We start from the raw sequence: 57,671 nt of genomic DNA, 5'->3' as shown, positions 1-57,671 counted from the left end.
AGTAAAACGAGATTGAAGGATGTATATAGTAAATTTCACCCACGTGCTTAAAGAACAATTAAAGCTGCATTCAGAATTTTGCAGCTTTTTCTTGTATTACCACTATTGTTAAAAGTAAAATAAAAGACGTCAGACTTCTGACGAATAAATGATCGAAAATTTCGTTATTTTATGATAAGCTATGATCTAGAAGTAATTGAATTTAGCATCCTATAAATGAATACGATATGATAGTAATAGTTAAGAACCATGGCTATAAATTGGAGGAAATGAAATGGCTTCACATACATATAAAAGAATTTTTTTAATTGTTATGGACTCAGTTGGAATTGGGGAAGCCCCTGATGCTGCCAAATTTGGTGATGTTCATGCAGATACTTTAGGTCATATTGCCGAACGAATGAATGGACTGTATATGCCTAATATGGGGAAATTGGGATTAAGTAATATTCGAAGTATTAAAGGAATTGCCCCTGTACCTAAACCTTTAGCCCATTATACAAAAATGATAGAAGCATCCAATGGGAAGGATACAATGACTGGGCATTGGGAAATTATGGGGCTGAATATTGAGACTCCCTTTAAAGTTTTTCCTGAAGGATTTCCTGAAGAATTGCTTTCGGAATTAGAAGCGCGTACAGGCAGAAAAATCATTGGCAATAAACCTGCAAGTGGGACAGCTATTTTAGATGAGCTTGGAGAAGAACATATGAAAACAGGTGCTTTAATTGTCTACACATCTGCGGATTCAGTCCTACAAATTGCTGCACATGAAGAAATTGTCCCATTAGATGAACTTTATAATATTTGTAAAATAGCCAGGGAATTAACGCTAGATGAAAAATATATGGTTGGAAGAATTATTGCAAGACCATTCTTAGGTAATCCTGGAAGTTATAAAAGAACGGCTAATCGCCACGATTATGCATTAAAGCCTTTTGGCAGAACAGTTATGAATGAACTAAAGGATTCGGACTTTGATGTTATTGCAATTGGAAAAATTTCAGATATTTACGATGGAGAAGGAGTCACACAATCATTGCGCACTATTTCGAATATGGACGGAATGGATAAGCTTCTTCAAACATTAGAAATGGAATTTACCGGGATCAGCTTTCTAAATTTAGTCGATTTCGATGCACTTTATGGTCATAGGAGAGATCCGATAGGCTATGGAAAAGCATTGGAAGAATACGACGAACGACTTGGAGAGGTTTTACCAAAATTAAGAGACGATGATTTGCTGATTATTACTGCAGATCATGGGAATGATCCGATTCATCCTGGAACGGATCATACTCGAGAATATGTACCATTACTCGTGTATTCAAAGCAATGCGAAGATGGAAAAGAATTGGAGATTCGCGAAACCTTCGCTGATATCGGTGCAACCATTGCAGATAACTTTAAGGTAAGTATGCCAAAATACGGAAAAAGTTTTTTAAACGATTTGAAATAGGGGGAATAAATGAAATGAACTTTGAGAAAATTCAACAAGCTGCAAGCTTTTTAAAAGAAAAATATACATCTGAACCTGTAATTGGACTGATTTTAGGCTCAGGCTTAGGAATATTAGCGGATGAGATAGAAGAGGCTGTTAAGATCCCATATCATGAAATACCTGATTTTCCAGTATCAACTGTAGAAGGTCATGCAGGACAGCTTGTGTTTGGGAAATTAAGTGGAATGAATGTGGTAGCCATGCAAGGACGCTTTCACTTTTACGAAGGTTATACTCTCGAAAAAGTAACTTTTCCTGTTCGTGTTATGAAAGAATTAGGGGTTAATACATTGATTGTTACGAACGCAGCTGGAGGAGTTAACGAAAGCTTTAAGCCAGGCGACTTAATGATTATCTCTGACCATATCAACAATATGGGAACAAGTCCACTGATTGGCCCCAATGATTCAAGATTTGGTGTCCGGTTTCCCGACTTGTCAGAAGCCTATTCGAAAGAGCTTAGAATGTTAGCAAAGGAAGTAGCAAATACGCTCGCGATCAAGGTTCAGGAAGGGGTATATGTAGGAAATACAGGACCTGCCTACGAAACACCAGCTGAAATTCGTATGCTTCGTGTGGTTGGAGCCGACGCTGTAGGGATGTCTACTGTACCTGAGGTTATTGTAGCAAGACACTCAGGGATAGAAGTGCTAGGCATTTCATGTATTTCGAATATGGCTGCAGGTATATTAGATCAGCCGTTAAACCATGAAGAGGTTATTGAAACAACTGAAAAAATTAAAGCTAGTTTTCTTTCCTATGTAAAAGAATTAGTTTCTGAAATTGGAAATAGATAGTACTTAATTCGCGGATAGAGGTGAAGGGAATGAGAATGGTTGATCTAATTGAAAAGAAAAGAAATGGAAAAGAGCTAACAGAAGAAGAAATCCATTTTATCATTAAAGGTTATACTGAAGATTCTATTCCAGACTATCAGATAAGCGCCTTAACGATGGCGATTTATTTTCAAGGGATGACAGAAAAAGAAATAGCTTATTTGACAAATGCAATGGTAGAGTCCGGCGATCAAATTGATCTATCTGAAATTGATGGAATAAAAGTAGATAAGCATTCAACTGGAGGAGTTGGCGATACAACCACTTTAGTATTGGGCCCGCTTGTCGCCGCAGTCGGTGTATCTGTGGCCAAAATGTCAGGGAGAGGACTTGGCCATACAGGAGGAACGATTGATAAGCTTGAGTCCGTTGCCGGCTTCCATATAGAAATTGATAAAGATGAATTTATTGACCTTGTCAATAAAAATAAGATTGCGATCATTGGACAAAGCGGAAATTTAACACCAGCAGATAAAAAGCTCTACGCATTAAGAGATGTAACAGCTACTGTCAATAGCATCCCGCTTATTGCAAGTTCTATCATGAGTAAAAAAATTGCCGCAGGTGCTGATGCGATTGTGCTAGATGTCAAAACGGGCGCTGGGGCATTAATGAAAACTTTTGAGGAATCTAAAGAGCTTGCAAAAACGATGGTAACAATTGGGCATAATTTAGGAAGAAAGACGATGGCTGTTTTATCCGATATGGGCCAGCCGCTCGGTTATGCTATTGGAAATGCGTTAGAAGTAAAGGAAGCGATTGATACGCTTAAAGGGGAGGGACCAGAAGATTTAGTGGAGCTTTGTCTAACACTTGGAAGTCAAATGGTTGTTCTTGCAGAAAAAGCTTCTAGTCTTGAAGAAGCGAGAGAAAAGCTTGAAAAAGCCATTCAAAGTGGAGCTGCTTTACAAAAATTAAAGCTCTTTTTAAGTGCTCAAGGCGGAGATGGGTCTGTTGTTGATGACTCTGACAAGCTCCCGCAAGCGAAATACGTATTTGAGCTTGAGGCAAAGGAAGATGGCTACGTTTCGAAAATGGTGGCAGATCAAATAGGAACAGCTGCGATGATGCTTGGTGCTGGAAGAGCAACGAAGGACTCGCAAATTGATTTAGCTGTTGGGCTTATGCTAAGAAAGAAAATAGGCGATAAAGTAAAAACAGGCGAATCGCTTCTCTCCATATACAGCAACAATGAACGAATCGAAGATGTTAAGCAAATGCTGTACGAAAATATTGAAATTTCAGCTGAGAAGATTGATCCTCCAGCCCTAATTCATGAGATTATCATGATATAAATGAACATAAAGCATTAAGGCTATTTTAGTCTTAGTGCTTTTTTATTTTATCAAAAAAGAATTTGTATAAATTTGGTCTATATGGAAAAAATGTATTTTATAAAGAATGGAGGAGTATGGAATGAAAAGATCGTTATCTCTATTAATCACATTCGTATTCATCACCGCCTATGTTCCATCAGCTTTTGCAAAAGAAGAAAAATCAGAATTAGTACAGGACGTGAAATCAGCTGTTTTAATTGAGAGAGATACTGGAACTGTCTTATATGAAAAAAACAGTCATGAGGAGCTTCCTCCTGCGAGCATGACGAAAATTATGACTATGCTTTTAATTATGGAAGCATTGGATAAAGGAAAACTTAAGCTTGATGAAAAGGTTCGAACAAGTGAATATGCTGCTTCAATGGGAGGCTCGCAAATATTTTTAGAGCCGGGGGAAGAAATGACTACGGATCAGCTTCTAAAAGGGATCGCAATTGGTTCTGGAAATGATGCTTCCGTTGCATTGGCAGAAAGAATCGCAGGATCAGAGGATGCTTTTGTTGAAAAAATGAATGAAAAAGCTAAGGAACTCGGTTTGAAAAATACAAAGTTTCATAATACAACAGGATTGCCTTCTGCAGATCATTATAGTACAGCTTATGATATGGCGATTATGGCAAAAGAACTTTTAAAATATGAAGATATAACAAAATATACAGGGAAGTACGAAGATTACCTCCGTGAAAATACGGAAAAAAAGTTTTGGCTTGTTAATACAAATCGTCTTGTTCGCTTTTATCCAGGAGTAGATGGACTAAAAACGGGTTTTACGAATGAAGCAAAATATTGCTTAACGGCAACAGCTGAAAAAAATGGAATGCGTGTTATTGCAGTTGTATTTGGCGCCCCAACCTCTAAGGAAAGAAATGCACAAGTTACGAAAATGCTTGACTTTGCTTTTAGTCAATATGAAACTCATCCAATGTATAAAAGAAATGAGCTTTTAGGAAAGGCAAATGTCAGTAAGGGAAAGGAAAAACAAGTAGGAGCATTAACGAGTGAATCCATTTCATTACTAACAAAAAAAGGTGAAACAGTAGATGATGTCAAGCAAAAAATTAGTCTAGATAATAAGATAAAAGCACCAATTAAAAAAGGGGATCCAATTGGAACGATCAAGCTTATCAAAAATGGAAAGACTGTAGCGAAAAGTCCGATTATTGCGAAAGACGATGTGAAAGAGGCTAATTGGTGGGTGTTATATAAACGATCAATGGGAATATTTACAAAGGGTGAGCAAGGCTAAAAAAGATAGGACGTTGTCGAACCTTATGTTAAACGTATTTAATTTAGCGAATGATCACTAGTTTTGTCCTTAAGGAAGGAAATGAGAACAAACGTATAGAATTGACTCACTAAACGAAATAAGGAGGCAATAGCTAGTGAGTCTAAATATAGAATTGGAAGTAAAGCATGAAGTGCTTTGTATTCGATTATCAGGAGAATTAGATCATCATTCATCTGACGAGCTTCGAGAGAAGGCTATTTATGCGATTGAGAAAAATAATATTCGCCATATTGTCTTAAATCTAGAACAGCTTTCATTTATGGACAGCTCTGGACTTGGGGTAATTTTAGGACGATATAAACAGATAAAGCAATTACATGGAGAAATGGTTGTATGTGCAATTTCCCCAGCAATTCAAAGACTATTTGATCTCTCAGGACTTTTTAAAATTATTCGTCTTGAACCATCAGAAGAGTTTGCATTGCAAAGATTGGGGGTTGCATAATATGAAAAATCAAATGAAGCTTGAATTCAGTGCATTAAGTCAAAATGAATCGTTTGCACGGGTGACGGTAGCCGCTTTTATTGCACAGCTCGATCCAACAATGGATGTTTTAACAGAGATTAAAACAGTTGTTTCAGAAGCAGTGACAAATTCAATTATCCATGGATATGAAAGTGAGCCAAACGGAATGGTTTTTATAACGGTAGTGATCGAAGATGAGTATATTGAAATTTCGATTAAGGATCATGGAAAGGGTATAGCAAACGTAGATGAAGCTAGGCAGCCATTATTTACAACAAAGCCTGAATTAGAGCGTTCAGGGATGGGATTTACTATAATGGAAAATTTCATGGATGAAATTGATGTAAGATCAGAGCTGGGAAAAGGGACAGAGGTTCGTCTACGTAAAAACCTATCAAAAAGCAAATTGATTTTCAATTAAGGAGTCATGCAAATGGATGTGGAGGTTAAAGCGGATAAATCCTTTTTAAAAGACCATGAAGTCAAGGAGCTAATTGAGAAAAGTCAAGCTGGAGATCAAGAGTCAAGGGACTTAATTGTTCAAAAAAATATGCGTCTCGTATGGTCAGTTGTGCAGCGGTTTTTAAATCGTGGATACGAGCCAGATGATTTATTTCAAATCGGTTGTATTGGATTATTAAAATCTGTTGATAAATTTGATCTAAGCTATGATGTAAAATTTTCGACTTATGCTGTTCCGATGATTATTGGCGAAATTCAACGCTTTATACGTGATGACGGAACTGTAAAAGTCAGTCGTTCTCTCAAGGAAATGGGCAATAAAATTAGAAGAGCAAAGGATGAATTATCAAAAACTTTAGGGAAGATGCCCACGATTGGTGAGCTATCTGAACACTTAAGCATCCCAGCTGAAGATATTATCCTTGCTCAGGAGGCTAGTCGAGCACCGTCATCTATTCACGAAACCGTCTATGAAAACGATGGAGATCCTATTACATTGTTAGATCAAATCGATGATGGGAATGAAGGAAAATGGTTTGATAAAATTGCTCTAAAGGAAGCGATTAACGAATTAGATGAAAGGGAAAGAATCATCGTTTATCTTCGTTATTATAAAGATCAAACACAATCAGAAGTAGCAGAAAGGCTTGGGATTTCTCAGGTACAGGTATCAAGGCTTGAAAAAAAAATACTTCAACAAATGAAAGACCGCATGGATATGTGAAAACATCCATGTGGTTTTTTGTATTGAACTGTTTATATGTAGGCTGTTGTCTGGCTAAATTGTACAGAGTTTCTCCGATACGATGGTTATTTAAATTGTGGCTATTTCGGTAAAAGTAAACATAATTTGACAAGCTTATACAAATTGGAAGTATAATAAAATTAACGATTCAAAACGTACCCACCTTTTTATATTGAAATAGATGGGGTTTCTCAATTTTTTCCTTCATAACTTGCTAGTAAATTATAGATTGCTGACTTCTTGAAAATGATTCATGGAGGCATCTCAAATAATGAAAAAAGTGTTAATACCTGTTGTAGGTACGCTCGGAGCAAGCGTGATTGTTATATCTGGCATATCGAATTTTATAGAGACAGACCAACAACCTTCTGCATTAGTACATCAAGTTCCTTCCACTACAAAAAAAGTAAAAATGAAAAGTGATTCCCCAGTTCACACAGAACAAGAAAATACCCTTGGATTAGTAAGCATTAACTATAACTTGCATCATCTTTCAAGACTAGCGAGCAACCAAATTGCGATTTGGATTGAAGACGAACAAGGAAACTATGTAAAGTCATTGTTTGCTACAAGCTTTACAGCAAATGGAGGATACGAAAAGCGACCTGAAAGCTTGCCAGAGTGGAGGAAAGCCGCCAATTGGGAAAAAGCTCCCAAAGAGTTAGTAAATAAAGTCAGCCATCCTCAACAAGAAGCTGGTGACCATACCGTTTATTGGGATTGTACAGATGATTCAGGAAGCTCAGTTCCAAATGGAATCTATGTTTTTAAAATTGAAGGTAATATTGAATGGGAAAATCGAGTAATCTATTCAGGAAAAATTAATATTGGGGATGAAAAATCCAAATCTAGCGCTAGCGCTGCCTATATTCCTGCGAGTGCGAAAGAAAAGGGAACTTTAGTTGAACATGTATCTGCTGATTTTCTCCCTGGAGAAACGATGGTTGCTTCAAAAGAGGAAGTGACCACGCAATCAAGGGGGTCATGATAGTGAAACGGTTTTATAGTAAAGCGATGAATACGGATATCTTAACAGTTGGTCTTTCACCTGTTCAAGCAGCTGAGGTGTTCCAGTGGTTTGAGTTGATTGAAAAACAATTTTCACGTTTTTTACCGAGCAGTGAATTAAGCAGAGTGAATGGTAACGCAGGGAAAGAAACGCTAGTATCAGAGCGGTTCATCCAAATTTTTTATCAAGCACTTCTGTATTACGAACAAACGGAAGGGATTTTTACTCCCTTTTTAGGAGCTCATATGAATCGTTTAGGCTATGACAAGACGTTTGAGAACATTCATGATTCTATTATTCAAAGAGAACATCCAAAAACTTTCAGTCATCACGATGAAAAGATTTTTGTAAACATTAAAGAAAGAATGGTAAAAACAAATTCGAAAAATTTATTGGATTTCGGTGGAATTGCAAAAGGCTGGTCTGTTCAGCAGATTGCATTGAAGATGATAAATAAATTACCAGCAGGATTGATTGATGCTGGTGGAGATATCTTTGCTTGGAATAATGAAGATACGAAAAAACCTTGGATAATAGGGATCGCTCATCCTTATTCTGATACGCAATCAATCGCAAAGCTAACCTTGAAGAGTCAAGCTGGAGTTGCTACCAGTACGATCTCAAAGCGCTATTGGAAGCATCAGCAAATGCTGTTTCACCACATTATTGATCCTCGTACAGCTCTTCCTGCACAATCAGATTGCATTCAAGCAACCGTAATAGGAAATGAACTGCTGCCAGCTGAAGTGTATGCGAAGTGCCTTCTTATTCTAGGAAGTCAAAAAGGTCCAGCTTGGTTAAAAAATCGACAACCTGATTTAGCTTATATTTTAGTAGATAAAAAAGGACGGCAAATCGCTTCTTCTAATTTAAATCGTTACTGTCATGAAGTTTAATTAGATCCAATTGTTTTATTATCTCATGTAAAGGAAGGGGGATAAATGAGAAAGTCCAAGTGGTTGAAATGGATCATTGGTAGTGCGATCATTCTCATCATCGTTCTTATAGTTGAAGATGTGCGAGCAACTGAAAAAGTGCAATTAACCGGATTTTGGAGCAGCTTCCCAACATGGATTGTAGTTCGAGTACTTGGCCTTATTTCTTATGGTTTTATTTTCATTGGAATTAGTCTTGGGATTATTTATAGCATGCCTATTTGGAAGGGAAAAATAAAGGCAAATCTTTATAAGCTCCATTCTATTGTAACCATAAGTGGCCTATTTTGCGGAATGCTGCACCCAATATTGCTTGTCATTGATCAGTATTTAACCTTTTCTTGGCTAGAATTGCTTATTCCTTTTATTGCCCCAAGCAAACCGATCCTATACGGATTTGGAACGTTAACAGTCTATTGTATGCTCATCATCCTGTTATCGACAGATTTAAGAAGTAAGCTTTCAAAAAAAGTATGGCATACCATACATATGGGGGCCTATCCTGTATATATATTGGCTCTGGCTCATGGAATTCTTGGGGGAATAGATGCAAAAAATATTTGGATTTTTCTAATGTATGTAATTTCTTTTAGCTTCATCCTTATCTTGATGACCATTCAAATGATGTTGATAAATAAGAAGAAAAGACAAAATAAATTAAATCACCTAAGCGATACGAACTTAATAAAAAGACTAGAAAATAGATTTTGACAATCCATTTTACCCTTCTAAACATGCACAATAGCCAACCTTATTTGGCTATTTCTTCTTTTCTCTTCTCAAGTTTTCTCTAATTCTTTTCCATTTATTGGTCTTCATGAAAATATTGTCTATGACGAAACCTAATTTTGAGGATATGAATGTGTGGGAAGTGATAAAAATCGAAAATACAATTTATCTTAGAATGCGGCATCGTATTCAAGTTCGACCACATGATAAAGTTTTTCTTAACGATGTAGCCCAGATTATTGCGGAGGAGTCGATGGATAAAGAACTAAATAAGCTATTTATTTATCAAGTATCCGATCAAGATCAAAATATTATCATTATAGATGTGACAAGGGTTATAAAAGAAATATTAAAGCTAGATCGAACAATTAATATACAAACTCTTGGTCCGATGCAAACGATCGTTGAGGTCGTTTATAAAAAAAAAGGTGCTGCGTTACCTTTGTTTCTACTCATATGGTTCCTGTTATTTATTGGAGCAGCTTTAGCTATTATGAATTTTCATGAAGATGTAAGCATGCAAGCCGTTCAACAGCGTATATATACGATAATCACTGGAAAAGTAGAAAAAAAACCGCTTCTATTCCAAATCCCGTATTCACTTGGGCTAGGTTTAGGGATGATTATTTTCTTTAATCATGTATTTAAAAAGCGCCTGAATGAAGAGCCGAGCCCACTTGAAGTTGAAATGTTTAATTATCAACAGGACTTAGATCAATATGTCATTATGAATGAAAACAAAGAAAGCATGAAAAAACTTGATGACCATTAAAATCATGATTGTCATTTTTATCGGCTTTGCAGGTGGATTAGGAGTTGGTTCTGGCTTTGTTGCTTTTTTAACCGTTCTTGGGATTATTCCACGATTAACACAGTTATCCAAAACAATGAAGAAAATTCAAGAGTATGAATGGGCAGTTGTTTTTGGTGCCATAATGGGTACATTCGCAAGCTTGTGGGATCCCGCTTTTACTTTATCGCCTTTCTTATTAATTATTATCGGCTTAGCAGACGGTGTCTTTATTGGTATGCTTGCTGCTGCATTAACGGAGGTGTTAAATGTTTTCCCAATTCTAGCGAAGAGATTAAGAATAGATGATCGGATAGTCGTCTTATTAATGGCTATTGTACTTGGGAAAATATGCGGATCTTTATTTCAATGGATTTATTTTATAGACCATTAACATAAGAAAGGAAGTGAGGGAATGGATAAACGGAGGAAGGTTATATTAATTACTGACGGTGATAAATATGCGCGTAAGGCAGTTGAGCATGTGGCAAGAGATATTGGTGGAAGATGTATAACAATGTCTTGTGGTAATCCCTCCGTTTTATCGGGACCTGATATTGTCAAGCTTATTAAAAAGGCACACCATGATCCAGTTCTCGTAATGTTTGATGACAGTGGTTTCGTTGGTGAGGGGCAAGGTGAAACAGCCCTAAAATATGTCGCAAAACATCCAGATATTGAAGTATTAGGCGTGCTTGCAGTAGCCTCAAAAACAAAACAAGAAGAATGGACTAAAATCGATTTTTCCATTGATCAGTTTGGAGATATTACTGCCTTTGGGGTAGATAAGTATGGATTCCAAGAAATGGACATAGGGAGAATGAATGGGGATACCGTTTATTGCTTAGACGAGCTGGATATTCCAATTATTGTAGGAATAGGCGATATAGGAAAAATGGCTAAAAAAGATCATTATGAATCTGGTGCACCTATAACAAGAAAAGCAGTGGAACTTATTCTAGAAAGGAGCGGCTATTCATATGAACAGCATGAATAATCAAATAAGCATCCCTCCATCTTTAAATGAAATAGAAGAATATATGAAAAATAGAGTCGGCCTTGGTGAAAGCTTTGATTTGGATGCAAGAAAGCTAAAGATTTTAAAGAAGAATGTACATATTTATTATTTAAATGGATTAAATGATACACGATTTATTATGGAAATTATCGAGCAGCTTGTTGAAATTAATGATCATGAAAAGCTTTCTACTCATTTATTTTCCATTATTGAAAATCGATTGGTTCATCAATCGGTTACTCAAATAGAAACTTTAAATGAATTTGTTGATCAGGTTTTGTCGGGATTAATTGTTATTGCTGTTGAAGGAGAAACGAAAGCTTTTACGGTCGATGTCAGAAGCTATCCAGGCAGAACTCCGCAAGAACCGGATACTGAAAAAGTAGTACGTGGATCAAGGGATGGCTTTGTAGAAAATATTGTTGTCAATACAGCTTTAACAAGAAGAAGAATTAGAGATGAACGGCTTCGTTTTGAGATGTTTAAAGTAGGAGAAAGATCCAAAACAGCAGTCGCTATCGGTTATATTAAAGACATTGCCGATCCAGATTTAATTAGCGTGCTTAAAAAAGAGCTGGAAGCCATAAAAATTGACGGGCTGACCATGGCTGATAAAACAATAGAAGAATTCCTATTTAAGCAGGGATACAATCCATATCCGCTTGTTCGGTATACGGAGCGCGCAGATGTTGCAGCTACACATATACTTGAAGGGCATGTCATTATCTATGTAGACACTTCGCCGAGTGTTATTATTACGCCAACCACTATCTTTCATCATTTACAGCATGCAGAAGAATATCGTCAATCACCTGGAGTTGGGACATTTGTTCGCTGGGTAAGATTTATTGGTGTGATTGCCTCGCTTTTTTTACTACCTATGTGGCTTTTATTTGCATTGGAGCCTTCTTTGCTGCCGGAAAAAATCGCGTTTATTGGACCAAATGAAACAACGAATATCCCAATAGTGGTCCAGCTGTTTTTAGCTGATATTGGGATTGAATTTCTAAGAATTGCTGCCATTCATACACCTACACCGCTTTCTACTGCAATGGGATTAATTGCTGCAGTATTAATTGGACAAATTGCCATTGATGTAGGATTATTTGTGTCTGAAGTGATCTTATATGTTTCTGTTGCTGCAATTGGAAATTATTGTACACCGAGCTATGAGCTTAGTATTGCCAATAAGATCGCTAGACTTGTGTTATTGATCATTGTCGCAATGTTTCATACGCCAGGCTTTGTTATTGGATTTACACTCTATATTTTATGGCTAATAAATATACGTTCCTTGAATACTCCTTATTTATGGCCATTTTTACCATTTAATCCAAAAGCGTTTGCACAGATTATTTTAAGAAGATCGATAGCAGGATCCGTTACTCGTCCAAGCATTGTACATCCTAGAGATCGTTATCGCCAGCCGGTCAAATGACATACTAAATAGCATAGAGTTAATCAATTACGATTGCGATTTTATACAAGATATGATAAGTTATTGTTAATTTCATTCAATAGAAAAAGAAAAATGGATAGACAGTTGTCTTATTAGATGCTGTCTATTTATTTCATTATATTAGAAAATAGAATGTATAAGCATTTAACGGAATGAGGGGAAAGTATGTATTTTCATGGTACCACAAAAGTGAACGCTAAGGGTCACTTAGAAATAGGCGGCGTTGATACAGTTGAAATAACAAAAGAATTTGGAACTCCGGTGTATGTATATGATGTTTCTTTAATTCGAGAAAGAGCTCGAGGCTTTAAACAAACATTTGATCAACTTGACATAAAAGCACAGGTAGCCTATGCGAGTAAGGCTTTTTCGACATTAGCGATGGTTCAACTAGCAAATGAGGAAGGTCTTTCACTTGATGTGGTTTCTGGTGGGGAGCTTTATACTGCTATTGCAGCTGATTTTCCTGTAGAACGAATTCATTTTCATGGTAATAATAAAAGTAAAGAAGAGCTAGAAATGGCTTTAGATTATAATATCGGCTGTATTGTGGTTGATAATTTCTACGAATTAGAATTACTTCATTCAATTTGTGAAAAAAGAGAAACAAAGACAAATATACTTCTGAGGGTAACACCGGGTATTGAAGCCCATACACATGACTATATTTTAACAGGACAAGAAGATTCTAAATTTGGGTTTGATTTACAAAATGGGCAAGCTGAAGAAGCTTTATTAAAAGCGATCCAATCTCCATGGTTAAACCCTTTAGGCATTCATTGTCACATAGGATCTCAAATTTTTGGGACAACAGGTTTCATTTTAGCTGCCCAAAAAATATTTGAAAAATTAAACGAATGGATGCAAGCCCATGCATATGAACCGACCGTACTTAATTTAGGTGGTGGCTTTGGAATTCGCTATACGAGTGAAGATGAACCAATTCCTCCTGCAAAATATGTTGAAGAAATCATTCTTGAAGTTAAGCAACAAGTAAAAAAATACTCAATGAGAATGCCGGAAATTTGGATTGAACCAGGACGTTCTTTAGTTGGAGATGCTGGTACTACTTTATATAAGATTGGTTCTCGTAAAGAAGTTCCGAATGTTAGACAATATTTAGCGATTGATGGTGGGATGAGCGATAATATTAGACCTGCCTTATATCAAGCAAAATATGAAGCGGTTCTTGCGAATAAACCATTAGATAAAGCGGACGAGACCGTTTCAATTGCAGGGAAGTGCTGTGAATCAGGCGATATGCTTATTTGGGATTTGCCTTTGCCAAAGACAACGGATGAAGATGTTTTAGCTGTATTTTGTACAGGTGCTTATGGTTATTCAATGGCAAATAACTATAATCGCATTCCAAGACCGCCAGTTGTATTTGTTGAAAATGGTGTTGCAAAACTTGTTGTGAAGCGTGAAACATTTGAGGATCTTATTCGATTTGATGTACCTCTAAAAGAAAAAGTAAAAAATTAAGCTGTCTTATATGACAGCTAATTTTTTTGAAAAGTAAAGAAAATGCTAGTGCATTTCTATTAGTCTAGCTACTGGTGCCATCTGCTCGAGTCATAAATCAAATCACTCCAAAAAATCAGGATTTTTTGCGTAATTCGCCTTATGCTTTTCTTATTTTTGTGTTTTTAACTGAAAATAAGCCTATATCAAAACTAATAATTGAAGAATTGCTGTGAATTATGTATGATATAAAAGGTACGATGATGTAGGAGATAAATGGTTTGGATATACGAAAAAATGGGAAAAATAGGATGAAATACGGTTTATTTAATAATGAGGGATAATCATGATTATTCGATACAAAAAAACATTTGAGAAGATTGCTATGGGCTTATTGTCTTTTATGCCAGATGAAAGAGATTTAAAGAAGCTGCAGCAAACGATCAAACAATATGAAACAGAAGATAATTGGCAGTTGTTTTTATGGAAACAGGATGAAGATATTATAGGTCTTATTGGTGTGATTTTTCTTGATCAAGCAAAACTCCAAATTCAACATATTACAGTTAATCCGTCTTATAGACAACAAGGAATTGGAAAATCAATGGTGAAGGCTTTAAAAGAAATGTATCCAGATAAACAATTTACTGCGAATGATTATACAGTAGCTTTTATTGATAAATGCGATATAAATGGTGAATGAAAAGGCAAAGAATAAAAGATTCTTTGCCTTTTCACATTCTATAAACAGCTATTTCACCTCAATCGCCGTGCTTTTAAGGCATCAGCTCTTTCTTGTATCACAAGGCTGCGATCTCTCCTCAAATGACGGTGGACGATATCCATATTTGAAAGGTCACTTACCTGCTGCCATCTGATCTGAAGTCTGTCACATAAAGAACGACAACGATGAATCAGAAGCTGATCATAGATCGGTAAATTTATGCTTTGATATGGCTCGTTAGCTTCTATGTTTTTTAATCTTTGCTTGAGCTGCTCTAATAACACTTCAGAATCTATTCCGAGATCATTGATTTGGTGCTTTTGTTTTATAAAAATGCTTAATGCTTTTTGTAGTGTTTTTTTGGCACCAATCTTATTATTTCTTCGATAATGGTAGTTTGATACAGACAGCAGAATGAATGCCACCCATATGGACTCTTTATTGGCTCTATCTACTGTTTTCCAGTATTCTTCTAAAATTTCATGGCATTCAAAATAATCGCGGTCACCATGAAAATGAATCAAATAGTTAATATATTCTGTAGGATACATAATCAATCATTTCTCTCCTTTGAAGCAATACATTAAGTGTAGCATAACCTTGATGATTGTTCTAATGGGTTTGACGATTTATACGTATACGTGTCATAATTTTTCATTGGACAACTATAAAGAATGCTCTATACTTATGATAGCTAATTGAGAGATACCCATATGTTAAGTAAAAACACTGTTTGGTCACCCTCAATCGATTTGAAAATTTTGTTAGAAAGAAACTTTGGTGAGAGTCATGCAATATAACGTAAAAATTGATGCTTTTGAAGGTCCGCTGGATTTGCTTCTACATCTAATTAATCGACTTGAAATAGATATTTACGATATTCCTGTTTCAGAAATAACAGAGCAGTATCTTTTGTATATACATACGATGAAGGAGCTTGAACTGGATGTTGCGAGTGAATATTTAGTAATGGCAGCAACCTTGCTTGCGATTAAGAGCAAGATGCTTCTTCCAAAACATGAAGAAGAACAGCTAGAGGACGATGAGTTCCTTGAAATGGAAGATGATCCAAGGGATGAGCTAGTTGAAAAGTTGATCGAATATCGAAAATACAAAGAAGCAGCAGAAGACTTAAAAGAGCTAGAACATGAACGTGGTCTCATGTTTACAAAGCCACCTACCGACCTTTCAGATTATTCAAAGGAAATTCAGAAAGAGTCGCAAGAATTGGATGTTACGCTTTATGATATGCTCGCTGCTTTTCATAAGCTTTTAAGAAGAAAAAAAATTCAAAAACCATTGTCCACCAAAATAACTAGACAAGAAATCCCAATAGAAAAGAAAATGGATCAAATTCTTGAGATACTGAAAACTGGAAAAAGGCGCAGAAGCTTTTATGAACTTTTTCCCGTCTCAGATCGTGAGCATATTGTGATCACTTTCTTAGCTATTTTAGAGCTGATGAAAAGAAAACAAATTTTCCTCGAACAAAAGTCTAATTTTGCTGAAATTTTTGTATCTCATAAGAAAGGTGAAGAATAAGAGATGGATCATTGGAAAGGTATTGTCGAAAGTCTTCTATTTGCAGCTGGGGATGAAGGCCTTACGATTAAACAGCTCTCACAAGTGCTTGAAATAGATGAATTAACAGTTCAAACGTTTTTGTATGATTTTATGAAGGAATATGAAGACAATCATGAACGTGGAATAATCATTGTTGAGCTTGCAGGTACTTATCAGTTTGCAACGAAAAAAGAAAACTCTCCTTATTTAAAAAAATTTATTGAATCACCTCATACCTCTTCATTATCACAAGCAGCGTTGGAAACATTAGCGATTATCGCTTATAAGCAGCCGATCACCAGAGCTGAAATTGAAGAGATCAGAGGAGTAAAAACCGAGCGCCCTTTACAAACGCTTGCGGCTAAGGTGTTGATTAAAGAGGTTGGGAGAGCAGAAGGAACAGGGAGAGCCTATTTATATGGAACAACGAAAGAATTCTTAGATTACTTTGGTTTGAAGAGTTTAGAGGAACTGCCATCTTTACCTGATATGATTGAGGAAGATGGGATTCAGGAGGATGCGGATTTGTTTTTTGAAAAGTTTCAAGAGACAATTGATGCTTAATTTAAAATAAATGATTTTTACGGACTGTATCATGTGACGATGCAGTCTTTTTTAAATTTTTCCACATACGATTGAATAATGAGGATGCCTCGATTAACCAGGAAGATCGTGTAAATTAACATCAAGAGGGGTGGAAGAATTGAGAAGCTTTCAAGATTATTTAAAAGAAGTATCACAATGGAATTACGAACTGCGAGCTTTTCTAGAAGGAGCCAATATTCAAAAAGAGGAAGAGGTTTGGATGCAGCTGAATCACTTTTCAGCCATTATGGATCAAATTGAAAACAAAGAATTAGATGTACCTGATTTGTTGCGTATTCAAGAACAAGTAGAGGAGCTACATGAGAAAATGGAAGAGTATGTAACTAATAGGCAGCAGTTAGGGAACATTTTTATGAATGAATCATTTGTTCCGGCTGGTGGTCATTCACTTCCCCCTTTACCTTATGCGTATAATGCACTTGAACCTTATATAGATGAAGAAATTATGAGGCTGCACCATACAAAGCATCATCAAGCATATGTCGATGGATTAAATAAAGCAGAAAAGATGCTTGAGCAAGCGAGATTATCCAAGGATTTCTCTCTTGTGAAGCATTGGTCTCGTGAGCTGGCGTTTAATGGATCTGGACATTACTTGCATACTATTTTTTGGAGTAACATGAGTCCAAATGGTGGAGGAAAGCCAAGTGGATCATTATTAAAAGAAATAAATAAATATTTTGGTAGCTTTGAGGCATTTAAACAACAATTTACAGAAGCAGCAAAACAAGTCGAAGGTGTGGGGTGGGCAATACTCGTTTGGTCACCCAGATCTCGTCATTTAGAAATTTTACAAGCGGAAATGCATATGGACCTCACTCAATGGGATACAATCCCGTTATTAGTTTTAGATGTTTGGGAGCATGCCTATTATCTGCAATATAAAAATAATCGACAAGAATATATAAACAATTGGTGGGAGGTTGTCAATTGGAAGGATGTTGAAGAAAGATTTCAAAAAGCTAGTCAGCTAAAATGGAGGCCGTATTAGTAAAAACGAGGGTAGTCGCTTTCGTTTTTATTTTTTTTAGAGGGATGACAAACACATTGAATTAGATTATTATCAAATTAGATGATTATCTAATTAAATGTGTTTTGAGGTGTAGGGCAAATGATTTCTTTATTAAGAAAAGAAAAAATTTATTCAAAAATTTTTTTGGCAGGTTTAGTAAATGGAATAGGTGATCGATTTAGTCAGGTGGCGGTGTTAGCCTTGCTGCTAAATCTGACTGAATCAGGGATTGGCGTGGGGATTGCATTAGCTATTAGAGTGTTGCCGTTTTTATTATTTGGACCGATCAGTGCATGGCTTGTTAATCGATTTACTAAAAAATGGATTCTAGTAGCGGCAGATTTTATTCGCATTTTCGTTTCTCTTTCGCTTCTTTTTGTTCATTCCGAGGAAGAAATTTGGGTGATTTATGCAAGTACTTTTTTATTAGCAGCGGGTGAAGCCATTTATTCACCTATAAGAAAATCCGTCATACCAGAAGTAGTGGAGCAAAAAAATATTGTTCGAATCAATGGTTTAGAGCAAGTGATGGTAGGGATTATTCTAATCCTTGGAGCATTTATAGGGGGCTATTTTTCATACTTGTTCGGACCAAAAGCTTCCTTTGTCATTAACAGTGTATCTTTTTTTATAGCATGTATGATTCTATCAACGCTAACTTTTACTGAAAGAGGAAAAGAACAGCACCAAGAGGCAAAAAAAATAAATATCATAACATTGTTTTTTAGTTCTTTTCTATTACAAATCATTCTTCTTTTGGAGATCCTCGTTCCTTTATTTAGCGGAATAGATAATGTTCTGATAAGTGTCTATGCGGTTAAGGAGTATCTATTAGGTGATATAGGAGTCGGTTTGTTTTACAGTGCTCTTGGAATAGGGCTTATGCTTAGTTATACAGTCGCACGATTCATACAGTCCAGGTTCCTTTATATTGGCTTGCTTGTATTAATGCTAGAAGGAGCGTTCATTATGGTGCAAAGTCAATCACAGTCACCTTTATTTGCTTTCTGTCTTTTTTGTTTTGCCGCTTTTTGTGGAGGAATTGGCAGTACATGTTTTGATTCGATAATCATGAAGCGTGTACCCATTCACCAACAAGGCGTCTTGTTTAGTTTATTGGCTACAATTAGCAACACGACAATAGGATTGTCGATGTTGGCCACGGGGTTCATTCTGGATTTGGTTGCGCCCCGGATGCTTGGCTTATTTGCTGGCCTTGGTTTTTTTATTACAGGCGCAAGTCTACTAAGCATAGCTGTTATTCATAAAAAAGCTTTAACGGTTCATACACACTAGAAATGGCATATTAGTCATATCCTAACTTGTCCTGCATAAACTTGTACTATTAAAAAAAGAAGACGAGGTATGGCTAAATGAAATTCTATAAGTCTCTTATTATATTCCTTGTTACTGTTTTTATCCTTTTACTCCATCTGCCGCATAAGGTGAAAGCTTCCGTTTCTGTTGGTGCGAAGAGTGCCATATTAATGGATCAAAAAACAGGCCGTATCTTATTTGAAAAAGATGCTTATGAGAAAAGTAGAATTGCCAGTATCACGAAAATTATGACAGCGATTATAGCGATTGAATCCGGAAAAATGAATGATATGGTTAAGGTAAGTGAAAAAGCTGTACAGGCAGAGGGATCGTCCCTCTATTTAATTCCTGGTGAAAAGATAAAATTAAAGGATCTTGTTTATGGGTTGATGCTTCGTTCTGGGAATGATGCAGCGGTTGCAATTGCAGAGCATGTAGGAGGAAGCTTGGACGGGTTTGTTTTTCTTATGAATCAAAAGGCAGCTGAAATTGGGATGAAAAAGACGCATTTTGCAAATCCTCATGGACTGGATGATCATGAGAATCATTATTCAACCGCATATGATATGGCTTTACTCACAAAGTATGCCATGATAAACGATGTGTATCGCAGTATTGCGGGATCAAAGGTATACCGAGCCCCTCATCCAACAGAAGAGTGGGACAGAGTATGGAAAAATAAAAATCGTTTATTAACTGAGTTTTATGAATATTCAACCGGAGGGAAAACAGGCTACACCAAAAGAGCAAAACGTACACTCGTGAGTACAGCAGAAAAAGGAGATATGAAGTTGATTGTGGTGACTCTTAATGATCCAGATGATTGGAATGACCATATGGCTTTGTTTGATATGGGCTTTAACAACTATCGAATGATCCAAATCATCCCAAAAGGAAAAATCAAAGACATTAAAAATCGTTTTTATAAAAATAAATTATTTGTTCAAAATTCATTTGACTACCCAGTTACTTCTGAAGAGACAGTCCATTTTAAACTTAAATATCAATTGCAAAAACCAAAAAAACGTTGGAGACGACATGATGAAGAAGTTCCTAAAATAGTTGGAAAAGCGATTATTTATTTAGATAATAAACCGGTAAAGAGCATTCCAATTTACTATAAACATAAAGCAGATCACGAGCAACCTGCGTTTATGGAAGTGTATCGCGGAATTTTTATGTCGGTACTTGGAGTGAAAGAAAATGGTTAATCTCATTTGGGTTTTTTTAACAGTGGTCGGCATTGTTTTTGCGATGATCAATGGGACGATGAACGAGGTTAATGCAGCTGTTTTCTCAGGTGCGAAGGAAGCGGTAACCATTTGTATAGGGTTAATTAGTATTCTTGTTTTTTGGTTAGGAATTATGAGAATTGCAGAAGAAGCCGGCTTGTTGGATAAGCTATGTACCTTATTTCGGCCTATTGTAAAAAAACTCTTTCCCGATGTACCAAATAATCATCCAGCGCTTGGATATATTCTCTCTAATATGATGGCTAACATGTTCGGGCTTGGAAATGCCGCTACACCATTAGGGATAAAAGCAATGGAAGAGTTAAGGGAATTAAATGGCGGGAAAAAAGTGGTGACGAGATCCATGATTACATTTTTAGCGATAAACACGTCAAGTTTAACGTTAATTCCTACAACGGTGATTGCTATACGCATGAATTATCACTCACAAGCTCCTACAGAAATTGTGGGCCCTACCTTAATCACTTCAATCATTTCAGCGATTGGTGCTGTATTTATTGATCGATACTTTTATTATCGAAGAACTCGTAGAGGATGAAACATTATGGCAATTATTTCAATCCTTTCGTTATGGCTTGTACCTGTATTAATAGGTTTTATATTACTATACGGTACATATAAAAAAATTCCGACCTATGAAAGCTTTGTTGAAGGTGGCAAGGAAGGGCTTCAAATCGCATTCTCCATTATTCCATTTTTGGTCGGAATGCTGGTAGCTATTTCTGTTTTTCGAGCGTCAGGCGCACTGGAATTCTTTATGAATTTTTTACGTCCTGTACTAGTAGTAATTGGAGTTCCTCCTGAGATAGCGCCACTTGCCTTAATTCGTCCAATATCCGGTAATGCTGCCTTAGGCATGACAAGTGACTTAATGGCGACCTACGGACCAGATTCCTTTATTGGCAGACTGGCATCAACCATTCAAGGAAGTACAGATACAACCTTTTATGTACTAACTGTGTATTTTGGAGCAGTTGGGATCAGAAAGATGGGGGATGCTGTGAAGGTAGGGCTACTAGCAGATTTAGTTGGCATTATTGCCGCGATCATAGTTGTTACTCTGTTTTTTGGAACTAAATAGGACAAAGTGGAAAATAAAGTCTCGTAAAAGGGTACCGATATAGGTATCTTTTTTCATGTTCGTATAACAAGCCTATTCAAAGTCTTTGAAAACGGATAAACTTATGTCATAATTCATTAAGATAGAATTGGAATAACTTAGAGGTGAAATTAATGGAACGATTACAGAAAGTTATTGCTCATGCTGGCTTTGCTTCCAGAAGAAAAGCAGAAGAGTTGATACTAGATGGCAAGGTTAAAGTAAATGGGAAAATAATAAAAGAATTAGGTGTGAAGGTATCACCCTCTGATCGAGTAGAGGTTGAAGGAGTGCCTGTTGAACGGGAAGAACCTGTCTATTTTCTTTTATATAAGCCTAGGGGCGTCATTTCAAGCGTCAATGATGATAAAGGAAGAAAGGTTGTAACCGATTTTTTTCCTGAGATTTCTGAAAGAATCTACCCGGTTGGTCGTCTAGACTACGATACTTCGGGACTTATTTTATTAACGAATGATGGAGAATTTGCGAATATACTCATGCATCCTAGCAACCAAATAGAAAAGGTGTATGTGGCAAAAACGAAAGGAATTCCTTCAAGAGAAAAATTAAAAAGCTTAGAGAGAGGAATTTTGCTAGAGGATGGAAAGACAGCACCGGCTAGAGTGAAAATGATCTCTTTGGATAAGAAAAAGAACACTGCGATCATTGAATTAACCATACATGAAGGACGTAATCGCCAAGTAAGAAGAATGTTCGAAGCGATTGGCCATCCTGTTTTGAAACTAAAGCGCGAACGATACGGATTTTTGAATTTGCATGGATTAGTTGCGGGAGAAGGTCGTGAATTAACCGCACACGAAGTAAAGCAGCTGAGAGTGTTAGCTAAAAAATAAGTTCATAAAAATGTCACATGTGTTAAGCTGTGTAAACAATATCCTTATGGTGATAAATGATATAATAGTATCCAAATGGTAATCGGAGGGGGATCTATGAAAAGCCGGCGTTTACTAATCAGAACAATTATTTTGCTTCTACTAGGAGCTGCAGTAATTTATACTCTTTATGCAAATTGGACGAAAGAGGAAGCAGCAACGGTTTCAGTAGGAAAAAAAGCACCTGATTTTGTATTAGTCGATATGGGTGGGAATCAGCATCGCCTATCTGATTATCAAGGACAAGGAGTGTTACTAAATTTTTGGGGTACATGGTGTAAGCCGTGTGAAAAGGAAATGCCTTATTTGGATTCCGGGTTTCAGAAATTTAAAGAGCAAGGGGTTCAAGTTTTAGCGGTAAACGTTGGAGAATCGGAACTCGCTGTACAGCAATTCATTGATCAGTATAAACTATCATTTCCAGTTGTGATAGACAGTGATAACCAGGTTCAAACTGCTTATGGAATTAATCCGCTTCCTATTACATTTCTAATAGATAAAAATGGGGTAATGGTGAAGTCTTATACGGGAGAGTTGACTGAAAAAATGGTTCAAGATTTTATGGAGCAAATTAAGCCATAAATACCGGGGAGTTATTCGTATGAATGAAGTAAAGTGCGAATGCGGACATATAAATCCTCATGGAACAGTACTTTGTGAAGCATGTGGGAAAGAACTGTCTCCAATAGCTCAAAAGCTGTTAGACATGCGATATGAGGGGAGTGCTCGTCGTTCACAAACCTATCAGAAAACAATTATTGATAAAATATGGGTGTTCTTTTCTTCTGTAAAAGTCGGCATTTGTCTCATTGTGATTACACTAATTGCATCTGCAGTAGGAACTATTCTTCCTCAGGAAATGTATATACCACCTGTCTCAGATACGGCCACTTACTATGAAGATCAATATGGCTTTTTAGGCAAGATTTATTATGTCCTTGGATTTCATCATTTATATGGTTCCTGGTGGTATTTATTATTAATCGCTTCGATAGGAGTATCTTTGGTCATTTGCAGTCTTGATCGTATTGTACCCTTATATCGAGCTTTAAACGCGCAGCGTGTCATCAAAGATGATCATTTTTTAATGAGGCAAAGATTATTTTCAATGACAGAAAAGAAAATAAGTAAAGAAGCTTATCAAAAGTTAAAAGAAAACCTAAAAGCAAAGAGATATCATATTCGGGAAGACAAAAACCATCTCTTAGCTGAAAAAGGCCGTTTTTCTAGATGGGGGCCGTATATCAACCATATTGGTCTTATTATCTTTTTGATTGGTGCCATGCTTAGGTTTGTTCCTGGAATGTATGTAGACGATGTTCTTTGGCTGCGTGAAGGCGAAACGAAGGTTATACCAGATACTAATGGGCAGTATTATATTAAGAATCATCAGTTCCTTTTGGAGGTTTATGATAAAAAAAAGGACAATGAAGTATTCCAAAACGCTATTGATCGAGCTGGTATAGTAGCAAAGAACTATCAAACAAATATTACTTTATATGAGAAGAAAGGGAATAGTCTTCCTGGAGAAAAACCAAAATTAGAAAAAATCAAGGACTATCCAATTCGAGTGAATCAGCCATTGAAATTTGAAGGCTACGCTCTTTATCAGGTAGACTATAAACTAGATGAACTAAATCAAATGTCCTTTGCGCTCATAAGAAAAGAGACACAAGAAGAATTCGGGAGTATAAAGGTTGATTTGTTCCATCCAAAGAAAAAATATGAGCTTCAAAACGGGTACTCTGTAGAGCTTGTTGGCTATTTTCCTGATTTTGAATTCAATGAAGATGGCAAGCCAACGACAAAATCAAAAATCCCGAACAACCCAGCATTTGTTTTTAAAATGTACTCTCCAGAAAAACCAGAAGGAGAAGTAAGCTTTGCTGCTATTATGCAAACGATCGAACCTTCGGGAGATAATCTATACAAAATGGCTTTTAAAGGAGCAGAAACAAAAAATGTTTCAGCTTTAACCGTTCGCAAGGATTTAACATTATGGCTGTTTATCGTTGGGGGAGTGATCTTTATGATTGGGGTCATTCAAGGCAGCTATTGGAACCATCGCCGAATTTGGATTCGTCGGGATGAAGATCAAATTTGGACAGCCGCACATACGAATAAGAATTGGTACGGGTTAAAAAATGAATTAAAAGGAATATTGGTTGAAACAGAAATAAGCGAACCTATTGATCAGTTGCCAGAAAAACGAGATAGTTAAGGAGGCAGAATATGGTAAATTTAAGCAGCAATTTATTATACACAGCCTTTATCCTTTACTTAGCAGCAACGATTTTTTTTGGTGGAGCTATTAAAGATAAAAGAGAAAACCAAAGTAACTTCATGAACAGATGGAGTCAAATAGGGATTCTGATCACTATTTTGGGATTTCTATCACAATTAGGATATTTTGTTATTCGGTGGTTAGCAGGAGGGCATGCTCCTGTAAGCAATCTTTTTGAATTTACGACCTTCTTTGGTATGGCCTTAGTTGGAGCTTTTATCGTTCTCTATTATATATATAAAACGCCTGTACTTGGTTTATTTACCTTACCAGTTGCCATCTTAGTCATTGCTTATGCGAGTATGTTTCCAAGAGATATTTCCCCTTTAATCCCAGCCTTGCAAAGCGATTGGCTTTATATCCATGTTACAACAGCAGCTTTGGGTGAGGCTATTTTATCTGTAAGCTTTGCATCTGCCTTAATCTATCTTGTAAAAGTAGTAGACCAGACTAAAAGAAGTAAACAAACTTTTTGGCTAGAAATCACATTGGTTGGTCTTATATGTGCAATTGGTTTTATAATCGTATCGAGCATTTTCAGTGTTATGGATTATAAAGTATCCTTTAATTGGAAAGATAAAACGAATCAAATCGCTGTCCAAGAATATTCAATTCCAGCTTTTATAGGCCCTAATAAGGGGGAACTGGTAACTGCAGACAGGTTCAAGCCTATAGTAGAGATGCCAGCTTGGATAAATGCGAAAAAATTAAATACAGTTGTATGGTCAATTGGAGTTGGAATTTTCCTCTACGGAATTCTTCGTCTGTTAATTCGTAAAAGATTAGCAGCAACATTAAAGCCCTTGGTAAAACATATAAAATTAGATTTAGTTGATGAAATTAGTTACCGCTCTGTTCTCATTGGATTTCCGGTGTTTACACTAGGTGCCTTAATATTTGCCATGATTTGGGCGCAAATTGCATGGACGCGTTTTTGGGGCTGGGATCCAAAGGAAGTGTGGGCACTCATTACCTGGCTATTCTATGCGGCGTTCTTGCACTTACGTCTTTCAAGAGGCTGGCATGGAGAGAGATCATCTTGGCTAGCTGTCATAGGTTTTATCATTATTATGTTTAACTTAATTGCAGTCAATCTTGTTATTGCAGGATTACATTCATATGCAGGGACATAACGAAAATGCTATTTTAAACTTGCTTAGGGGGTATTTTCATAAATGGAAAATAACACAAAAATATTAATTGTTGATGATGAAGAAAGAATTAGAAGATTACTTAAAATGTATTTAGAGCGTGAACATTACACAATTGACGAAGCTGAGGATGGGAAAGAAGCGCTTGAGAAAGCCTTTGCAACTGATTACGATGTCATTCTTTTAGATCTTATGATGCCTGGAAAAGATGGGATTGAAGTTTGCCAGGAATTAAGGGAGAAAAAGGCAACTCCAGTTATTATGCTTACGGCAAAGGGAGAAGAGGTAAATCGAGTACAAGGCTTTGAAGCTGGTACGGATGATTATATTGTCAAACCGTTTAGTCCGAGAGAGGTTGTGTTAAGGGTTAAGGCTTTACTGCGCAGATCGTCACAAACCACCTATTTGCAAACAGACACAACAACAAAAGATGTTATTGTTTTCCCTCACTTAATGATTGATCATGATGCTCATCGTGTATTAGCTGATGGAATCGAAGTAAGCCTTACTCCAAAGGAATATGAGCTGCTTTACTTTTTAGGTAAATCACCAGATCGTGTATTCGATCGTGAACAATTGTTAAAAGAAGTGTGGCATTATGAGTTTTTTGGCGACTTGAGAACAGTTGACACACACGTTAAGAGACTCCGAGAAAAGCTAAATAAAGTCTCTGAACCAGCAGCTAGAATGATTGTTACAGTGTGGGGCGTGGGCTATAAGTTTGAGGTTGTCCATGAATGATGCTCTGGAGAAGTGTTGTTGGTAAATTATGGATTACTATCATTTTTCTTGTCTCCTTTGTCTTGTTTATCCTTACACTCATGCTTCTAGAATTTTTCGAGAATTACCACATTGATGAGATGAAGAAAAACTTATCAAGTACTGCTACTAAAGTAGCGACCATTTTTGAAAAATATGATGATACCCTCGGTCAAGAAGTTTCATGGGATTTATTGGATGAAAAGATGGGAATGACAATTGCAAAAACAAAAAATGAAGCCTTTCATTCACCAGTTAATTCAAGGAATTTTTCTATTCCAATTTCCTATTTTCTTAAAAATAAAGAACTTTCTCAGGTGTTGATACAAGAAAAAAAGAAAACCATTGTTACAACCTATCATAGAGATCTTAAGGGTTCTAATAAGGAAATAAAGATGGTCATGATCGGAATTCCTTTCCACTCGAAAACAGGGGAAACAGGAGCGGTTTATGTCTATCAGCCTTTTGAGGAAGAGACCACTCGGTCGACGACGAAGTTTATTTTTTTAGCTGCAGGTGTAGCGATTGTGTTGACTACTATTTTTGCGTTTTTCCTTTTATCACGAATCACATCTCCATTGAGGAAGATGCGAGAGGCTGCTTTTGCTGTAGCAAGAGGAAAGTTTGATACAAAGGTTCCCATTTTAACACATGATGAAATTGGAGAATTAGCAACAGCCTTTAATCAAATGGGTAGACAATTAAAATTTAATATGAATGCTCTAAGTCAGGAGAAAGAAAAGCTTTCGAGCATACTAAGCGGAATGGCGGATGGAGTTATTACATTCAGTAGGGATGGGACCATTTTAATTACAAATCCTCCTGCGGAACGATTTCTTCATTATTGGTATTATGAGCAAGATCGGACGCATCAGAATACGGAAGCAATCCCATCACAAGTGATGGATTTATTTCAACTCGCATTGAGCACCGAAGATGAACAAGTAGGCGAGATTTCTCTTCAAGGACGATTCTGGGTTGTTATAGTAAGTCCGTTGTATAATAATACATATATTCGAGGTGCTGTAGCTGTTATTAGGGATATGACTGAAGAAAGAAAACTGGATAAACTCCGAAATGATTTTATTGCCAATGTCTCTCATGAGCTTAGAACACCAATTTCTATGCTCCAGGGCTATAGTGAGGCGATTGTGGATGATATTGCAGGCACGGATGAAGAGAAAAAAGAAATGGCAAGCATCATTTATGATGAATCACTAAGAATGGGTCGTCTTGTAAACGAATTGTTAGATTTAGCAAGAATGGAAGCAGGACATAAGCATTTGAATATAGAAGAAGTAGAATTACATCCTTATATTCAAAGGATCATTAGAAAATTTCAAGGTTTAGTAAAAGAAAAAGAGATCATGTTACATGTTGAATACAAATGTGAGAATGATATATTCTTTTTTGATCCAGATCGAATGGAGCAGGTTTTAACGAATTTAATTGATAACGCCATACGGCATATATCTTCTGGAGGATCGATTCAAGTCACAGTAACTGAAGATGGCCGTGGACTATCGATTGAAGTAAGTGATACAGGAGAAGGTATTTCAGAAGAAGATTTACCATTTGTTTTTGAGCGTTTTTATAAGGCAGATAAAGCAAGGACAAGAGGTCGGTCAGGAACCGGTTTAGGGCTTGCCATCGCAAAAAATATAATTGAGGCACACAAGGGCAATATAGACGTGCAAAGTAAGCTTGGTCATGGAACGACTTTTACTTTCTTTCTTCCACGAATGAAAGGATAGTATGATACAACAAGAACGAATATTTTTCATAAACGGTTAAATAAGGAAGGAAAAACATCTAATTGTTCCTTCCTTATTTTACTTCAGGGTGCTACCGCTTTTCTAATTGTCTAGCTTCGATGTACCCGATTACGAGTGCCGATGAAGACATAAGGACGTGGCGTCTTAAATCGGTCAGCACCTAGCCCTTGTGAAAAATAACCGAATGTCTCTAAAAAGTAAAAAACACTTTTTGAGCCATTAGAACATTTTTCTTCAGGGCCGATCGAGCTTTTCTTATTAAAAGTGAAACTTTTTGTACATAGAAAACGACTAATTTTGTAAACGGGGAGGTTTATAAATGGACTCCGTTTTTAATGAACTTTATACGAAGTATCATCAGGATGTATTTCAATTTTTATTTTACATGGTAAAGAATAAGGAGCAAGCAGAAGATCTTGTACAGGATGTCTATATCCGTGTTTTGAAATCCTATCAAAAATTTGAGGGGAAAAGCAGTGAGAAAACATGGTTATTTTCTATTGCTAGAAACGTAGCGATTGACTCATTCCGTAAGCAAAAAAGCTTGAAGCAAAGTATCATTGAAAAGTTTGACCTTTCAAAACAGCAAATTAAAGATGATCATCCGATTCCTGAGGAATTGGCGATTCTTAAAGAAGAGGTTCAACTCATCTATCGTTGTCTAGAATATTGTACATTAGACCAAAAAATGGTCATTATTTTAAGATATATACAAGAGCTATCGATTGCAGAAACGGCAGATGCTCTAGAATGGACAGAAAGCAAGGTTAAAACCACTCAGCATAGAGCATTGAAAGTATTGAAAAAGCATATGAGTGAACGGATGGCAAAGGAGGGGACAGTGAGTGAGAAAGTCAGAGTGGAGCGATAATCAACTAGAGGAATGGATTAAACAGCTTCCCAAAGTAAAAGACCCCCGTGACCCCCGCGACATCTATCAAAATATTTCAATTCAAATAAACAAAAGTAGAAGGGTAAATTGGATTATTCCATCGTTTGCAACAGCAGCAGCTTTACTAGTTTTTTTCTTGCTTGTTCCAACCTTCTTAAACGATTCAAGTAACGAAGATAAAAGTAGTGTTGGAGAATCAACTGCTTCAATGGATAAGACGATGAAAAATAGTCTAGATAAGTCAGATATGCGTAAAGCAGAATCGATAAATTTTGACTCGACTCAAAAGGATAGCTTGAATACAGCAGATACAGTTAATGAGGGTACAACTGTAAATGAAGAAGATTTAAAAAACAAAGAGTTACTGATTTATGCTATTCCTTCCCAAGATGCCCAAGTCGTCGTCCCAATTAGTATATTGGTGGAGAAAAATTCTGCTAAGACTAAATTTGACCAATTTAAAGACAATATGCCTAAACTAACTGAGGAAGAGTGGGGACTATCCGATTATTATCCTCTAAATGCAAAGCTTGAATACAAACCTGAGCATAAAAAACTTATTGTGGATGTACCAAATAATCACCAGTATGGAACTGGTTCTGGTTCGGAAATAATGTTTCAAAAAATACTTTCCAGTGAGCTTTTATTAATGAATATCGAGAAGGTAAGTTTAATGACAGATGGACAACAAGGGATCGAATTTGGGAATAAGGGAAAATTATACGAACTATCCGTTACAGATTCCGGGAAGCACGGCTACTTCTTTTACTACCCAAATAAAATGACGGATAAACCGTATCTTGTTCCATCTGATGAACAGTATCAAACGATTCAAGACGCGCTATCAGCTATGAGTTTGAGTAAGGAAGACCACGATTTGAAAGCATCTATACCTAAAGAGTTAAATATTGAAAAAATAAAAGAATCAGACAAAATATTAACGATCTATTTGTCAAATAATACTATTATTCCAGAAGGTTCAAAGGCTCTTCATATGATTGAAGCGATTTTGTTAACGGCAAAGGAATTTAAGTATAGAGCAGTAAAAATTGAAAACGCGAAAGTAAGCCATGTTGGCAAATTTAATTTGGCAAATGAAATGCAAGTTCCTATAGCACCTAATAAAAAAGAAATAAGTGAATAATATCAGATGATAGAAGTGACATAAGTGTATCGTAGTCTCTTTAGAGGCGCTATACACTTTTTTTGTCAAATATTTTTCTTTAGGGCTAATCAAGGCGCTTCCGACGTACAGGATGCACTAGTACCGATGAAGTCATAAGGGCGTGGCATTCTTAATCGGCCGCTTTTCTTTGCATAAAAAAGAAATTTTTGAGCATATAATAACAAATGTGTTGCAAAATATTGCATTTCACGTTGGAAAGTTTTTACTGAAAAAGTTTCACTCATTAACGTAATTAGTTTAGGAGGAAATTTATAGGTATGACAGATTTTGTAATACGTTTGTTTATAACAGGAATTATGGCACTCTGTTTCAGCTTTTTATTTATTGAAGAGAAGCATCCGCAAGCAGAGATCGATGGAACAAATAACTGGATATGGCCAGCGGAAGGAATAATAACGGATACATATGGGACAAGACATGGGCAACATAAAGGAATTGATATTGCTGCAGCCTATGGTTCTCCCGTTTATGCAGTGGACAATGGTGTAATTTCAAAGTCTTACTATTCGAATTCATATGGTCATGTTGTTTTTATTAAACATCCGAACCATACAGAAACGGTTTATGCTCATTTAAAAAAGAGAGAAGTAATGGAAGGACAGTTTGTAAATCAAGGTGAAATCATTGGAGAAATGGGGAATACAGGGGATTCATCCGGTGTTCATCTTCACTTTGAAATGCATCTTGTTAAATGGACGTATAGGAAAGATAACGCTGTTGATCCAGTACTGGCTTTCGGTGATGTGTCAAAAGGTAGTACTGTTTATGCTCTAAATAAAGAGGAAAATGCTGTTGTAGCGGCATCAAAAATAAATCAACAAAAAAACGAGCAAGACAATCATGACATTACGATCAAAAGCCATCAAGTCATGGATGGTGAAACATTATGGTCCATTGCAGAAGCTTATCATTCTTCGGTTGAAAGCATTCGACAAAAAAATGCACTTGAAAATGAACAAATATTTGTTGGACAAACTCTCCTGATATCGATTGGAGAGAATAAACAAGGTTATTCGTTAAATAACAGATCATTAAAGTCCTCACAATCTTCAAAAGAAAGTCATCATGAAAAAGGATCTCAAATTAAGCCATACGAGGTTTATCTTTTACAAAAGTAGTAAATAGGTAATGAAGGGCTAAAAATCAAACAAAAAAAACCGATTGAAAACAAAATTATTGTTCTCAATCGGTTTTTGTGCTTCCGACCAACAGGAAGGAGGTACGAGTGCCGATTTTGCCACAGGACGTGGCGTACTTAATCGGCCGCTTTTCTTGTTGTCCAGCTACAGCGCCTACCCCTTGTGAAAAATAACCTAATGTCTCTAAAAGTAAAAAACACTTTTTGAGCCATTAGGTTATTTTTCTTTAGGCCTGTTCAAGTCGCTTTCGCTTTTCTTTATAGTATTAGTCTATTAATGGATGTGATCTCGTCTAATTGGCTAATCAGAGAAATGTAGAAATCATCAATATCTTTATCAAAGGAAAGAATCATTATGGCTTCTCCACCAGCTGCTTTCCTACCAACTTGCATTGTTGCAATGTTAATTTCATAATCGCCTAATATTCTTCCAACTCGTCCAATAACACCTGGGCGGTCAGTATGTTGAATATAAAGCAAATTACCCTCTGGTAAGAAGTCGATATTAAATCCGTTCAAGAATACAATACGAGGACCATAATTCTCAATATAAGTACCTCTAACTGTAAATGTATTATGGTCGCCTTTTGCAACAGCGGTAATGCAGTTAGAATAACCAAATGTATTCGTTGAAATTTTCTCTCCAATAGTAAGATGTACTTCTTTGGCAGTTAAGATAGCATTGACTTCATTTACTGGAATATCGATTCTGTCATTGAAAAATCCTGCAAGTAATGCTTTTGTTAGATAGGATGTTTCAAGTTCAGTTACAGTTCCTGCATAAGAAATTGAAATTTCATTGATTCCTTCCTTCATACATTGAGCAATGGTTGAACCCATTTGTTTAGCCAATTGATGGAATGGTTTAATTTTTTCAAATACTTCTTTAGATAATGCAGGAAGGTTAATAGAATTTGATACCGGTTTACCCTCTAAGAACAATTTAACTTCCTCTGCAACTTGAGTTGCCACATTTAATTGCGCTTCTTTTGTAGAAGCTCCAAGGTGTGGAGTAACAATAACATTATCAAATTTTAATAATGGATTGTCTGTTGGAGGCTCAACCTCAAATACATCAAGTGCAGCACCTGCAACGTGACCATTTTCAAGAAAGATAGCTAAAGCTTCTTCATCTATAATTCCGCCTCGAGCACAGTTAAGGAAGTACACGCCTTTTTTTGTTTTCTTTAATGTTTCTTCATTAATTAACCCTTTTGTTTCAGCAGTTAAAGGAGTATGAACAGTAATAATATCAGCATTTGCTAATAGTTCATCTAAAGATGAAGGCTGAACCCCAATTTGGATTGCTCTTTCATTTGTTAGAAAAGGATCAAATACACGTACACCCATGCCAAAGACTTTTGCACGTTTAGCTAATTCAGAACCTATTCGACCAAAGCCAATGATTCCAAGTGTTTTTCCGAATAGCTCATTCCCTACAAAAGTATTTCGTTTCCATTCTAAATTTTTGACAGTTTGATGTGCTTGAGGAATATTTCTCATTAAAGAAGCCATCATAGCGAAAGTGTGTTCAGCGGTTGAAATGGTATTACCATTTGGAGCATTAACAACAATAATTCCTCTCTTTGTTGCAGCGCTGATTTCAATATTATCAACACCAACTCCGGCACGAGCCACAATTTTTAAATTAGGCATTTGCTCCATTAATTCTTCAGTCACTTTTGTAGCACTTCTTACAAGTAAGGCATCTATTTCAGAAAGATTAACCTCAGGATCAGTGACCTTTTTTTGAATGATGTTTGCTTCCTTTAATTCTAATAATGGCTGTAATCCTTCTTCACTAATAGCGTCTGCAACTAATATTTGATACATCTTATACACCTGCCATTTTTTAAATGAGTAATTTTCTGAATTTTACAAAAAGAAAACTTTTGACTGATTTGGTGTAAAACCATCAGTCACAATAATAAAGTGAAACTTCAATCTGAGAATTTTCTTCATCCCCTACCTAGGATTTCGTGTTTTCACTCATAACCTTGAGGTGTGGGTCCTGCTGACCGTTAATGCGGGATAAATTTAGTATGCAACAGTTTGTTCTCTTAATATGTAAACTTGCCTTTTTTATTATAGATGAAACACTTAATACGGTGCAATTAAAAAAAAGAAAAAAAGTTGGGTATCCATATAAGAATGATAAAATATTCACAAATATATCCTTTTTTTGTACAATGCTCTTAAGAGGGATTAATGTATCTTATATCATACATGTACATTTCTTCAAATCGAAATACGCTTGCATGAATGGAAGTATCTAAGATCTCTTAAAAAGACCAATATGTATATAAAAAGGAGAAGTAAAATTGAAAAATAACCGTGTAAAAAGCATCGTGTTAATTAGCATGTTAAGCAGTCTTTCGTATATATTAATGCTTTTAAATTTTCCATTGCCAATATTTCCGAAATATTTGTTAATCGATTTTAGTGATATCCCAGCTTTAATATCAGCTTTGATCTTAGGACCTGTTGCGGGAATATTAGTTGAGCTCGTTAAAAATATACTTGATTATTTTTTAACTGGAAGTATAACGGGAGTTCCAATAGGACCATTAGCTAATTTTATTGCTGGCTGTACGTTTATTTTGCCGATTTATTATATCTATCGTAAATTTAAATCGAAAAAAGGAATGATAATGGCTCTCATCATTGCAACCTTGATCATGTCTGTATCAATGAGTATCTTAAACTATTATGTCATTCTGCCAGCCTACACTTTTTTCATGCATGCTCCAGTATTGTCGGCAGAAGAGACAAGACAATTTATTGTGGCGTCCATTTTTCCATTTAATTTGGTAAAAGGTTCCTTAATAACGATTGTCTTTATGCTAGTATTTTCTAATTTATCCGGATGGCTACAAAAACAAGCTGTCCAAAATTAAAAAAATCGGGGCTAAATGACTGAAGATTTTCACAAACCAAATATAAAAGAGAGTCTTATCATGTAAGACTCTCTAAGCAATAGCATTATTATTCGAATTTAGTTGCATCCCCATCAAAAGCTTCGTCAGAAACTTTGATGGAATCGGTCGGACAGCCTTCAAAAGCATCCATCATATCATCTTCTAACACTTCAGGAACTTCTGCAGTCCCTTGATTGTTATCAAGTGTTACGAACGCAATGCCTTCATCGTCGTAATCGTAAATATCTGGTGCAGCAGCGCCGCAAGCGCCACAAGCTATACATGTTTCTTTGTCTACAATAGTATATTTTGCCATGAAAATAACCTCCCATATTTAAAAAGAAAATAATAATTTTTTTAGTTTATTATGTGATTGGAACATCTTGCTCTACACTATTGTAAAGCGGGATGAGAAACTTTTCAATAAAAAAAACATTGAGAATGCTTATCATATAAAGCTTTGAAGCAAACAGGGGTAAAAATTCATTCAAAAAAAATGGACATTACATGATAAAATAATGCTATTCATCAATAAAGAAAAAGTAATGTAATATAATAATGAACCGGTTACGAAGGAGCAGAAATGAAACCTGATTTTTTAGAATTGGTCATTCTACATTGTTTAAATCATATTCATTCCGAAAGGACCATTTACTCAATCCTCCATATACTAAAAGGAAAAAAATCTTCTCAAACGATACAAGATGCTCATCTTTATCAATTAACACCTTTCTTCAAAACTTATCCTCAGCTTGAAAGGAGCTATTTAGATCGTGTAGTCAAAAAATATGAGGAATTGAAGTGGTTAGAAAGAGATTCTGATGAATTTTATCGATTGAATAATAAGGGAAAACAAATATTAAAGCAAATGTTAAAAAATCAACCTATACCAATCCATTTAAATGGATGGAAGTATCATCTATTAACGACTTCGTTTTGGGAACGATTGTCTTTACTTGTACAAGTATCTTCACATTTAAACGTTCATCATTCTAAATATGTGCCGATACAAAGAAATCGAGATGTACAAAGATGGCTAAAAGATTATCTTCATCAAATAGATATTTCACGAAACGACTTGTCCTCTTTTTTATATGATGAGCTAATTCGTTGTTTTAATTTTGATCAGGATATAGACCCATCCATATTCGTGATAAGATTAACAGGGTTTCAATGTATAGGGATGACTCCTGAACAAGCAGCAAATTCCCTACAGATGGAAGCTTCTTATTATCATTTTCATTATATGTCTTTTCTTCATTTTATGTTAAAGACCGTGATTTCAAACAGAGAACAATTTCCAATCCTTTTTTCAATCATTTCAACATTAAAGCATGAGTTTTCAATAACAAATTCAACGAAACGAACGTATGAATATATTTTACAAGGTTATTCCATTCAATCAATCGCTAAAATGAGAAGATTGAAACATAATACAATTGAGGATCATATCGTCGAATTAGCATTAAATATCTCGGAATTTGATATATCACCTTATGTTACGGATATCATTCAAGAGATGGTGATAAAAGCAGCCAGGCAAGTCCCATCAAGGCAGCTAAAAAAAATTCGTAAAGAGGCTGCTTCGGCTACCTATTTTGAAATAAGATTAGTTTTAGCGAAGTTTGGTGACATGTTATGATATTAGAAGAACAATTAAAAACCTATTTTCATTACGATACCTTTCGTCCAGGTCAAAAAGAGGTTATTCAATCTGTATTAGATGGAAATCATACGTTGGCCATGCTCCCTACAGGTACAGGGAAATCGTTATGTTATCAGTTTCCTGGATTGTTTTTAGATGGGGCAACATTAATTGTTTCTCCTTTATTGTCTCTCATGCAGGATCAAGTAGAGCAAATGAAAATGAATGGTGAAAAAAAAGTTATTGCAATAAATTCATTTTTATCAAATTCAGAAAGAAAACAAGCATTAAGTCAGTTAAACCAATATAAATATATTTTCATTTCTCCAGAAATGATTCAATGGGAGCCTGTTCTTGAGAAGGTAAAGCAATTAAAAATCTCTTTATTTGTTGTAGATGAAGCTCATTGTATATCACAGTGGGGCTATGATTTTAGACCAGACTATTGGAAACTCGGTAAGATTAGGCAGGTTTTAGGTCAACCGCTGACCCTTGCATTAACTGCAACTGCAACACCAAATGTAAGGGAGGATATAGTCCAATCACTGTTGCTTCATACATGGAAGGAATATATCTTTTCCGTAGATCGGCCTAATATTTCAATTAGTATTGAAACGCTTAGTCATCATCAGGAGAAAATGGATCGCTTAATCGAGCTAGTGAAGCAGTTAAAGGGTCCAGGAATTATTTACTTCTCCAGTAAAAAACTAGCGGAGCTTTCTGCCGATATAATAAAAGAAAAAACGGAGCAGCGTGTCATGCCGTATCATGGTGGGATGGATCAAGAAAGCCGTATTTTAATACAACAGCAATTTATTCGCGGTCAATTAGATTTGATTTGTGCGACGAGTGCATTTGGGATGGGGATTAATAAGGAAAACATTCGTTATATTATTCATTTCCATATGCCACTACAAATTGAATCTTATTTACAGGAAATTGGACGAGCGGGAAGAGATGGGGGAAAAAGTATCGCAATCTTGCTGTATGCCGCCTTTGATGAACAACTTTCATACCAATTAGTGGAAAATGAGCTGCCTTCCGAGGAACAAATAGAATGGCTGATTAATATTTATAAAAAAGATGGGCTAGAAGAATTTATGAATCAACTGGAGACAGAACAGCTGAAGCATACAGGTGGATTTTCAGATATACAATGGAGAATATTTGAAGAATTCTTTCATGAATGTACTCGAATAGGTAGGAGGATAGATGAAAGAATGATACAATTTAAAGCATTCATCAAAGAAAGATATGAATATAAAAGAAAAAAAGTGGATCAAGTATTACATTGGATTCAACTAAATCAATGCAAAAGAGAATTACTTCTACATTATTTTAGCGACGCCAAAACACAGCAGCAAAAAGATTGCTGTGACTATTGTGGTATAGAAAAGCAGTCATTTTATCGTGAGAATGAAGATATGTTAACCCATTCTCAACCTTTTTATTGGAAAAAACATTTACAAACCATTTTAATAAATAGTGAGGGAGAAGATGAAAAAAGAAAAGTATAGACGATTAGTAAATAGTTTATCGAGAAGGCAAATCCTTTTTCATCTATACGCTTCACAAATTTTACTATTAATGATTTCATTTATATTAGGTATGATATTATTTGATCGTTTTTCTAATTTTTTACATCTGTTTCAATGGAAAGATAAGAATATTCTTTTGGTAGGTATGTCAGCTGGAATCATAATCGTGGCGATTGATCTTATTTTTATGAAAATAGTACCTAAGCATTATTTTGACGATGGTGGTTTAAATGAGAAAATATTTGAAAATAGACATCCGCTACATATCGCATTGATTGCCCTTTTAGTCTCTATAAGTGAAGAAATATTGTTTCGAGGGGTTTTACAAACTCACTTTGGGTTAGTGATCGCGAGCTTTATCTTTGCTATCATACATTATCGATACCTTTTTAATTGGTTTTTATTAATAAATGTAATAGTTTTAAGCTTCATTTTGGGTGCGTTTTATTATATTACAGGTAACCTACTAGTAACAATGACCACCCATTTTATTATTGATTTTCTTTTAGGAATAGTGATTACATTAAAATTGAAAAAGCAAAAAGATAGGATGGATGTTCCATGAATAAAGAGGATCCTTTTAGAGAAAAAGCCGAACGGCATCGCGAAAAAATTGAAAAATTGCATCAAGAAGAATTGACAGACGAAAATGAAAAAACAGGTCTTCCTCCACGGGCCCAGGTACATCACCAAACAAAGAAAAAAAATAAATGGAAATTAAAATATCCCGTTATTCGGTTACTTGTATTATTTTTTATTCTTTTACCAATTGTAAGCTTTAGTATTTATTCATCATTGAATAAAGGGAATTCTAATATTTTACATGTAAACAATAATCCTAGTAGTGTTGAAACAGTGAATCTTTCAAAAAAAGAACTAACTGATCAGAATTCTTCTAATAAAAATGAAACTGATAATAAATCAGATCAAGATCAGTCGGCAGAGAAAGAAGCAGATGAACAAAGTGTAGATTCGTCGAACTCGGCTAATTATAAAGAAACACAGACAAAAGTAAATGGAGTAGATGATAAAAACAATAGCCCGAATATCATTAAAAAAGAACAAATAAAAGCTAGTGCGAGCAGTAAAAAGGATGCTGATAAGCTGAAGGCTGAAGAAAAAGCGAAGCAAGAGGAATTGGCTAAACAACAGGAAGAAAAAGCGAAACAAGAAGCTTTAGCAAAGGAAGAGGAAAATAAGACTGAACCAGTTCCAAATGAAAAAACTGTCTATCATACAGTTCAAAAAGGGGAGACAGTATTTCGAATTGCGATGAAGTACTATCATTCACCATCAGGTATAGATATTATTAAACAAGCAAACCAGTTAAAAAGTAATGAAATTGAAATAGGTCAGGTTCTAACCATCCCTTTAAAGTAAAAATATCATCCATATATTAGAGGCATGCCTCCTTTTTTATCATATCTTGTCCTCTATTCACATAAGATCATGATAGAAGAGGAGGAGGTCATATGGAAAATTCGATTATATTGCTGGATGAACGAACGGACCAAGCTACCAAACAAATACTGCAAAGGGTGGTAGAAAAGAAAAAAAAGTTCGATCAATATAAATTTAAGCATTTATTATTCTTATGGTTAGCTGTATTTATAGCGTTTTTCTATATTTATTACCTATACCGTTCAATCTTTCTTCCTTATTCCTATTCATTCACAACGATGTTCTCAATCTATGTTCAAACATCATTGAATGTATATCTGCTAATTTTGACAGTCGGTTTATTCGGAATCACAAATGTACTAAAGAAAAAAGTAGATAAAGCCGAAAAAGAATTTCATGCAATAAGATGTGAAATTATTGATAAAAGCAAGGATTTATGGAAAAAGGAAGAGGCATGGAACAATCGTCACCTCGTTTTCGAAATGATGAAAAAAAACTATGATATTAATCTATACCATGAAAACAAATAAGAAAAGCGGAAGCACCTTGATCAGCCCAGAAGAAAAATGTTCATTTGTCTCAAAAAGCGCTTTTTACTTTTAGAGGCATAGGGTTATTTTTCACAAGGGGTAGGTGCTAGAGCTAGACAACCGTCGAACTTTGAAAAGTTAAACTTTATTATCCTTTAAAAGAGGGCGGTTCAATGAGTGCCTAAGAAGTTGTATTGATTCACCCTCAGGTTAAACTTTTAAAGCTAGTAGTACTTCTTTTTATTTTTTTCTTCTTTTAATATTTCAACAGCTTCTCTAAAGCGCTGGGAGTGAACAATTTCACGCTCTCGTAAAAATCGGAGAGCATCATTTAAATCAGGATCATCACTCAAATTAATGAGCCATTGGTAGGTTGCCCTTGCTTTTTCTTCAGCAGCGATGTCTTCATATAAATCTGCAATAGGATCACCCTTAGCTTGAATATAAGTTGCTGTCCAAGGGGAGCCAGCAGCATTTTGGTAAAATAAAGCATGATCATGATTAGCATAATGTTCACCAAGTCCAGCTGCTTTTAATTGATCTGGTGTAGCATCTTTCGTTAACTTATAAATCATAGTTGCAATCATTTCTAAGTGTGCGAATTCCTCCGTCCCTATATCTGTAAGCAATCCTATAACTTTATCAGGTATCGAGTATCGCTGGTTTAGATATCTTAAAGCTGCAGCTAGTTCACCATCTGCCCCTCCATATTGTTCAATTAAATATTTTGCAAGCTTAGGGTTACAGGTCATGACTCGTACTGGATACTGTAGCTTTTTTTCATAAACCCACATGTTAATCCTCTCCCTTATCTAAAAACTTCACACCTGCCATGGCCATGGCGAATCATTCCAATTCCAGGGATCACCCGAGTAGCTATTGCCAAATTGCATTAAAGGACCAAATTGACTTTCAAAAGCTTTTTTAAGTTTTTTTCTTTCCTTTACGTAAAAATTAAATTGTTGTATCGCATTTTGGTCGTCTTCATGAGTATCTAAATAAAGGGTCAACTCTACTAGAACAAAATCTACCGCCTGAAGCTGTTCTAATAAAACATAATATTCCTTCGGTAATTGTTTCATGACAGATGCTCCTTCCCTGCCATTTCATATGGACTGTAATAGGGATCGTAGAATGGTTTCCAAAGTGTTCCAGCTTTTAAAGCTTCCATCGGTGTGAATTGAGGATAATTTGGCGGCTGAAAGCCTAAATATAAATTTGGTGGTGTTGAAAAGGATTTAACAGTCATAGGCTTGCAAGGATCAAATGGACTTACATAAGGATGATAAACCTTGATTGGTGTAAACAAAATAATCCCCCTTTTTTACATCACTAATAATTTGAACTAGACATCATTAAAGGATATGAGTGATTTACAAATACATGAAATATTTTTTTGGAGAGCAAAGGACTTTTTATGTTTGTTGTTGAATTTTTATACATTGATACATATATTCTTTAATTCGAGGTGAAAGAAATGTTTGTAAAAAGTGTGATGATTCCTAAGAATAAATGCATTACTGTAAATCAAGATGACACAATCGAAATGGCGCTTAACAAGCTGGAATCTCATCAGATTGATGGAATCCCTGTATTAAATGATGAAAAATTTGTTGGGACATTAACTCGATATGATTTGTACGAAAATTTCTTTTTCTCTGAGCAAGCGAAAGAAGAGTATATGAAAAATACATTAGTGAAAGATGTTGCTGGACATGTAGAAAAAATTTTGAATGGGAATGAGGTGTTTGAAAAAACCTTGCTTGATTTAAAAGATTTCCCATTACTGGCTGTTGTTGATGAATATATGAACTTTTTAGGTGCGGTTACTCGATTTGATGTACTCGAGCAGTTTCAATCGGCATTTGGTACAAAACGATCAGGTGTGCGAATTGCTTTTACCTCAGTAGAATCAGAGGGGAGATTAGCAAGACTAGCAGACATTGCTCGTCATTTTCATGAGCAAATCATATCATTGGTAACCTTTGATGAGACGGATAAATTAATTAGAAGAATGGTCATGAAGATCGAGAAAAAAGACAATATCCAAAAATTTATAGAAAAATTAGAAACATCAGGATTCCGGATACTAGATGTCACTGAGGATTAGAAGAAAAGCGGAAGCGACTTGAACAGGCCTGAAGAAAAGTATCCTATGAAATACATAATTAAATAAAAGGCTAATTTAAAGAAGTTTGTTACTCACCATCCTGTAATTCCTTCATACACTAAATCAAGAGTTTTTCATTGTCAGGGGGCATTGACATGCGCTTAGAAAGATTAAATTACAATAAGATAAAGATTTTTCTTACCATTGATGATCTTCATGAAAGAGGGTTAACAAAAGAGGATATTTGGAAAGACTCTTTGAAATGGCATCAGCTCTTCCATGACATGCTTGAGGAAGCAAATGAGGAATTTGGGGTTGACTTTCAAGGTTCTGTAGCTGTTGAAATATTTTCCATGCAAGCTCAAGGAATGATTATGATTGTTACGATGGAGGAACCTGAAGAGGAAACCTTAAGTGATGGCTTTATTGAAATGCAGGTGACATTAGAAAAAAACACTGATATCCTGTTTGAATTTTTTGAATTTGAAGACGTAATCCAAGCAGCAAAACAACTATCCTGCATCCATTATTCAGATGGTTGTTTATATAAAATGAATGAATCTTATTTTCTATTTATAGAACATCTTTCAACTGGAAAAGAAAATCAAATTTTTGCTATCCTTTCAGAGTTTGGAAATCCGAGCTTTTTGAGCATACATTGTCTCCAAGAATATGGCGTTGAAATCATAAACAGTGAAGCGGTAAAAACAATCAATCATTTTTTTCATTAGTAAACTTAATTTTGTAAGAATTTCTGACATATAAATGATTGAGAATGGTAATCCTATAAATGATATAAAAATGATATGAAAAGAACTTCAATAGAGAAGAAGTGCTTTCTTAGTAACTTTGGAAGCGGTTTTTTCTCTTTTTTCATTCAAATTTTCGTTTGATTTTCTTCTTGTATTCATGTTTTAAACGTGTATACTATGTCATGAAAGACGACAACAAATGTAAGTTATTATTTTAGGAGGATTATAGATGGTAGCCGAGAATGGCAAAACGAGTACAAGCTCAGAAAGCAAAAATGATGTGTTAAAGTCAACACAGACTGTCATTTATAAAGCATTAGAAAAACTAGGGTATCCTGAGGAAGTGTACGAGCTCCTAAAAGAGCCTCTTAGAATGATGACAGTAAAAATCCCAATTCGAATGGATGATGGTACTGTTAAAGTTTTTACTGGCTACCGCGCGCAGCATAATGATGCTGTAGGACCTACTAAAGGTGGAATTCGATTTCATCCAAGTGTATCAGAGAAGGAAGTTAAAGCACTATCCATTTGGATGAGTTTAAAATGCGGAATTGTAGATCTTCCTTATGGAGGAGGAAAGGGTGGAATTGTCTGTGATCCTCGTGATATGTCATTTCGAGAATTAGAACGCTTAAGCAGAGGATATGTACGAGCTATTAGTCAAATAGTAGGGCCGACCAAGGACATTCCTGCACCAGATGTTTTTACCAATTCTCAAATTATGGCTTGGATGATGGATGAATATAGCCGTATTGATGAGTTTAATTCACCTGGTTTCATAACTGGAAAACCGCTTGTTCTTGGTGGATCACATGGACGAGAATCTGCTACTGCAAAAGGTGTTACCATTTGTATACAAGAAGCTGCTAAAAGGAAGGGCATTAACATAGAAGGTGCAAGAGTTGTCGTACAAGGTTTTGGAAATGCAGGTAGTTTTTTATCAAAGTTCATGCATGATGCAGGAGCAAAAGTTGTTGGTATCTCCGATGCATACGGCGCTTTATATGATCCAAATGGCCTTGATATAGATTATTTACTAGATCGTAGAGACAGCTTTGGTACGGTGACGAAATTATTTAATACTACAATATCCAATAAAGAACTTCTTGAATTAGATTGTGATATTCTTGTTCCTGCTGCGATCGAAAATCAAATTACAGAAGAGAATGCAGATAAAATTAAAGCGAGTATTGTTGTTGAAGCAGCAAATGGTCCAACTACATTAGAAGCAACTCGAATATTAACTGAACGAGGAATTTTATTAGTTCCAGATGTTTTGGCTTCAGCTGGTGGTGTAACGGTTTCTTATTTCGAATGGGTCCAGAATAATCAAGGATATTATTGGACTGAAGAGGAAGTGGAAGAAAAGCTAGAAAAAGTGATGAGTAAAGCATTTCAAAATATCTATGATACAGCCTTATCACGTCGTGTTGATATGAGACTAGCTGCCTATATGGTTGGTGTTAGAAAAATGGCAGAAGCCTCGAGATTTAGAGGTTGGATTTAAAACAAATGGCAAATCGAAATTGAACATTGATTCATAACCATAATTCCCCTATCATTATTGGTAGGGGAATTATGGTATATAGGTACTTATACAGAAAGGCTGTTTTCTCAATGTTTGTTGCTTTTGACATAAAAAAATTGGGAGAAACGTTTCGGAGCAGCCTGCATACACGTAGACTCCTGTGGGAATGCGAGAAAGGCGAGACCCCGCAGGAGCGTATGCGACGAGAAGGCTTGACGCTCGCCCACGGAAAGCGAAGTGTATGCAGGCTGCGTGTTTAAAAGCAACAATCTATACGAAAACAGCCTACAGAAATGAGACTTTGAGGAAGGAATGAATGAATTGAATAGGGAAGATGTCATTATTGTTGGCGGAGGTCCATGTGGCTTAGCGGCTGCGATTGCATTGAAAGAAACAGGTAAAAATCCGTTAATCATTGAAAAGGGTAATATCGTCAATGCCATTTATCATTATCCTACCCATCAAACATTTTTTAGTACAAGTGAAAAATTAGAAATAGGAGATGTGCCTTTTATTACGGAAAATTATAAACCTAAAAGGAATCAGGCACTCTGCTATTATCGTGAGGTTGCAAAAAGAAAAAATTTACGCGTACATGCTTTTGAAAGGGTATTGAAGGTTACGAAGCTTTCAAATGAAATTTTCCTCATTCAAACAGACAAAGACGAGTATCAAACTTCAAACGTTGTCATTGCGACCGGTTACTATGATCATCCAAATTATATGAATGTTCCAGGTGAGTCGTTATCGAAGGTTATGCATTATTTTAAAGAAGCACATCCTTATTTTGATAAAGACGTTATTGTGGTAGGTGGAAAAAATTCAAGTGTTGATGCAGCCATTGAGCTTGTGAAGGCTGGTGCAAGAGTTACCGTTCTTTATAGGGGGCAAGTGTATTCTGAAAGTATTAAGCCTTGGATTTTACCAGAATTTATATCGTTAGTAAAAAACGGGATTGTTACAATGGAATTTAATGCTACTGTTAAGGAAATTCACGAGGATAAAGTTGTTTATGTGAAAGAAGGAACAGAATATAGTGTTCATAATGATTTCGTATTTGCAATGACTGGCTATCATCCAGATCATGGATTTTTAAAAGAAATGGGTGTGCAAATCGATAAAGATTCTGGTAGACCTTTATTCGATAGTGAAACGATGGAAACAAATGTACCAGGAATCTTTATTGCCGGAGTCATTGCTGCTGGAAATAATGCAAATGAAATCTTTATTGAAAACGGCCGTTTTCATGGGGAGCAAATTGCCAAAGCAATTTTGGAAAAAGAACAGCAACGAGTTTAAGAGGTCTATTAAAATTAAGAGTAGTATCTTATATTTTTATGAACCTAATTTTCCTTTAGTTTCTAAATAATTCCTTTTAAATCATGAATAATTCATTTTCTTTCTCACTATAACATGATACGATTAAGAAAACCTACTGAAAAGAGGACAATTCATGTTGGGAATATTATCTGCTGGGATTGCTCCAGGTTTAGCCTTACTAAGTTATTTTTATTTAAAAGATCAATATGAATCTGAGCCGATCTCGATGGTATTAAAAACTTTTTTGTTTGGCGCTCTGCTAGTATTTCCGATTATGTTTATACAATATGTGCTGGAAACTGAGATGATCGTACAAACTGGGTTGATAGACGCATTTTTTTCATCTAGTTTATTAGAGGAATTTTTCAAATGGTTTATTTTATTTTACACCATTTATCAGCATGTTGAATTTGATGAGCCTTATGATGGAATCGTATATGGCGCTTCAGTTTCGCTAGGCTTTGCTACTGTAGAAAATATTTTTTACTTAATTGCGAATGGACTCGAATATGCTTTAGGCCGAGCTTTATTGCCAGTTTCTAGCCATGCTTTATTCGGAGTTATCATGGGCTATTACCTTGGAAAAGGAAAATTTTCATTGCAAGCAAAAAAGAAATGGATCTTATTCTCTTTATGTGTTCCTTTTATCCTACATGGAACATATGATTACATTTTGCAATTACAGAAACATTGGGGTATTTTTATGCTGCCTTTTATGATCTTTCTATGGTGGCTTGGATTAAGGAAAGTAAAAATGGCGCGAATCTTAACAACACAACAAATGGAAAGCCGCATAGCGTTTCAAAAACCATTCATTTCAAAATGAATGGTTTTTTTTGTGTGGTTTCGATGTACAGAATGTGCGAGTGTCAATGCTGTTACAGGATGCGGTGTCCTTAATCGATTGCTTTTTTGTGTATAAAATTCCATTCTCTACAAAAAATAGAGTTAATGTTAAGTTTACATCTGGGGGTAGCAATGAATGAGAATTAAATTTGAACTTAAGAAGGTTTTTTTAATCCTAACTATTTTTTTAGCCGCTTTTACGTTCTGTATCTCAAATGAAAAAGTGTATGCTTTTTCAAATCAGGTAATACAACATGGGGCAGTCGGTGATGATGTGATAGAATTACAGGCTCGACTTCAATATTTAGGGTTTTACAACAAGAAAATTGATGGGGTTTTTGGATGGAGTACTTACTGGGCACTTAGAAATTTTCAGTATGAATTCGGATTACCTATTGATGGTCTTGCTGGAGTAACAACAAAGGCAAAACTTGCAAAAGCTTCAAAATACAATGAGAAATATGTAAAGGAGCAAATTAATAAAGGGCGTAAATTTAGTCACTATGGAGGTGTAAATTTAGCAAAACAAGCAAAGGCACCTTCAAAGCCGCCTGCAAAAGCTCCTGCTAAAACAGGAGTTGGAGCCCCAAAACCAGCAGCAGCAAATGTCCCAAATGGATTTTCTCAAAATGATATTCAATTATTAGCAAATGCGGTTTATGGGGAAGCGAGAGGCGAGCCATATGTAGGACAGGTAGCTATAGCAGCAGTTATCTTAAATCGATTAGAAAGTGCGATATTTCCAAATACGATATCAGGCGTTATTTTTGAGCCGAGAGCATTCACAGCTGTTGCAGATGGGCAAATTTGGCTGACTCCAAATCAAAGAGCAAAGGATGCTGTCCTTGATGCCATAAATGGCTGGGATCCTACTGGGAATGCCGTTTATTATTTTAATCCAGATACCGCAACAAGCCCGTGGATTTGGACCCGACCACAAATTAAACAGATTGGGAAGCATATATTCTGTAAATAATGAGGTGACGATAATTGATTAGAGGAATCTTAATAGGAGTGTTAACTCTTGGCGTGGCAGGAACTGCATTTTGGGGCTATCAGGAGCATCGTGAAAAGAATGCGATTTTGTTAAATGCAGAAAATAACTATCAACGAGCTTTTCATGATTTAACCTATCAAGTTGATTTATTACATGATAAAATTGGTACCACTTTAGCGATGAATTCAAGGAAATCATTATCTCCCGCTCTTGTAGAAGTATGGAGAATTACTTCAGAAGCACACAGCAGTGTTGGTCAACTGCCGTTAACATTACTCCCTTTTAATAAAACAGAAGAATTTTTAGCGAAAATTGGAGACTTTAGCTATCAAACAGCTGTGAGAGATCTTGATAAAGATCCATTAACTGATAAGGAGTATACTTCATTAAAAGGGCTTTATAAACAAGCCGAAGATATTCAAAATGAGCTTCGTGAAGTTCAGCATTTAGTATTGAAGGAAAATTTACGCTGGATGGATGTAGAAATGGCTTTAGCATCGGGTGCGGAAGGTGCTGATAATACCATTATAGACGGATTTAAAACAGTAGAAAAAACAGTATCAGGATATGATGAGACTGATTTCGGTCCTTCTTATGTCAATATGCAAAAAAAAGATGAGAATTTCAAATCCATTAAGGGTGAGGTCATTTCAAAAGAAAAAGCGCTTCAAATTGCAAAGCGTTATGTAAAAATGGGTAAACAAGAAAAGGTGAATATCACAGAAAACGGAAAGGGCTCAAGTTTCGGATTCTATAGTGTGTCAATACAAAATATAAAAACTAAGCAAGAAGCAAATATGGATATTACAAAAAAGGGTGGATATCCAATTTGGTTTATTTATTCGAGAGATGTGAAGCAAAGTAAGATTGGATTAAATGAAGCCAGTAATAAAGCAATCCAATTTTTGAAAGAAAATAAATTTCAAAATCTAGCTTTATTAGAGAGTGCTCAATATGACAATATTGGTATGTTTACATTTGTAACAAATCAAGATGGAGTTAGAATTTATCCTGATGCGATTAAAATTAAAGTAGCTTTAGATGACGGGAATATAATTGGATTTTCAGCTGAAGACTACTTGAAATCCCAACATGAAAGAAGCATCCCAAAACCTGCTATCTCTTCAAATGCTGCAAGAGCAAGCATTAATCCAAAAGTAAAAATAATGGAAGAGGGACGAGCGATCATTCTTAATGATGCTAATAAAGAAGTCCTTTGCTATGAATTTCTTGGAACGTTAGATAATGACACTTATCGAATTTTTATAAACGCAGAGGATGGTACAGAAGAGAAAATTGAAAAACTAAAGAACGCAGAAGCACTTTATGAAGAGGTTGTATAGAAAAGCGGAAGCGCCTTGAACAGCCCTGAAGAAAAATGTTCCACAGGATCAAAAAGCGCAAAATTATGATTATAGCCCTTAGTTATATGTATTAATCTTCATTCAAGAAAATTTTGATACTATAATAAAAAACCGGAAAATACAAGGCAGAATTAGTGCTGGATTGTATTTTTCGGTTTCTTTTATTTGAAGAGGTACTTGAAGTTCATTTAACTTTCATGCAATAATGTATTATCTGACAATATTAACCTTTTATTCTTTAGAGAAAGAGAGATAATCATGTTAAATATCGGGGATCAAATCATTTTAGAATCAACCTATGCTGAAAAACTTGAATTTTATAAATGCAAAGTAGTTGAAAAAAAAGCTGATAATTTTTACGTTGACTATCCGATACATATGGATACAAACAGAACGGTCTATCTTGTAGATGGAACTCAGTTGAAAGTCACATTTGTTACAAAAGATGGAAATGTTTTTTTGTTTGAGTCAGAAGTAGTTGGGAGAATAAAGCAAGATATTCCGATGATCATGTTAAACTATCCTGGTAAAGATCAGCTTTTGAAAATACAGCGAAGACAATTTGTTCGAATTGAAACGTCAGTTGATGTGGCGGTACACGCAATCGATGATGAATTTGATCCATTCACGACGACCACATTTGATATCAGTGCAGGTGGGGCAGCATTAGTGATCCCTAAGGCATTACCGTTTAAAAGAGGGATGTTTATTTCTACGTGGTTTATATTGCCGATGCAAAATGGGGATTATCATTATATTACCATAAAAAGTAAAGTGGTTAGAATGGTAGATTTACATAACGAATATAAAAAAATATCTGTTCAGTTCGTTGAAACTTCACCAAAGGAAAGACAATTGTTACTTCGATTTACCTTCGATCGACAGCTTGCCATGAAGAAAAAAGGAATAGAGCCAAATTAGGAATAAATTTCATGTTAAGCCCCAATAATAGAAAAAACAATAATATTTTGGGGCGATAAACGCATGAAAACAACTGAAAGGATTATTTTGAAAATTACAATTGTTCAATTTATATGCTTATTACTTGTGCAATTTTTTTTGTATGGGATGAATGCATTTCCTGAACTCAAGCAAATAACACAATTTGAAGGTGTAACGGAACAAAATTTTACAGACTTAATTGAAACTTTCAAGGAATTAAAATGAAGCAGGTGAAGGTCTGCTTTTTTTTGTTATTTAAAATTATAAAATAGAAAAAATCATTAGTAAAAACAGTTGCTCGTCCCTTAATGTGTTAAAATAGTAGTATTAGTATATTTTCAGCAAGAGCTTATTGGTTGGTGATAACACTCGTAAGTTGGATAGGGACTTCCTTTATAACCACTTTGGAGTATTTTCGCCACCATTCGTTACAGGAGGATTTATGAACAAAAAAATATCAATTGCAATTGATGGTCCTGCAGCAGCAGGAAAAAGTACAGTGGCGAAAATCATTGCAGAAAAACTTTCTTATATCTATATTGATACAGGAGCAATGTATAGAGCATTAACTTATAAAGCTCTCACAAACCATGTTAATATTGAAGATGAAAATGGATTAAAACATCTATTGGATGATACAAAAATCGAGCTTTTTCCGAGTGAATCAGGTCAAATGATTTTTCTAGATGGCACGAATGTCACAACTGAAATAAGAATGGCACAAGTGACAAACTCTGTTTCAATTGTAGCAAAGCACAGGTTAGTAAGAGTGGAAATGGTACAGCGCCAGCAAAGCTTTTCAAAATCTGGTGGGGTCGTGATGGACGGAAGAGATATTGGAACGTTTGTATTACCGAATGCAGAGGTGAAAGTTTTCTTATTAGCTTCGGTAGAAGAAAGAGCAGTGCGAAGACATGAGGAAAATTTACGAAAAGGTTTTCCATCGGATTTAGATCAATTAAAAAAAGAGATTGCAAAAAGAGATAAACTAGATTCAGAGCGTGAAATAGCACCATTAACAAAAGCAGAGGACGCCGTTGAAATAGACACAACCAATCTTTCAATTGAATTAGTAGTCGATAAAATAATGGGGCTAGTTTACAGCAAGGCTAACTTGTAATATTTTCATGTTCATTAAAAATCATGTACAATACATGTAAGGTAAGTGAGCTTTCTTACTTGACAAAAAAGGCCATTTGTAAGAAGTTAAAAAGAGATATTATTTGAATTTTCTTTATTCTTAAAATGAAATCTTCAATTTATTGTGCTGAACACATCCTATAAATGAATGGTAGGAGCAGTCATTGGATTAAGGAGGAATACAAATGTCTGAAGAAATGAATCATGTAGAAGTGAAAGTTTATGAAGTTGGAGACATTGTAAAGGGTCAAGTTACAAAAGTAGAAGAAAAGCAAGTAATCATTAATATTTTTGATTGCAAGCTAGACGGGATTATTCCTATCAGCGAATTATCTAGTCTGCATATTGAAAAATCGAGTGATGTCGTTACAGAAGGCGATGAACTTGAGCTGCAAGTATTGAAGGTAGAGGAAGAAGCATTAATATTATCAAAAAGAAAAGTTGATGCCGAGAAAGCTTGGGAAAAGCTTGAAGAATCTTTTAATGAGCAAGAAGTGATTGAAGCCGAAGTGAAGGATGTCGTTAAAGGTGGATTAGTCGTAGATTTAGGCGTCCGTGGATTTGTTCCAGCATCTTTAGTGGAAGCGTATTTTGTAGAGGATTTTTCAGAGTATAAAGGCAAAACCATCTCATTTAAAATTGTTGAGCTTGATAAAGAAAAGAATCGATTAATCCTTTCTCATCGAGCTGTGGTTGAGGAAGAAAAAGGGAAGAAAAAGCAGGAGTTGTTAAATTCTTTGCAGCCGGGTCAAACTCTAGATGGGACTGTTCAAAGAATCACAGACTTTGGTGCATTTGTTGATATTGGCGGCATTGATGGTCTTGTTCATATATCTCAATTATCGTATGAGCATATTGACAAACCAACGGAAGTTGTGGAAGAAGGGCAAGAAGTAAAGGTAAAAGTATTAAGTGTAGATCGCGATAATGAACGCATTTCCTTATCTATTAAAGAGACTTTACCAGGACCTTGGGAAAATATATCTGAGAAAGCGAAAAAAGGAAGTACATTAGAGGGTATTGTAAAACGAATTGTCTCCTACGGTGCATTTGTTGAAGTATTCCCTGGAGTTGAAGGTTTGGTGCATATTTCTCAAATTTCCCATAAACATATTGGAACTCCACACGAAGTTATAAAAGAAGGGCAAGCTGTGAGTGTCAAGGTTCTTGAAGTTAATGAAGCAGAGCAGCGCTTATCATTAAGCATTAAGGAACTAGAAGAAAAAGAAGCCGAAGAAGTGTTAGACTATGAACTTCCTGAAGAAACAAAAGGCTTTCAGCTCGGTGAGATGATTGGCGACCAATTAAAAAATTTAAAAAAATAGAAAGAAAAGCGAAGGCGCCTTGAACAGCCCTGAAGAAAAATGTTCTCATGACTCAAAAAGCGTTTTTTGCTTTTAGAGGCATGAGGTTATTTTTCACAAGGGCTAGGCGCTGTAGCTAGACAAAAGAAAAACGGCCGATTAAGAACGCCACGTCCTTATGTCTTCGTCGGCACTAGTACGTCCTGTACGTCGGAGGTGCCCTGATCAGCCCTAAAGATAGACACCAGTCTTCTTTCAAAAAGTTATATATTCTTATACGTTAACAAAGAAGCTCTTTCATCTTTAAGAGCTTCTTTTTTTGTCTTCTCTTCTCTTTATTTATTATCATTTAAATTTCTTGCTTCTCCTGGGCTGGAAAGCTTTGTAGCACCAGGATAATGAAGGGCTTGATCTCGATCTGATTCAACCCTTCTGCTTTGCTTTAATTTGTATTCTTGACGGTCTTTACCCACTTTAACACCTCCTTTCATTAGCATGGATGTTGAAAAAAAGATTATTCAAAAAGTTTAATGTACATAACATACAGCCATAATGGAAATAATAGGAGGTAGTCAGATGGAAGGCGTCTTATTTTATTGGTTTTCTTGGATTTTTTGGGTCGTCACTACTTTTTTTTACAATAAAGAGAACCCAAATCGATATAAATTCTCATTTATCATTCTAATGCTCATAAGTCTCTCTGGATTCACTTTTTCAATAGGAATGGTGAAAGTAACAGGAGCTGTTCTGTTTCTGCTATTCGTTATTTATATAGAGTCGTTTAAGTTAGGGAAAAGAAAAATATTTTTGTTTTTTATGCATTCTTTTATTATCATGATCTTTTTTGTTGCTTTTCATTTAATTGAGCTTTATGACCCAATCTGGTTTATTTTCAATAGAAACTGGATGTTATCGTTGTTTTTGGTTGTCCTTGCAGCTTTTCTTGAAGAAGAGCGCCACTTAAGAATATTAGTTCTATTTTTTGGTTCAATTTATGGAGATTTTTTCTATCGCCTTATTCTAAAAAACCATTCCATTTCTTATACAATTGGATCACTGTCCTTCCTTGATATATTAACTATGACATCAATTTTGTTCATAGCATGGAATGGACTTTATAGCTTTATATCTGTTATCGAAAAGCATTTTAATCAGCGTGAAGGAGAGAAACACAAACTAACATGAGCGATATAACATTATCAATCGTATTTAGTGTAGTCATAGGAACGATTACAAGATTATATTTGCTTGTATCTGATTATAGACAATATCCAACTTATCTACATGGGAAAATCATCCATGTTGCAATAGGGTTCATTGCGGCTGGATTAGGAGCAGTTGCTGTTCCATCCATTGTGAAAGAGGATTTCACTGCTGTTACCTTTTTGACGCTTGCAGCTTCTCAATTTCGAGAAGTTCGGAATATGGAGCGAAACACACTAACTGAGCTTGATAGCTATGAATTAGTTCCAAGAGGGAAAACCTATATTGAAGGAATTGCCATTGCATTTGAAAGCAGGAATTATCTCGTTATATTTACTTCTTTTCTTTGTTCTATTAGCTTTCTTTTTTTTCATTTATGGGGTGGGATAGTAGCAGCCATTGTGGCAATTATCATTTGCAAAAAACTAATGACTGGTGGGCATTTAAAGGATATTGTTCAAATTGACTATGTAGAGCCTAAATTTATTGGGGCTGGTTTATATGTGGATAATATTTATATTATGAATATCGGATTGAAAGAGCGACAAAAGGAAGTCCTTGAATATGGGATGGGTTTTATATTAAGTCCGAAGAATTTCAACTCACGCTCTACCATTGCAAATTTAGGACAGAGACAAGCGATTCTTCATGATGTATCAACGGCTCTTGGTGTATATCGTGATTCAGGCACCCCTGCGCTTGTGCCGCTTGCGAAAAGAGATCTTGGAAATGGAAAAATTGGTGTATTTGTTTTACCTCAAGAAAAAAATATAGATAAAGCTATAAAAATCATTGGTGCTGTTCCAACGTTAGAAAATGCCATCAGAATGTCTAAAGCTCCGCTATCAAAAAAGAAAGGTGGGGGAACGTTATGACGCTCGAAAAGTATATTCTTGCTGTGCTTACGACAAATCCAAAAAAAGCACCGAGTGGGACAACGGTTTTTCATTGTGAAGATAGAATGGAAATGGAAGGGATTGCCGCTAATTTAGAGGCGATTTTAGATGGAATTGCCCATTCAATTACAGAAGAAATATATGTTATTGTAAAACATTAAAGAATAAAATAGTTAGTTATTAATAATTTTGAGAGCTATGTATCGACGTCCAGTTTCGATGTACAGGATGTACGAGTGCCGATGTTGCCACAGGACGTGGCGCACTTAATCGGCCAGCACCTAGCCCTTGTGAAAAATAACCCTTTGTCTCAAAAAGCAAAAAGCGCTTTTGGAGCCAAATGAACATTTTTCTTCAGGGCTGATCAAGGAGCTTGCACTTTTGTTCTTGCGATGAAGTGATCTCTTTGGTAGACTTATTAAGTTGAGCCCTTCTACATGATAAGAAGGGTTTCTTTTATCAAAAGATACAAAAAATGACATAATAAATTTTTATTTTGTATAGATAAGGATTAAGATGAAAGGGTGAATGCTATGGCAAAACCTGTTTTAGCAATTGTAGGTCGACCGAATGTAGGGAAGTCGACTATTTTTAACAGAATTGTAGGAGAGCGAATATCAATTGTAGAAGATATTCCTGGTGTGACAAGAGATCGTATATATAGCTCAGCAGATTGGTTGAATTATGATTTTAATATCATTGATACCGGTGGGATTGATATTGGAGATGAACCTTTTTTAGAACAAATTCGCCAACAAGCTGAAATTGCGATTGATGAGGCGGATGTCATATTATTTTTAACAAATGGAAGAGAAGGTGTAACTTCTGCAGATGAGGTCGTTGCAAAAATCCTGTATAAAGCAAAAAAACCAGTTGTGTTAGGAGTTAATAAAATTGATAATCCAGAGATGAGGGAGCAAATTTATGAGTTTTATTCTCTTGGGTTTGGAGAACCTTTTCCAATATCAGGTTCTCATGGATTAGGACTTGGAGATCTTTTGGATGAAGTTGCGAGTCATTTTCCTAAGTTCGATTCAAAGGATTATGAAGATGATGTAATTAAATTTTCACTAATTGGTCGCCCGAATGTTGGGAAATCATCACTAGTTAATGCCATCCTAGGCGAAGACAGAGTTATCGTCAGCAATATAGCTGGGACGACAAGAGATGCGATTGATTCGGTTGTAACCTATAATCGTCAAAAATATGTCATTATTGACACGGCTGGGATGAGAAAAAAAGGGAAAGTTTATGAGAGTACGGAAAAATATAGCGTGCTAAGAGCATTAAGGGCGATTGAACGATCCGACGTTGTACTTGTGGTTATTGATGGAGAAGAAGGAATTATTGAGCAAGACAAGCGTATCGCAGGATATGCTCATGAAGCTGGAAGAGCAGTTGTCATAGTTGTCAATAAGTGGGACGCAGTCGAAAAGGATGAGAAAACGATGAAGGAATTTGAACAACAAATTCGTGAGCATTTCTTATTTTTAAGCTATGCTCCAATCGTATTCTTATCTGCTAAAACGAAAAAAAGAATTCATACATTGATTCCAATGATTAATACAGCCAGTGAAAATCATGCAATGAGGGTTGAAACGAGTGTTCTAAATGATGTCATTATGGATGCTGTAGCTATGAATCCGACACCTACTGATAAAGGAAAACGCTTGAAAATCTATTATGCAACACAGGTTGCTATTAAGCCACCTTCTTTTGTCATATTTGTAAATGATCCTGAACTCCTTCATTTTTCATATGAAAGATTTTTAGAAAATCGAATTAGGGAAGCATTCGGTTTTGAAGGAACACCAATCAAGATATTTGCAAGGGAAAGAAAATAAAGAAGGTGAAATTGTGGATAAGCATAAAGAGCAAATCGCTGTATTAGGGGCAGGGAGCTGGGGGACAGCTCTATCTATGGTGCTTGCTGATAACGGTCATGATGTAAGGATCTGGGGTAAACATGCACAATTAATGGAAGAAATAAATGAAAAGCATATGAATAGTAAGTATCTTCCAGAAATTGTTTTACCATCTTCAATTAAAGGATACACATCCTTGGAGGAAGTATTGGCAGGAGTAAGGACAATTATTTTAGCTGTTCCAACTAAAGCCATTAGGGAAGTTGTAAGAAACATTGCTGAGGTTCAGAAGGAGCCAATAACGATTGTACATGTGAGTAAGGGGATAGAACCTGGCTCTCTTCTTAGAATTTCTGAGATGATAGAAGAAGAACTGCCAGCAAGTCTTCTTGAATCTGTTGTTGTATTATCTGGACCAAGTCATGCGGAAGAGGTTAGTCTCCGGCAGCCTACAACGGTTACAGTTTCATCAAATAACATGGAAGCAGCTGAAAGAATTCAAAGCTTATTCATTAATCAAAATTTCCGCGTTTATACGAATCCTGATATCATTGGTGTGGAGATTGGCGGTGCTCTAAAAAATATTATTGCTGTTGCGGCAGGGATCACAAACGGGCTTGGTTATGGTGATAACGCAAAGGCTGCTTTGATTACCCGTGGCTTAGCGGAAATTGCTCGTTTGGGGACGAAAATGGGGGCTAGTCCGTTAACCTTCTCAGGGTTAACTGGGGTAGGTGATTTAATCGTAACATGCACAAGTATCCATTCTCGTAACTGGAGGGCTGGTAATTTAATTGGCCAAGGCCGCCCGCTGCAAGAAGTATTAGATAATATGGGAATGGTTGTTGAAGGTGTTCGGACCACGAAGGCTGGTTATCAGCTTGCTCAAAAGTATAATGTCATGATGCCTATTACTACAGCTCTTTATCATGTGCTTTTTGACAACCAAGATCCAAAAGATGCTGTTGATGCATTAATGACACGTGGCAAAACGCATGAAATGGAAGATTTAACAAATGTATTGGAAGATCGAAATGATCAATTGCAATAATATTTTAGGAAAAATAGGCATTTGAGGATACAGTTAGCTGCATTAAGGCATACAATGCAACGAAGCGACCTGGTCAATAGAACAGGGGTTAGAATATTTAGTCGTATAAGCTTAGAGTCAAGGATGGCCCCATCTTGTCTCTAGGCTTTTATTCGGTGTCGTTTAGGGGGAAGCTACATATTGCCTTGACTTCTATAATCGGCCTTCTCCTAGCGGCTTGGTGGGTTATAAGCCATTATCCGAATGTCATAAGGATTTCTTGGAGAAAGAGACTTATGTTTAACTCGGTGTTCAAGGAACTTGTGCTTTTTAAGAAAAATAGAGAGAAGGATTTTTCCTTTATATCTGTTAATTTTCATTTTTGGTATGATATAATTTCAGAAAAAGGATTTCCATTTCATAGATTCATATTTTTTGTTAACGCTTTCTTACTTGAGGTGATATGATGTCAGAGGGATTAATGAAAATGTGGATTTCATTTATTGCGATGGGCTTTATGTTACTGTCTATTTTGTTTATCTATCTAAGTAGATATAAATTATCCAATCGCCTTTTGAAATTTTCTTTAGCCTTGTTTGCCTACCTTCTTATGGTCCTCTCCGGCATTATCATTTTACTAATTGTATTTTC

63 protein-coding genes (2 of these 63 cut by a window edge) are annotated in these 57,671 nt (G+C 35.7%); 56 read left to right on the top strand and 7 right to left on the bottom strand.

All coding sequences use genetic code 11. The annotated features are described in order from the left end of the window. The 17 genes from xerD to FDO66_RS14605 all read left to right on the top strand — a co-directional run. Positions 1–51, top strand: the end of a protein-coding gene (gene xerD, locus FDO66_RS14685; protein ID WP_141433402.1) for a site-specific tyrosine recombinase XerD. 843 nt of this gene lie to the left of the window's left edge; 51 of the gene's 894 nt are visible here — the last part of the coding sequence; its start codon lies off the left edge, out of view; the stop codon is at positions 49–51. 223 nt (positions 52–274) lie between these two features. Beyond that, entirely contained in the window at positions 275–1,459 is a 1,185-nt protein-coding gene (deoB, locus tag FDO66_RS14680) for a phosphopentomutase (protein WP_141433401.1), read from the top strand. Between the two features lie 14 nt (positions 1,460–1,473). Continuing rightward, complete coding sequence (locus FDO66_RS14675; protein WP_141433400.1) at positions 1,474–2,298, top strand: purine-nucleoside phosphorylase; 825 nt, start codon at positions 1,474–1,476, stop codon at positions 2,296–2,298. A gap of 29 nt (positions 2,299–2,327) precedes the next feature. Then, positions 2,328–3,632: a pyrimidine-nucleoside phosphorylase gene (locus FDO66_RS14670; protein WP_141433399.1), complete on the top strand. Its 1,305-nt coding sequence runs from the start codon at positions 2,328–2,330 to the stop codon at positions 3,630–3,632. 121 nt (positions 3,633–3,753) lie between these two features. Further along, on the top strand, positions 3,754–4,920 hold the full coding sequence (locus FDO66_RS14665) for a D-alanyl-D-alanine carboxypeptidase family protein (protein ID WP_141433398.1): 1,167 nt from the start codon (positions 3,754–3,756) through the stop codon (positions 4,918–4,920). Between the two features lie 136 nt (positions 4,921–5,056). Continuing rightward, a complete protein-coding gene (gene spoIIAA, locus FDO66_RS14660) occupies positions 5,057–5,407 on the top strand; it encodes an anti-sigma F factor antagonist (RefSeq protein WP_141433397.1) in 351 nt (116 codons plus the stop codon). A 1-nt stretch (position 5,408) separates the two neighbouring features. Beyond that, on the top strand, positions 5,409–5,849 hold the full coding sequence (gene spoIIAB / locus FDO66_RS14655; RefSeq protein ID WP_141433396.1) for an anti-sigma F factor: 441 nt from the start codon (positions 5,409–5,411) through the stop codon (positions 5,847–5,849). A gap of 12 nt (positions 5,850–5,861) precedes the next feature. Then, positions 5,862–6,614: an RNA polymerase sporulation sigma factor SigF gene (gene sigF / locus FDO66_RS14650; protein WP_141433395.1), complete on the top strand. Its 753-nt coding sequence runs from the start codon at positions 5,862–5,864 to the stop codon at positions 6,612–6,614. 292 nt (positions 6,615–6,906) lie between these two features. Continuing rightward, on the top strand, positions 6,907–7,623 hold the full coding sequence (locus tag FDO66_RS14645) for a DUF2271 domain-containing protein (RefSeq protein ID WP_141433394.1): 717 nt from the start codon (positions 6,907–6,909) through the stop codon (positions 7,621–7,623). 2 nt (positions 7,624–7,625) lie between these two features. Beyond that, entirely contained in the window at positions 7,626–8,540 is a 915-nt protein-coding gene (locus FDO66_RS14640) for an FAD:protein FMN transferase (protein ID WP_181444587.1), read from the top strand. Between the two features lie 45 nt (positions 8,541–8,585). After that, complete coding sequence (locus FDO66_RS14635) at positions 8,586–9,290, top strand: hypothetical protein (RefSeq protein WP_181444586.1); 705 nt, start codon at positions 8,586–8,588, stop codon at positions 9,288–9,290. 169 nt (positions 9,291–9,459) lie between these two features. Next, on the top strand, positions 9,460–10,080 hold the full coding sequence (locus tag FDO66_RS14630) for a stage V sporulation protein AA (RefSeq protein WP_141433420.1): 621 nt from the start codon (positions 9,460–9,462) through the stop codon (positions 10,078–10,080). Then, the gene (locus FDO66_RS14625) at positions 10,070–10,492 is read left to right on the top strand and encodes a stage V sporulation protein AB (RefSeq protein WP_141433392.1); all 423 of its coding nucleotides are present in this window, start codon (positions 10,070–10,072) and stop codon (positions 10,490–10,492) included. The genes FDO66_RS14630 and FDO66_RS14625 overlap by 11 nt, the downstream gene beginning before the upstream one ends. Positions 10,493–10,513: 21 nt before the next feature. Continuing rightward, the gene (gene spoVAEA / locus FDO66_RS14620; RefSeq protein ID WP_141433391.1) at positions 10,514–11,095 is read left to right on the top strand and encodes a stage V sporulation protein SpoVABEA; all 582 of its coding nucleotides are present in this window, start codon (positions 10,514–10,516) and stop codon (positions 11,093–11,095) included. Continuing rightward, complete coding sequence (locus FDO66_RS14615) at positions 11,088–12,554, top strand: spore germination protein (RefSeq protein ID WP_395939791.1); 1,467 nt, start codon at positions 11,088–11,090, stop codon at positions 12,552–12,554. Before spoVAEA ends, FDO66_RS14615 begins: the two co-directional genes overlap by 8 nt. Positions 12,555–12,740: 186 nt before the next feature. Further along, the gene (gene lysA / locus FDO66_RS14610; protein ID WP_141433389.1) at positions 12,741–14,060 is read left to right on the top strand and encodes a diaminopimelate decarboxylase; all 1,320 of its coding nucleotides are present in this window, start codon (positions 12,741–12,743) and stop codon (positions 14,058–14,060) included. 325 nt (positions 14,061–14,385) lie between these two features. Then, positions 14,386–14,742 carry a GNAT family N-acetyltransferase gene (locus tag FDO66_RS14605; protein WP_141433388.1) on the top strand — a complete coding sequence of 119 codons (357 nt, stop codon included), beginning with the start codon at positions 14,386–14,388 and terminating at the stop codon, positions 14,740–14,742. A 53-nt stretch (positions 14,743–14,795) separates the two neighbouring features. On the opposite strand, the gene FDO66_RS14600 is transcribed toward FDO66_RS14605, so the two are convergent. Next, complete coding sequence (locus FDO66_RS14600) at positions 14,796–15,314, bottom strand: DUF309 domain-containing protein (protein ID WP_141433419.1); 519 nt, start codon at positions 15,312–15,314, stop codon at positions 14,796–14,798. Between the two features lie 238 nt (positions 15,315–15,552). Between FDO66_RS14600 and FDO66_RS14595 the strand changes: the two genes are divergently transcribed. The 16 genes from FDO66_RS14595 (at position 15,553) to FDO66_RS14520 (ending at position 31,671) form a co-directional block, all read left to right on the top strand. Continuing rightward, positions 15,553–16,305: a segregation/condensation protein A gene (locus FDO66_RS14595; protein WP_141433387.1), complete on the top strand. Its 753-nt coding sequence runs from the start codon at positions 15,553–15,555 to the stop codon at positions 16,303–16,305. 3 nt (positions 16,306–16,308) lie between these two features. Then, entirely contained in the window at positions 16,309–16,890 is a 582-nt protein-coding gene (gene scpB / locus FDO66_RS14590; RefSeq protein ID WP_141433386.1) for an SMC-Scp complex subunit ScpB, read from the top strand. A gap of 139 nt (positions 16,891–17,029) precedes the next feature. Then, positions 17,030–17,923 (top strand): superoxide dismutase, encoded by an 894-nt coding sequence (locus tag FDO66_RS14585; RefSeq protein WP_141433385.1) that lies wholly within the window; start codon positions 17,030–17,032, stop codon positions 17,921–17,923. A 120-nt stretch (positions 17,924–18,043) separates the two neighbouring features. Continuing rightward, a complete protein-coding gene (locus tag FDO66_RS14580; RefSeq protein ID WP_258535738.1) occupies positions 18,044–19,240 on the top strand; it encodes an MFS transporter in 1,197 nt (398 codons plus the stop codon). Between the two features lie 77 nt (positions 19,241–19,317). Continuing rightward, on the top strand, positions 19,318–20,472 hold the full coding sequence (locus tag FDO66_RS14575; RefSeq protein WP_141433384.1) for a D-alanyl-D-alanine carboxypeptidase family protein: 1,155 nt from the start codon (positions 19,318–19,320) through the stop codon (positions 20,470–20,472). Further along, positions 20,465–21,052, top strand: a complete 588-nt coding sequence (locus tag FDO66_RS14570) for a nucleoside recognition domain-containing protein (protein ID WP_141433383.1) — start codon at positions 20,465–20,467, stop codon at positions 21,050–21,052. Before FDO66_RS14575 ends, FDO66_RS14570 begins: the two co-directional genes overlap by 8 nt. Before the next feature lie 6 nt (positions 21,053–21,058). Further along, positions 21,059–21,595 carry a spore maturation protein gene (locus FDO66_RS14565; protein ID WP_141433382.1) on the top strand — a complete coding sequence of 179 codons (537 nt, stop codon included), beginning with the start codon at positions 21,059–21,061 and terminating at the stop codon, positions 21,593–21,595. A gap of 152 nt (positions 21,596–21,747) precedes the next feature. Further along, on the top strand, positions 21,748–22,467 hold the full coding sequence (gene rluB / locus FDO66_RS14560) for a 23S rRNA pseudouridine(2605) synthase RluB (RefSeq protein WP_141433381.1): 720 nt from the start codon (positions 21,748–21,750) through the stop codon (positions 22,465–22,467). 96 nt (positions 22,468–22,563) lie between these two features. Next, positions 22,564–23,088, top strand: a complete 525-nt coding sequence (gene resA, locus FDO66_RS14555; RefSeq protein ID WP_141433380.1) for a thiol-disulfide oxidoreductase ResA — start codon at positions 22,564–22,566, stop codon at positions 23,086–23,088. 19 nt (positions 23,089–23,107) lie between these two features. After that, positions 23,108–24,727 carry a cytochrome c biogenesis protein ResB gene (gene resB / locus FDO66_RS14550; RefSeq protein ID WP_141433379.1) on the top strand — a complete coding sequence of 540 codons (1,620 nt, stop codon included), beginning with the start codon at positions 23,108–23,110 and terminating at the stop codon, positions 24,725–24,727. 11 nt (positions 24,728–24,738) lie between these two features. Beyond that, positions 24,739–25,923: a c-type cytochrome biogenesis protein CcsB gene (ccsB, locus tag FDO66_RS14545; protein WP_141433378.1), complete on the top strand. Its 1,185-nt coding sequence runs from the start codon at positions 24,739–24,741 to the stop codon at positions 25,921–25,923. A gap of 42 nt (positions 25,924–25,965) precedes the next feature. Continuing rightward, positions 25,966–26,682: a response regulator transcription factor gene (locus FDO66_RS14540; protein WP_141433377.1), complete on the top strand. Its 717-nt coding sequence runs from the start codon at positions 25,966–25,968 to the stop codon at positions 26,680–26,682. Beyond that, positions 26,679–28,454 carry an ATP-binding protein gene (locus FDO66_RS14535; protein ID WP_141433376.1) on the top strand — a complete coding sequence of 592 codons (1,776 nt, stop codon included), beginning with the start codon at positions 26,679–26,681 and terminating at the stop codon, positions 28,452–28,454. The genes FDO66_RS14540 and FDO66_RS14535 overlap by 4 nt, the downstream gene beginning before the upstream one ends. Positions 28,455–28,794: 340 nt before the next feature. Further along, positions 28,795–29,346, top strand: a complete 552-nt coding sequence (gene sigX / locus FDO66_RS14530; RefSeq protein WP_141433375.1) for an RNA polymerase sigma factor SigX — start codon at positions 28,795–28,797, stop codon at positions 29,344–29,346. Continuing rightward, on the top strand, positions 29,321–30,511 hold the full coding sequence (locus FDO66_RS14525; protein ID WP_141433374.1) for a GerMN domain-containing protein: 1,191 nt from the start codon (positions 29,321–29,323) through the stop codon (positions 30,509–30,511). Before sigX ends, FDO66_RS14525 begins: the two co-directional genes overlap by 26 nt. Before the next feature lie 299 nt (positions 30,512–30,810). Further along, positions 30,811–31,671 (top strand): M23 family metallopeptidase, encoded by an 861-nt coding sequence (locus FDO66_RS14520; RefSeq protein ID WP_141433373.1) that lies wholly within the window; start codon positions 30,811–30,813, stop codon positions 31,669–31,671. A 278-nt stretch (positions 31,672–31,949) separates the two neighbouring features. On the opposite strand, the gene serA is transcribed toward FDO66_RS14520, so the two are convergent. Continuing rightward, on the bottom strand, positions 31,950–33,524 hold the full coding sequence (serA, locus tag FDO66_RS14515; protein WP_141433372.1) for a phosphoglycerate dehydrogenase: 1,575 nt from the start codon (positions 33,522–33,524) through the stop codon (positions 31,950–31,952). Positions 33,525–34,012: 488 nt separating this feature from the next. On the opposite strand from serA, the gene FDO66_RS14510 reads away from it, so the two are divergent. Continuing rightward, positions 34,013–34,588 (top strand): ECF transporter S component, encoded by a 576-nt coding sequence (locus FDO66_RS14510; RefSeq protein WP_141433371.1) that lies wholly within the window; start codon positions 34,013–34,015, stop codon positions 34,586–34,588. A gap of 88 nt (positions 34,589–34,676) precedes the next feature. On the opposite strand, the gene FDO66_RS14505 is transcribed toward FDO66_RS14510, so the two are convergent. Next, positions 34,677–34,925, bottom strand: coding sequence for a ferredoxin (locus tag FDO66_RS14505; protein ID WP_141433370.1), 249 nt, complete (start codon positions 34,923–34,925; stop codon positions 34,677–34,679). Between the two features lie 267 nt (positions 34,926–35,192). On the opposite strand from FDO66_RS14505, the gene FDO66_RS14500 reads away from it, so the two are divergent. The 5 genes from FDO66_RS14500 to FDO66_RS14480 all read left to right on the top strand — a co-directional run bounded on the left by FDO66_RS14500 (position 35,193) and on the right by FDO66_RS14480 (position 39,723). Next, positions 35,193–36,251 (top strand): YpbB family protein, encoded by a 1,059-nt coding sequence (locus FDO66_RS14500; protein ID WP_141433369.1) that lies wholly within the window; start codon positions 35,193–35,195, stop codon positions 36,249–36,251. Next, positions 36,248–37,771, top strand: a complete 1,524-nt coding sequence (locus FDO66_RS14495; RefSeq protein WP_141433368.1) for a RecQ family ATP-dependent DNA helicase — start codon at positions 36,248–36,250, stop codon at positions 37,769–37,771. Before FDO66_RS14500 ends, FDO66_RS14495 begins: the two co-directional genes overlap by 4 nt. Next, the gene (locus FDO66_RS14490) at positions 37,752–38,357 is read left to right on the top strand and encodes a CPBP family intramembrane glutamic endopeptidase (protein WP_141433367.1); all 606 of its coding nucleotides are present in this window, start codon (positions 37,752–37,754) and stop codon (positions 38,355–38,357) included. The genes FDO66_RS14495 and FDO66_RS14490 overlap by 20 nt, the downstream gene beginning before the upstream one ends. Then, positions 38,354–39,172, top strand: a complete 819-nt coding sequence (locus tag FDO66_RS14485; RefSeq protein ID WP_141433366.1) for a LysM peptidoglycan-binding domain-containing protein — start codon at positions 38,354–38,356, stop codon at positions 39,170–39,172. The genes FDO66_RS14490 and FDO66_RS14485 overlap by 4 nt, the downstream gene beginning before the upstream one ends. 92 nt (positions 39,173–39,264) lie before the next feature. Continuing rightward, positions 39,265–39,723 carry a YpbF family protein gene (locus FDO66_RS14480; RefSeq protein WP_141433365.1) on the top strand — a complete coding sequence of 153 codons (459 nt, stop codon included), beginning with the start codon at positions 39,265–39,267 and terminating at the stop codon, positions 39,721–39,723. A gap of 224 nt (positions 39,724–39,947) precedes the next feature. Here FDO66_RS14480 and FDO66_RS14475 read toward each other — a convergent pair whose 3' ends face one another. The 3 genes from FDO66_RS14475 to FDO66_RS14465 are packed head-to-tail and all read right to left on the bottom strand — an operon-like array spanning position 39,948 to position 40,972. Continuing rightward, the gene (locus FDO66_RS14475) at positions 39,948–40,517 is read right to left on the bottom strand and encodes a manganese catalase family protein (RefSeq protein WP_141433364.1); all 570 of its coding nucleotides are present in this window, start codon (positions 40,515–40,517) and stop codon (positions 39,948–39,950) included. A gap of 27 nt (positions 40,518–40,544) precedes the next feature. After that, complete coding sequence (locus FDO66_RS14470; protein ID WP_141433363.1) at positions 40,545–40,805, bottom strand: spore coat protein CotJB; 261 nt, start codon at positions 40,803–40,805, stop codon at positions 40,545–40,547. Continuing rightward, a complete protein-coding gene (locus tag FDO66_RS14465; protein WP_141433417.1) occupies positions 40,802–40,972 on the bottom strand; it encodes a spore coat associated protein CotJA in 171 nt (56 codons plus the stop codon). Before FDO66_RS14465 ends, FDO66_RS14470 begins: the two co-directional genes overlap by 4 nt. A 228-nt stretch (positions 40,973–41,200) precedes the next feature. Between FDO66_RS14465 and FDO66_RS14460 the strand changes: the two genes are divergently transcribed. From FDO66_RS14460 to rpsA, 11 genes are all read left to right on the top strand, one after another. Beyond that, positions 41,201–41,833, top strand: coding sequence for a CBS domain-containing protein (locus tag FDO66_RS14460; protein WP_141433362.1), 633 nt, complete (start codon positions 41,201–41,203; stop codon positions 41,831–41,833). Positions 41,834–41,988: 155 nt separating this feature from the next. Then, the gene (locus FDO66_RS14455; RefSeq protein ID WP_141433361.1) at positions 41,989–42,564 is read left to right on the top strand and encodes a genetic competence negative regulator; all 576 of its coding nucleotides are present in this window, start codon (positions 41,989–41,991) and stop codon (positions 42,562–42,564) included. 250 nt (positions 42,565–42,814) lie between these two features. After that, the gene (locus tag FDO66_RS14450; protein ID WP_141433360.1) at positions 42,815–44,092 is read left to right on the top strand and encodes a Glu/Leu/Phe/Val family dehydrogenase; all 1,278 of its coding nucleotides are present in this window, start codon (positions 42,815–42,817) and stop codon (positions 44,090–44,092) included. Positions 44,093–44,434: 342 nt separating this feature from the next. Then, positions 44,435–45,412 carry a YpdA family putative bacillithiol disulfide reductase gene (locus FDO66_RS14445; RefSeq protein ID WP_181444589.1) on the top strand — a complete coding sequence of 326 codons (978 nt, stop codon included), beginning with the start codon at positions 44,435–44,437 and terminating at the stop codon, positions 45,410–45,412. A 154-nt stretch (positions 45,413–45,566) separates the two neighbouring features. After that, the gene (prsW, locus tag FDO66_RS14440) at positions 45,567–46,259 is read left to right on the top strand and encodes a glutamic-type intramembrane protease PrsW (protein WP_141433358.1); all 693 of its coding nucleotides are present in this window, start codon (positions 45,567–45,569) and stop codon (positions 46,257–46,259) included. A gap of 156 nt (positions 46,260–46,415) precedes the next feature. Then, positions 46,416–47,255 carry a spore cortex-lytic enzyme gene (sleB, locus tag FDO66_RS14435; RefSeq protein ID WP_141433357.1) on the top strand — a complete coding sequence of 280 codons (840 nt, stop codon included), beginning with the start codon at positions 46,416–46,418 and terminating at the stop codon, positions 47,253–47,255. Positions 47,256–47,269: 14 nt separating this feature from the next. Further along, positions 47,270–48,619: a germination protein YpeB gene (gene ypeB, locus FDO66_RS14430; RefSeq protein WP_141433356.1), complete on the top strand. Its 1,350-nt coding sequence runs from the start codon at positions 47,270–47,272 to the stop codon at positions 48,617–48,619. 279 nt (positions 48,620–48,898) lie between these two features. Next, the gene (locus tag FDO66_RS14425) at positions 48,899–49,561 is read left to right on the top strand and encodes a flagellar brake protein (protein ID WP_141433355.1); all 663 of its coding nucleotides are present in this window, start codon (positions 48,899–48,901) and stop codon (positions 49,559–49,561) included. 63 nt (positions 49,562–49,624) lie between these two features. Continuing rightward, complete coding sequence (locus FDO66_RS14420; RefSeq protein ID WP_141433354.1) at positions 49,625–49,807, top strand: YpfB family protein; 183 nt, start codon at positions 49,625–49,627, stop codon at positions 49,805–49,807. A gap of 217 nt (positions 49,808–50,024) precedes the next feature. Next, the gene (cmk, locus tag FDO66_RS14415; RefSeq protein WP_141433353.1) at positions 50,025–50,702 is read left to right on the top strand and encodes a (d)CMP kinase; all 678 of its coding nucleotides are present in this window, start codon (positions 50,025–50,027) and stop codon (positions 50,700–50,702) included. Positions 50,703–50,907: 205 nt separating this feature from the next. Beyond that, positions 50,908–52,047 (top strand): 30S ribosomal protein S1, encoded by a 1,140-nt coding sequence (rpsA, locus tag FDO66_RS14410; RefSeq protein WP_141433352.1) that lies wholly within the window; start codon positions 50,908–50,910, stop codon positions 52,045–52,047. A 314-nt stretch (positions 52,048–52,361) separates the two neighbouring features. Here rpsA and FDO66_RS14405 read toward each other — a convergent pair whose 3' ends face one another. Continuing rightward, positions 52,362–52,499, bottom strand: coding sequence for a YpzI family protein (locus FDO66_RS14405; protein ID WP_141433351.1), 138 nt, complete (start codon positions 52,497–52,499; stop codon positions 52,362–52,364). Positions 52,500–52,602: 103 nt separating this feature from the next. On the opposite strand from FDO66_RS14405, the gene FDO66_RS14400 reads away from it, so the two are divergent. From FDO66_RS14400 to FDO66_RS14375, 6 genes are all read left to right on the top strand, one after another. Continuing rightward, entirely contained in the window at positions 52,603–53,211 is a 609-nt protein-coding gene (locus FDO66_RS14400) for a YphA family membrane protein (RefSeq protein ID WP_141433350.1), read from the top strand. Next, positions 53,208–54,104, top strand: coding sequence for a YIEGIA family protein (locus FDO66_RS14395; RefSeq protein ID WP_141433349.1), 897 nt, complete (start codon positions 53,208–53,210; stop codon positions 54,102–54,104). The genes FDO66_RS14400 and FDO66_RS14395 overlap by 4 nt, the downstream gene beginning before the upstream one ends. After that, positions 54,101–54,286 (top strand): capping complex subunit for YIEGIA, encoded by a 186-nt coding sequence (locus FDO66_RS14390; RefSeq protein ID WP_141433348.1) that lies wholly within the window; start codon positions 54,101–54,103, stop codon positions 54,284–54,286. The genes FDO66_RS14395 and FDO66_RS14390 overlap by 4 nt, the downstream gene beginning before the upstream one ends. Positions 54,287–54,658: 372 nt before the next feature. Beyond that, complete coding sequence (gene der / locus FDO66_RS14385) at positions 54,659–55,969, top strand: ribosome biogenesis GTPase Der (protein ID WP_141433347.1); 1,311 nt, start codon at positions 54,659–54,661, stop codon at positions 55,967–55,969. Beyond that, positions 55,950–57,041, top strand: a complete 1,092-nt coding sequence (locus tag FDO66_RS14380; RefSeq protein WP_395939790.1) for an NAD(P)H-dependent glycerol-3-phosphate dehydrogenase — start codon at positions 55,950–55,952, stop codon at positions 57,039–57,041. The genes der and FDO66_RS14380 overlap by 20 nt, the downstream gene beginning before the upstream one ends. A gap of 445 nt (positions 57,042–57,486) precedes the next feature. Next, positions 57,487–57,671 carry the 5' portion of a DUF2768 domain-containing protein gene (locus FDO66_RS14375; RefSeq protein ID WP_141433346.1) on the top strand. Its footprint extends 16 nt past the window's final position, so 185 of the gene's 201 nt are visible here — the first part of the coding sequence; its start codon is at positions 57,487–57,489; the stop codon falls past the right edge of the window.

Source organism: Bacillus sp. 03113, assembly GCF_006546985.1.
GTDB lineage: Bacteria > Bacillota > Bacilli > Bacillales > Cytobacillaceae > VATK01.
Note: the sequence above shows the minus strand (reverse complement) of the source record. Positions and strands in the feature narration are given on the sequence as shown.

Excerpts from the sequence above, each read along its gene's own strand:
- deoB (WP_141433401.1), top strand. The coding sequence starts at position 275 with ATGGCTTCACATACATATAAAAGAATTTTTTTAATTGTTATGGACTCA.
- FDO66_RS14675 (WP_141433400.1), top strand. The coding sequence starts at position 1,474 with ATGAACTTTGAGAAAATTCAACAAGCTGCAAGCTTTTTAAAAGAAAAA.
- FDO66_RS14670 (WP_141433399.1), top strand. The coding sequence starts at position 2,328 with ATGAGAATGGTTGATCTAATTGAAAAGAAAAGAAATGGAAAAGAGCTA.
- FDO66_RS14665 (WP_141433398.1), top strand. The coding sequence starts at position 3,754 with ATGAAAAGATCGTTATCTCTATTAATCACATTCGTATTCATCACCGCC.
- spoIIAB (WP_141433396.1), top strand. The coding sequence starts at position 5,409 with ATGAAAAATCAAATGAAGCTTGAATTCAGTGCATTAAGTCAAAATGAA.
- sigF (WP_141433395.1), top strand. The coding sequence starts at position 5,862 with ATGGATGTGGAGGTTAAAGCGGATAAATCCTTTTTAAAAGACCATGAA.
- FDO66_RS14645 (WP_141433394.1), top strand. The coding sequence starts at position 6,907 with ATGAAAAAAGTGTTAATACCTGTTGTAGGTACGCTCGGAGCAAGCGTG.
- FDO66_RS14635 (WP_181444586.1), top strand. The coding sequence starts at position 8,586 with ATGAGAAAGTCCAAGTGGTTGAAATGGATCATTGGTAGTGCGATCATT.
- FDO66_RS14625 (WP_141433392.1), top strand. The coding sequence starts at position 10,070 with ATGACCATTAAAATCATGATTGTCATTTTTATCGGCTTTGCAGGTGGA.
- spoVAEA (WP_141433391.1), top strand. The coding sequence starts at position 10,514 with ATGGATAAACGGAGGAAGGTTATATTAATTACTGACGGTGATAAATAT.
- FDO66_RS14615 (WP_395939791.1), top strand. The coding sequence starts at position 11,088 with ATGAATAATCAAATAAGCATCCCTCCATCTTTAAATGAAATAGAAGAA.
- lysA (WP_141433389.1), top strand. The coding sequence starts at position 12,741 with ATGTATTTTCATGGTACCACAAAAGTGAACGCTAAGGGTCACTTAGAA.
- FDO66_RS14605 (WP_141433388.1), top strand. The coding sequence starts at position 14,386 with ATGATTATTCGATACAAAAAAACATTTGAGAAGATTGCTATGGGCTTA.
- FDO66_RS14600 (WP_141433419.1), bottom strand. The coding sequence starts at position 15,314 with ATGTATCCTACAGAATATATTAACTATTTGATTCATTTTCATGGTGAC.
- FDO66_RS14595 (WP_141433387.1), top strand. The coding sequence starts at position 15,553 with ATGCAATATAACGTAAAAATTGATGCTTTTGAAGGTCCGCTGGATTTG.
- scpB (WP_141433386.1), top strand. The coding sequence starts at position 16,309 with ATGGATCATTGGAAAGGTATTGTCGAAAGTCTTCTATTTGCAGCTGGG.
- FDO66_RS14580 (WP_258535738.1), top strand. The coding sequence starts at position 18,044 with ATGATTTCTTTATTAAGAAAAGAAAAAATTTATTCAAAAATTTTTTTG.
- FDO66_RS14575 (WP_141433384.1), top strand. The coding sequence starts at position 19,318 with ATGAAATTCTATAAGTCTCTTATTATATTCCTTGTTACTGTTTTTATC.
- FDO66_RS14570 (WP_141433383.1), top strand. The coding sequence starts at position 20,465 with ATGGTTAATCTCATTTGGGTTTTTTTAACAGTGGTCGGCATTGTTTTT.
- FDO66_RS14565 (WP_141433382.1), top strand. The coding sequence starts at position 21,059 with ATGGCAATTATTTCAATCCTTTCGTTATGGCTTGTACCTGTATTAATA.
- rluB (WP_141433381.1), top strand. The coding sequence starts at position 21,748 with ATGGAACGATTACAGAAAGTTATTGCTCATGCTGGCTTTGCTTCCAGA.
- resA (WP_141433380.1), top strand. The coding sequence starts at position 22,564 with ATGAAAAGCCGGCGTTTACTAATCAGAACAATTATTTTGCTTCTACTA.
- resB (WP_141433379.1), top strand. The coding sequence starts at position 23,108 with ATGAATGAAGTAAAGTGCGAATGCGGACATATAAATCCTCATGGAACA.
- ccsB (WP_141433378.1), top strand. The coding sequence starts at position 24,739 with ATGGTAAATTTAAGCAGCAATTTATTATACACAGCCTTTATCCTTTAC.
- FDO66_RS14540 (WP_141433377.1), top strand. The coding sequence starts at position 25,966 with ATGGAAAATAACACAAAAATATTAATTGTTGATGATGAAGAAAGAATT.
- FDO66_RS14535 (WP_141433376.1), top strand. The coding sequence starts at position 26,679 with ATGATGCTCTGGAGAAGTGTTGTTGGTAAATTATGGATTACTATCATT.
- sigX (WP_141433375.1), top strand. The coding sequence starts at position 28,795 with ATGGACTCCGTTTTTAATGAACTTTATACGAAGTATCATCAGGATGTA.
- FDO66_RS14520 (WP_141433373.1), top strand. The coding sequence starts at position 30,811 with ATGACAGATTTTGTAATACGTTTGTTTATAACAGGAATTATGGCACTC.
- serA (WP_141433372.1), bottom strand. The coding sequence starts at position 33,524 with ATGTATCAAATATTAGTTGCAGACGCTATTAGTGAAGAAGGATTACAG.
- FDO66_RS14505 (WP_141433370.1), bottom strand. The coding sequence starts at position 34,925 with ATGGCAAAATATACTATTGTAGACAAAGAAACATGTATAGCTTGTGGC.
- FDO66_RS14500 (WP_141433369.1), top strand. The coding sequence starts at position 35,193 with ATGAAACCTGATTTTTTAGAATTGGTCATTCTACATTGTTTAAATCAT.
- FDO66_RS14495 (WP_141433368.1), top strand. The coding sequence starts at position 36,248 with ATGATATTAGAAGAACAATTAAAAACCTATTTTCATTACGATACCTTT.
- FDO66_RS14490 (WP_141433367.1), top strand. The coding sequence starts at position 37,752 with ATGAAAAAAGAAAAGTATAGACGATTAGTAAATAGTTTATCGAGAAGG.
- FDO66_RS14485 (WP_141433366.1), top strand. The coding sequence starts at position 38,354 with ATGAATAAAGAGGATCCTTTTAGAGAAAAAGCCGAACGGCATCGCGAA.
- FDO66_RS14480 (WP_141433365.1), top strand. The coding sequence starts at position 39,265 with ATGGAAAATTCGATTATATTGCTGGATGAACGAACGGACCAAGCTACC.
- FDO66_RS14475 (WP_141433364.1), bottom strand. The coding sequence starts at position 40,517 with ATGTGGGTTTATGAAAAAAAGCTACAGTATCCAGTACGAGTCATGACC.
- FDO66_RS14470 (WP_141433363.1), bottom strand. The coding sequence starts at position 40,805 with ATGAAACAATTACCGAAGGAATATTATGTTTTATTAGAACAGCTTCAG.
- FDO66_RS14465 (WP_141433417.1), bottom strand. The coding sequence starts at position 40,972 with ATGACTGTTAAATCCTTTTCAACACCACCAAATTTATATTTAGGCTTT.
- FDO66_RS14460 (WP_141433362.1), top strand. The coding sequence starts at position 41,201 with ATGTTTGTAAAAAGTGTGATGATTCCTAAGAATAAATGCATTACTGTA.
- FDO66_RS14455 (WP_141433361.1), top strand. The coding sequence starts at position 41,989 with ATGCGCTTAGAAAGATTAAATTACAATAAGATAAAGATTTTTCTTACC.
- FDO66_RS14450 (WP_141433360.1), top strand. The coding sequence starts at position 42,815 with ATGGTAGCCGAGAATGGCAAAACGAGTACAAGCTCAGAAAGCAAAAAT.
- prsW (WP_141433358.1), top strand. The coding sequence starts at position 45,567 with ATGTTGGGAATATTATCTGCTGGGATTGCTCCAGGTTTAGCCTTACTA.
- sleB (WP_141433357.1), top strand. The coding sequence starts at position 46,416 with ATGAGAATTAAATTTGAACTTAAGAAGGTTTTTTTAATCCTAACTATT.
- FDO66_RS14425 (WP_141433355.1), top strand. The coding sequence starts at position 48,899 with ATGTTAAATATCGGGGATCAAATCATTTTAGAATCAACCTATGCTGAA.
- FDO66_RS14420 (WP_141433354.1), top strand. The coding sequence starts at position 49,625 with ATGAAAACAACTGAAAGGATTATTTTGAAAATTACAATTGTTCAATTT.
- cmk (WP_141433353.1), top strand. The coding sequence starts at position 50,025 with ATGAACAAAAAAATATCAATTGCAATTGATGGTCCTGCAGCAGCAGGA.
- rpsA (WP_141433352.1), top strand. The coding sequence starts at position 50,908 with ATGTCTGAAGAAATGAATCATGTAGAAGTGAAAGTTTATGAAGTTGGA.
- FDO66_RS14400 (WP_141433350.1), top strand. The coding sequence starts at position 52,603 with ATGGAAGGCGTCTTATTTTATTGGTTTTCTTGGATTTTTTGGGTCGTC.
- FDO66_RS14395 (WP_141433349.1), top strand. The coding sequence starts at position 53,208 with ATGAGCGATATAACATTATCAATCGTATTTAGTGTAGTCATAGGAACG.
- FDO66_RS14390 (WP_141433348.1), top strand. The coding sequence starts at position 54,101 with ATGACGCTCGAAAAGTATATTCTTGCTGTGCTTACGACAAATCCAAAA.
- der (WP_141433347.1), top strand. The coding sequence starts at position 54,659 with ATGGCAAAACCTGTTTTAGCAATTGTAGGTCGACCGAATGTAGGGAAG.